Annotated in this window: 54 protein-coding genes and 1 other RNA gene (1 of these 55 cut by a window edge); 31 read left to right on the top strand and 24 right to left on the bottom strand. The window is 72.6% G+C overall.

Going from position 1 to position 54,865, the window contains the following annotated elements; translation table 11 throughout:
* The first annotated feature begins 126 nt into the window (after positions 1 to 126).
* Entirely contained in the window at positions 127 to 804 is a 678-nt protein-coding gene (map, locus tag ACZ63H_RS27710; protein WP_467938704.1) for a type I methionyl aminopeptidase, read from the top strand.
* 58 nt (positions 805 to 862) lie between these two features.
* Here map and ACZ63H_RS27715 read toward each other — a convergent pair whose 3' ends face one another.
* Positions 863 to 1,060 carry a hypothetical protein gene (locus ACZ63H_RS27715; RefSeq protein WP_469869552.1) on the bottom strand — a complete coding sequence of 66 codons (198 nt, stop codon included), beginning with the start codon at positions 1,058 to 1,060 and terminating at the stop codon, positions 863 to 865.
* 113 nt (positions 1,061 to 1,173) lie between these two features.
* The gene (locus tag ACZ63H_RS27720) at positions 1,174 to 1,818 is read right to left on the bottom strand and encodes a PhzF family phenazine biosynthesis protein (protein WP_469869554.1); all 645 of its coding nucleotides are present in this window, start codon (positions 1,816 to 1,818) and stop codon (positions 1,174 to 1,176) included.
* Positions 1,819 to 2,043: 225 nt separating this feature from the next.
* Between ACZ63H_RS27720 and efeO the strand changes: the two genes are divergently transcribed.
* The 4 genes from efeO to ACZ63H_RS27740 are packed head-to-tail and all read left to right on the top strand — an operon-like array spanning position 2,044 to position 6,276.
* The gene (efeO, locus tag ACZ63H_RS27725) at positions 2,044 to 3,180 is read left to right on the top strand and encodes an iron uptake system protein EfeO (protein WP_469869556.1); all 1,137 of its coding nucleotides are present in this window, start codon (positions 2,044 to 2,046) and stop codon (positions 3,178 to 3,180) included.
* A 17-nt stretch (positions 3,181 to 3,197) separates the two neighbouring features.
* A complete protein-coding gene (gene efeB / locus ACZ63H_RS27730; RefSeq protein ID WP_469869558.1) occupies positions 3,198 to 4,448 on the top strand; it encodes an iron uptake transporter deferrochelatase/peroxidase subunit in 1,251 nt (416 codons plus the stop codon).
* Positions 4,449 to 4,451: 3 nt separating this feature from the next.
* A complete protein-coding gene (gene efeU, locus ACZ63H_RS27735; RefSeq protein ID WP_469869560.1) occupies positions 4,452 to 5,324 on the top strand; it encodes an iron uptake transporter permease EfeU in 873 nt (290 codons plus the stop codon).
* Positions 5,284 to 6,276 (top strand): SCO2278 family lipoprotein, encoded by a 993-nt coding sequence (locus tag ACZ63H_RS27740; protein WP_469869562.1) that lies wholly within the window; start codon positions 5,284 to 5,286, stop codon positions 6,274 to 6,276. The genes efeU and ACZ63H_RS27740 overlap by 41 nt, the downstream gene beginning before the upstream one ends.
* Positions 6,277 to 6,318: 42 nt before the next feature.
* Here ACZ63H_RS27740 and ACZ63H_RS27745 read toward each other — a convergent pair whose 3' ends face one another.
* The 5 genes from ACZ63H_RS27745 to ACZ63H_RS27765 all read right to left on the bottom strand — a co-directional run bounded on the left by ACZ63H_RS27745 (position 6,319) and on the right by ACZ63H_RS27765 (position 11,309).
* A complete protein-coding gene (locus tag ACZ63H_RS27745) occupies positions 6,319 to 7,056 on the bottom strand; it encodes a bifunctional DNA primase/polymerase (protein ID WP_469869564.1) in 738 nt (245 codons plus the stop codon).
* 115 nt (positions 7,057 to 7,171) lie between these two features.
* On the bottom strand, positions 7,172 to 7,786 hold the full coding sequence (locus tag ACZ63H_RS27750) for a TetR/AcrR family transcriptional regulator (protein WP_469869566.1): 615 nt from the start codon (positions 7,784 to 7,786) through the stop codon (positions 7,172 to 7,174).
* A gap of 30 nt (positions 7,787 to 7,816) precedes the next feature.
* Complete coding sequence (locus ACZ63H_RS27755) at positions 7,817 to 8,794, bottom strand: small ribosomal subunit Rsm22 family protein (protein WP_469869568.1); 978 nt, start codon at positions 8,792 to 8,794, stop codon at positions 7,817 to 7,819.
* Between the two features lie 86 nt (positions 8,795 to 8,880).
* Positions 8,881 to 10,062 carry a serine hydrolase domain-containing protein gene (locus ACZ63H_RS27760; RefSeq protein WP_469869570.1) on the bottom strand — a complete coding sequence of 394 codons (1,182 nt, stop codon included), beginning with the start codon at positions 10,060 to 10,062 and terminating at the stop codon, positions 8,881 to 8,883.
* Positions 10,002 to 11,309: a multidrug effflux MFS transporter gene (locus ACZ63H_RS27765; protein ID WP_469869679.1), complete on the bottom strand. Its 1,308-nt coding sequence runs from the start codon at positions 11,307 to 11,309 to the stop codon at positions 10,002 to 10,004. Before ACZ63H_RS27765 ends, ACZ63H_RS27760 begins: the two co-directional genes overlap by 61 nt.
* 135 nt (positions 11,310 to 11,444) lie before the next feature.
* Between ACZ63H_RS27765 and ACZ63H_RS27770 the strand changes: the two genes are divergently transcribed.
* Positions 11,445 to 12,455, top strand: coding sequence for a Gfo/Idh/MocA family protein (locus tag ACZ63H_RS27770; protein WP_469869572.1), 1,011 nt, complete (start codon positions 11,445 to 11,447; stop codon positions 12,453 to 12,455).
* A gap of 75 nt (positions 12,456 to 12,530) precedes the next feature.
* A complete protein-coding gene (locus ACZ63H_RS27775) occupies positions 12,531 to 13,289 on the top strand; it encodes an SDR family oxidoreductase (protein ID WP_469869574.1) in 759 nt (252 codons plus the stop codon).
* A 299-nt stretch (positions 13,290 to 13,588) separates the two neighbouring features.
* On the opposite strand, the gene ACZ63H_RS27780 is transcribed toward ACZ63H_RS27775, so the two are convergent.
* Positions 13,589 to 14,797 (bottom strand): D-alanyl-D-alanine carboxypeptidase family protein, encoded by a 1,209-nt coding sequence (locus tag ACZ63H_RS27780; protein WP_469869576.1) that lies wholly within the window; start codon positions 14,795 to 14,797, stop codon positions 13,589 to 13,591.
* Between the two features lie 97 nt (positions 14,798 to 14,894).
* A complete protein-coding gene (locus ACZ63H_RS27785; RefSeq protein WP_469869578.1) occupies positions 14,895 to 15,221 on the bottom strand; it encodes a nuclear transport factor 2 family protein in 327 nt (108 codons plus the stop codon).
* Positions 15,222 to 15,380: 159 nt separating this feature from the next.
* Between ACZ63H_RS27785 and ACZ63H_RS27790 the strand changes: the two genes are divergently transcribed.
* Positions 15,381 to 15,926, top strand: a complete 546-nt coding sequence (locus tag ACZ63H_RS27790; protein WP_469869580.1) for a DoxX family protein — start codon at positions 15,381 to 15,383, stop codon at positions 15,924 to 15,926.
* Between the two features lie 42 nt (positions 15,927 to 15,968).
* Here ACZ63H_RS27790 and ACZ63H_RS27795 read toward each other — a convergent pair whose 3' ends face one another.
* Genes ACZ63H_RS27795 through ACZ63H_RS27805 form a run of 3 tightly spaced genes read right to left on the bottom strand, consistent with a single transcriptional unit; the run spans position 15,969 to position 20,095 of the window.
* On the bottom strand, positions 15,969 to 16,637 hold the full coding sequence (locus ACZ63H_RS27795; protein ID WP_469869582.1) for a response regulator: 669 nt from the start codon (positions 16,635 to 16,637) through the stop codon (positions 15,969 to 15,971).
* On the bottom strand, positions 16,634 to 17,839 hold the full coding sequence (locus ACZ63H_RS27800) for a sensor histidine kinase (RefSeq protein WP_469869584.1): 1,206 nt from the start codon (positions 17,837 to 17,839) through the stop codon (positions 16,634 to 16,636). The genes ACZ63H_RS27795 and ACZ63H_RS27800 overlap by 4 nt, the downstream gene beginning before the upstream one ends.
* Positions 17,840 to 17,890: 51 nt before the next feature.
* Entirely contained in the window at positions 17,891 to 20,095 is a 2,205-nt protein-coding gene (locus ACZ63H_RS27805) for an MMPL family transporter (protein ID WP_469869586.1), read from the bottom strand.
* 625 nt (positions 20,096 to 20,720) lie between these two features.
* Between ACZ63H_RS27805 and ACZ63H_RS27810 the strand changes: the two genes are divergently transcribed.
* The 11 genes from ACZ63H_RS27810 (at position 20,721) to ACZ63H_RS27860 (ending at position 33,543) form a co-directional block, all read left to right on the top strand.
* On the top strand, positions 20,721 to 21,974 hold the full coding sequence (locus ACZ63H_RS27810; protein WP_469869588.1) for a condensation domain-containing protein: 1,254 nt from the start codon (positions 20,721 to 20,723) through the stop codon (positions 21,972 to 21,974).
* Between the two features lie 79 nt (positions 21,975 to 22,053).
* The gene (locus ACZ63H_RS27815) at positions 22,054 to 24,516 is read left to right on the top strand and encodes an ATP-grasp domain-containing protein (RefSeq protein ID WP_469869590.1); all 2,463 of its coding nucleotides are present in this window, start codon (positions 22,054 to 22,056) and stop codon (positions 24,514 to 24,516) included.
* Positions 24,513 to 25,805 carry an MFS transporter gene (locus ACZ63H_RS27820; RefSeq protein WP_469869592.1) on the top strand — a complete coding sequence of 431 codons (1,293 nt, stop codon included), beginning with the start codon at positions 24,513 to 24,515 and terminating at the stop codon, positions 25,803 to 25,805. The genes ACZ63H_RS27815 and ACZ63H_RS27820 overlap by 4 nt, the downstream gene beginning before the upstream one ends.
* Before the next feature lie 38 nt (positions 25,806 to 25,843).
* Positions 25,844 to 26,185 carry a hypothetical protein gene (locus ACZ63H_RS27825; RefSeq protein WP_469869593.1) on the top strand — a complete coding sequence of 114 codons (342 nt, stop codon included), beginning with the start codon at positions 25,844 to 25,846 and terminating at the stop codon, positions 26,183 to 26,185.
* A gap of 30 nt (positions 26,186 to 26,215) precedes the next feature.
* On the top strand, positions 26,216 to 26,914 hold the full coding sequence (locus ACZ63H_RS27830; RefSeq protein ID WP_469869595.1) for an SDR family NAD(P)-dependent oxidoreductase: 699 nt from the start codon (positions 26,216 to 26,218) through the stop codon (positions 26,912 to 26,914).
* Entirely contained in the window at positions 26,914 to 28,275 is a 1,362-nt protein-coding gene (locus tag ACZ63H_RS27835; protein ID WP_469869597.1) for an ANL family adenylate-forming protein, read from the top strand. Before ACZ63H_RS27830 ends, ACZ63H_RS27835 begins: the two co-directional genes overlap by 1 nt.
* On the top strand, positions 28,272 to 28,907 hold the full coding sequence (locus ACZ63H_RS27840) for an LbetaH domain-containing protein (RefSeq protein ID WP_469869599.1): 636 nt from the start codon (positions 28,272 to 28,274) through the stop codon (positions 28,905 to 28,907). The genes ACZ63H_RS27835 and ACZ63H_RS27840 overlap by 4 nt, the downstream gene beginning before the upstream one ends.
* Positions 28,908 to 28,979: 72 nt before the next feature.
* Positions 28,980 to 30,695 carry a chloramphenicol-biosynthetic FADH2-dependent halogenase CmlS gene (gene cmlS / locus ACZ63H_RS27845; protein ID WP_469869601.1) on the top strand — a complete coding sequence of 572 codons (1,716 nt, stop codon included), beginning with the start codon at positions 28,980 to 28,982 and terminating at the stop codon, positions 30,693 to 30,695.
* Positions 30,696 to 30,697: 2 nt separating this feature from the next.
* Positions 30,698 to 31,246, top strand: a complete 549-nt coding sequence (locus ACZ63H_RS27850; RefSeq protein ID WP_469869603.1) for an RBBP9/YdeN family alpha/beta hydrolase — start codon at positions 30,698 to 30,700, stop codon at positions 31,244 to 31,246.
* A 129-nt stretch (positions 31,247 to 31,375) separates the two neighbouring features.
* Positions 31,376 to 32,662 (top strand): cation:proton antiporter, encoded by a 1,287-nt coding sequence (locus ACZ63H_RS27855; protein ID WP_469869605.1) that lies wholly within the window; start codon positions 31,376 to 31,378, stop codon positions 32,660 to 32,662.
* Positions 32,659 to 33,543 (top strand): 4'-phosphopantetheinyl transferase family protein, encoded by an 885-nt coding sequence (locus ACZ63H_RS27860; protein WP_469869607.1) that lies wholly within the window; start codon positions 32,659 to 32,661, stop codon positions 33,541 to 33,543. The genes ACZ63H_RS27855 and ACZ63H_RS27860 overlap by 4 nt, the downstream gene beginning before the upstream one ends.
* A 185-nt stretch (positions 33,544 to 33,728) precedes the next feature.
* Here ACZ63H_RS27860 and tgmC read toward each other — a convergent pair whose 3' ends face one another.
* The 3 genes from tgmC to tgmA are packed head-to-tail and all read right to left on the bottom strand — an operon-like array spanning position 33,729 to position 36,081.
* On the bottom strand, positions 33,729 to 34,853 hold the full coding sequence (gene tgmC, locus ACZ63H_RS27865; protein WP_469869609.1) for an ATP-grasp peptide maturase system methyltransferase: 1,125 nt from the start codon (positions 34,851 to 34,853) through the stop codon (positions 33,729 to 33,731).
* Positions 34,850 to 35,815: an ATP-grasp ribosomal peptide maturase gene (gene tgmB, locus ACZ63H_RS27870; RefSeq protein WP_469869611.1), complete on the bottom strand. Its 966-nt coding sequence runs from the start codon at positions 35,813 to 35,815 to the stop codon at positions 34,850 to 34,852. Before tgmB ends, tgmC begins: the two co-directional genes overlap by 4 nt.
* Entirely contained in the window at positions 35,815 to 36,081 is a 267-nt protein-coding gene (gene tgmA, locus ACZ63H_RS27875; protein WP_469869613.1) for a putative ATP-grasp-modified RiPP, read from the bottom strand. The genes tgmB and tgmA overlap by 1 nt, the downstream gene beginning before the upstream one ends.
* A gap of 640 nt (positions 36,082 to 36,721) precedes the next feature.
* Here tgmA and ACZ63H_RS27880 point away from each other — a divergent pair.
* Both ACZ63H_RS27880 and ACZ63H_RS27885 read left to right on the top strand, forming a co-directional pair.
* Entirely contained in the window at positions 36,722 to 37,987 is a 1,266-nt protein-coding gene (locus ACZ63H_RS27880) for an XRE family transcriptional regulator (protein WP_469869615.1), read from the top strand.
* A complete protein-coding gene (locus ACZ63H_RS27885) occupies positions 37,984 to 38,505 on the top strand; it encodes an NUDIX domain-containing protein (RefSeq protein WP_469869617.1) in 522 nt (173 codons plus the stop codon). The genes ACZ63H_RS27880 and ACZ63H_RS27885 overlap by 4 nt, the downstream gene beginning before the upstream one ends.
* A gap of 138 nt (positions 38,506 to 38,643) precedes the next feature.
* Here ACZ63H_RS27885 and rnpB read toward each other — a convergent pair.
* The 3 genes from rnpB to ACZ63H_RS27900 form a co-directional block, all read right to left on the bottom strand.
* An RNA gene (gene rnpB / locus ACZ63H_RS27890) (RNase P RNA component class A) lies at positions 38,644 to 39,045 on the bottom strand.
* A gap of 55 nt (positions 39,046 to 39,100) precedes the next feature.
* Positions 39,101 to 39,622 (bottom strand): TetR/AcrR family transcriptional regulator, encoded by a 522-nt coding sequence (locus ACZ63H_RS27895; protein ID WP_469869619.1) that lies wholly within the window; start codon positions 39,620 to 39,622, stop codon positions 39,101 to 39,103.
* Entirely contained in the window at positions 39,615 to 40,040 is a 426-nt protein-coding gene (locus ACZ63H_RS27900; RefSeq protein ID WP_469869621.1) for a DUF4260 family protein, read from the bottom strand. The genes ACZ63H_RS27895 and ACZ63H_RS27900 overlap by 8 nt, the downstream gene beginning before the upstream one ends.
* Positions 40,041 to 40,102: 62 nt before the next feature.
* Between ACZ63H_RS27900 and ACZ63H_RS27905 the strand changes: the two genes are divergently transcribed.
* From ACZ63H_RS27905 to ACZ63H_RS27915, 3 genes are all read left to right on the top strand, one after another.
* On the top strand, positions 40,103 to 40,387 hold the full coding sequence (locus ACZ63H_RS27905) for a hypothetical protein (protein WP_469869623.1): 285 nt from the start codon (positions 40,103 to 40,105) through the stop codon (positions 40,385 to 40,387).
* Positions 40,388 to 40,397: 10 nt separating this feature from the next.
* Positions 40,398 to 41,180, top strand: coding sequence for a peroxide stress protein YaaA (yaaA, locus tag ACZ63H_RS27910; protein WP_469869625.1), 783 nt, complete (start codon positions 40,398 to 40,400; stop codon positions 41,178 to 41,180).
* A 63-nt stretch (positions 41,181 to 41,243) separates the two neighbouring features.
* Complete coding sequence (locus tag ACZ63H_RS27915; RefSeq protein WP_469869627.1) at positions 41,244 to 41,906, top strand: bifunctional 4-hydroxy-2-oxoglutarate aldolase/2-dehydro-3-deoxy-phosphogluconate aldolase; 663 nt, start codon at positions 41,244 to 41,246, stop codon at positions 41,904 to 41,906.
* Here the strand turns inward: ACZ63H_RS27915 and ACZ63H_RS27920 are convergent.
* The 3 genes from ACZ63H_RS27920 to ACZ63H_RS27930 are packed head-to-tail and all read right to left on the bottom strand — an operon-like array spanning position 41,878 to position 44,692.
* Positions 41,878 to 43,074: a bifunctional RNase H/acid phosphatase gene (locus tag ACZ63H_RS27920; RefSeq protein ID WP_469869629.1), complete on the bottom strand. Its 1,197-nt coding sequence runs from the start codon at positions 43,072 to 43,074 to the stop codon at positions 41,878 to 41,880. The genes ACZ63H_RS27915 and ACZ63H_RS27920 overlap by 29 nt on opposite strands.
* A gap of 20 nt (positions 43,075 to 43,094) precedes the next feature.
* Complete coding sequence (locus ACZ63H_RS27925; protein ID WP_469869681.1) at positions 43,095 to 43,838, bottom strand: zinc ribbon domain-containing protein; 744 nt, start codon at positions 43,836 to 43,838, stop codon at positions 43,095 to 43,097.
* A 17-nt stretch (positions 43,839 to 43,855) separates the two neighbouring features.
* Positions 43,856 to 44,692, bottom strand: a complete 837-nt coding sequence (locus tag ACZ63H_RS27930; protein ID WP_469869631.1) for a Nif3-like dinuclear metal center hexameric protein — start codon at positions 44,690 to 44,692, stop codon at positions 43,856 to 43,858.
* 187 nt (positions 44,693 to 44,879) lie between these two features.
* Here ACZ63H_RS27930 and ACZ63H_RS27935 point away from each other — a divergent pair, with 187 nt between their 5' ends.
* Together ACZ63H_RS27935 and ACZ63H_RS27940 are read left to right on the top strand one after the other, a co-directional pair.
* Positions 44,880 to 46,295: a hypothetical protein gene (locus tag ACZ63H_RS27935; protein ID WP_469869633.1), complete on the top strand. Its 1,416-nt coding sequence runs from the start codon at positions 44,880 to 44,882 to the stop codon at positions 46,293 to 46,295.
* A 96-nt stretch (positions 46,296 to 46,391) separates the two neighbouring features.
* On the top strand, positions 46,392 to 46,550 hold the full coding sequence (locus tag ACZ63H_RS27940; protein ID WP_469869635.1) for a hypothetical protein: 159 nt from the start codon (positions 46,392 to 46,394) through the stop codon (positions 46,548 to 46,550).
* Positions 46,551 to 46,619: 69 nt separating this feature from the next.
* Here ACZ63H_RS27940 and ACZ63H_RS27945 read toward each other — a convergent pair whose 3' ends face one another.
* A complete protein-coding gene (locus ACZ63H_RS27945) occupies positions 46,620 to 47,477 on the bottom strand; it encodes a MaoC/PaaZ C-terminal domain-containing protein (RefSeq protein WP_469869637.1) in 858 nt (285 codons plus the stop codon).
* Positions 47,478 to 47,826: 349 nt separating this feature from the next.
* Here ACZ63H_RS27945 and ACZ63H_RS27950 point away from each other — a divergent pair, with 349 nt between their 5' ends.
* Positions 47,827 to 49,272 (top strand): sensor histidine kinase, encoded by a 1,446-nt coding sequence (locus ACZ63H_RS27950; RefSeq protein ID WP_469869638.1) that lies wholly within the window; start codon positions 47,827 to 47,829, stop codon positions 49,270 to 49,272.
* Positions 49,273 to 49,320: 48 nt separating this feature from the next.
* Positions 49,321 to 49,962 carry a response regulator gene (locus tag ACZ63H_RS27955; protein WP_469869639.1) on the top strand — a complete coding sequence of 214 codons (642 nt, stop codon included), beginning with the start codon at positions 49,321 to 49,323 and terminating at the stop codon, positions 49,960 to 49,962.
* A gap of 35 nt (positions 49,963 to 49,997) precedes the next feature.
* On the opposite strand, the gene ACZ63H_RS27960 is transcribed toward ACZ63H_RS27955, so the two are convergent.
* Both ACZ63H_RS27960 and ACZ63H_RS27965 read right to left on the bottom strand, forming a co-directional pair.
* Positions 49,998 to 50,753, bottom strand: coding sequence for a gp17 family tail completion protein (locus tag ACZ63H_RS27960; RefSeq protein ID WP_469869640.1), 756 nt, complete (start codon positions 50,751 to 50,753; stop codon positions 49,998 to 50,000).
* 26 nt (positions 50,754 to 50,779) lie between these two features.
* On the bottom strand, positions 50,780 to 51,319 hold the full coding sequence (locus tag ACZ63H_RS27965; protein ID WP_469869641.1) for a SigE family RNA polymerase sigma factor: 540 nt from the start codon (positions 51,317 to 51,319) through the stop codon (positions 50,780 to 50,782).
* A gap of 322 nt (positions 51,320 to 51,641) precedes the next feature.
* Between ACZ63H_RS27965 and ACZ63H_RS27970 the strand changes: the two genes are divergently transcribed.
* The 3 genes from ACZ63H_RS27970 to ACZ63H_RS27980 form a co-directional block, all read left to right on the top strand.
* Entirely contained in the window at positions 51,642 to 53,387 is a 1,746-nt protein-coding gene (locus ACZ63H_RS27970) for an MFS transporter (RefSeq protein ID WP_469869643.1), read from the top strand.
* A 241-nt stretch (positions 53,388 to 53,628) separates the two neighbouring features.
* Entirely contained in the window at positions 53,629 to 54,282 is a 654-nt protein-coding gene (locus ACZ63H_RS27975) for a class I SAM-dependent methyltransferase (RefSeq protein ID WP_469869645.1), read from the top strand.
* Between the two features lie 22 nt (positions 54,283 to 54,304).
* On the top strand, positions 54,305 to 54,865 hold the 5' portion of the coding sequence (locus ACZ63H_RS27980) for an N-acetylmuramoyl-L-alanine amidase (RefSeq protein WP_469869647.1). It continues 375 nt past the right edge of the window; the window shows 561 of its 936 coding nt (coding positions 1-561); the start codon lies at positions 54,305 to 54,307; the stop codon falls past the right edge of the window.

Genomic DNA, 54,865 nt, shown 5'->3' on the forward strand with positions numbered 1-54,865 from the left:
CCCCGAAACCCCCTCCCCCCCCGATGCTGTCGAAAACCCCCCCCTGCCCCCCCCCCCTGCCCCGCGGCCCCCCCCCCCACCCCGCGGGCGCCGCCCCCCCCCCCCCCCCCCCCCCCCGCGCGGGCGATGGAGGAGGCCGCGAAGATCATCGCGCCGGGGGTGACCACGGACCGGCTCGACAAGGTCGCCCACGAGTACATGTGCGACCACGGGGCCTACCCGTCCACGCTCGGCTACCGCGGCTTCCCGAAGTCGCTGTGCACGTCCGTCAACGAGGTCATCTGCCACGGCATCCCCGACTCGACGGTCCTCAGGGACGGCGACATCGTCAACCTGGACGTGACCGCGTACATCGGCGGGGTGCACGGCGACAACAACGCCACCTATCTCGTCGGCGACGTGGACGAGGAGTCCCGGCTGCTGGTGGAGCGCACCCGGGAGGCGCTCAACCGGGCGATCAAGGCGGTGCGGCCGGGCCGGCAGATCAACGTCATCGGCCGGGTCATCGAGTCGTACGCCAAGCGCTTCGGCTACGGCGTCGTACGGGACTTCACCGGGCACGGCATCAGCACGTCGTTCCACTCGGGGCTGATCATCCCGCACTACGACAGCCCGCACGCGACGACGGTGATGCAGCCGGGGATGACGTTCACGATCGAGCCGATGCTGACGCTGGGCACGCACGAGTACGACATGTGGGACGACGGCTGGACGGTCGTCACGAAGGACCGCAGGCGCACCGCCCAGTTCGAGCACACCCTCGTGGTCACCGACACCGGCGCCGACATCCTGACCCTCCCCTGACGGGCCCGGAACCGGCCGGGTCCCCCTCGCCCGGTGCGGCGGGGGGACCCCGGACGGGTCAGCGCAGGTAGTCGCTGCAGTGGGAGCCGGACCAGGTGATGCGGTTCTCCAGCGAGGTCAGCGTGCCCGAGTACGGGCTGCAGACGGCCTCGTCGTCGTCCTGGACCGCGTGGGTGCCGGCGGCTGCCGTCGACGCGCCGGCGCCGGCCAGGGCGACGGCGAGAACGGTCGCGGCCAGGGCGGATCTGATGCGCATGGTGCTCCTCTCGGGAGGCGGAGTGGTCAGGCCAGAGGTCCCCGCTCCCCCTCGCGCGCACACGCGGTTCCACCCGGACGGCGCGCGGCCCGTCACCCGGACGCCCGCGGGCGTCAGCGCTCCAGCCGGACCCGGCCGCCGACCTCGGTCCAGCCGTGCGGCTGGGGCGCGGTCAGGATCTGCGAGCCCCGGCCCTGGGTGATGTTCAGCGCCCGGCCCAGCCGCTCGGTGAGCAGCAGGGCCGCCGCGCCGGTGGCCTCGTCCTCGTCGATGCCGTCGTCCCGGCCGGGGAAGCCGCGGGCGCGGATCCGGCCGGCCGCCTCGTCCTCCCAGGCCCAGGCGTAGATCCACTCCCCCTTCGGCGGTACGGGAAGCGCGTCCACCTCGGCGGCGCTCGCGCAGCGGCGCAGGGTGCGCGGCGGCGCCCACTCGGCGCGCGCCTCGATCCAGCTGAACTCGCCGTCCTGCCGGGCCCCGACGACCCCGGCGGGCGTGACGAGTTCCGGCACGTCGAGCAGCCAGGCGGTGCCCACGCAGGGGTGCCCGGCGAACGGCAGGCGCAGGGTGGGCGTGTAGATGTCGATGACGCCGCGCTCGGGGTCGTCCACGAACACGGTCTCGCTGAAGCCGAGCTTGCCGGCCAGGGCCTGCCGGTCGTCCCGCCCGGGCAGCACCGAGCCGTCGCGCACGACACCCAGTTCGTTGCCGTATCCGCCGTCCGGGCCGCAGAAGACGCGGAGTACGTCGTAGTCGCTCACCCCGGCATTCAAGCACCACGGGGCCGCCCGGGTCGGGCACCGGGCGTTTTGACCATTCCTTTGCCCGGTCGTGATGTCGGCTTTGAGGCATCGCAATCAAGCCGTGTCCGCGCGCCGCCCGTGCGCCCTCCGTGAGAGGTGAATCACCGACCGCACGGGGACGGGCGTGGTAAGCCTCGGGTAAGTTAGGGCAGCCTCACCTACGAGATTGCGCTTGGAGCCTGCATGCGAGCCGTCCGACCGACCGTCATCGCCGCCGCGACCGTGGCCGCTCTGACCGCCCTTTCGGCCTGCACCTCGAAGAGCGACGCCAAGGACGGTGACGCCGTCCGGGTCACCGCGGCCGACTCCACGTGCGACACGTCCAGCAAGTCCGTGCCGGCCGGCCAGGTCACCCTGAAGATCGAGAACAAGGGCTCCCGGGCGACCGAGGTCGAGATCCTCTTCCCGGACGACCGGATCGTCTCCGAGAAGGAGAACATCGGGCCGGGCACCAAGTACACGCTCACCGCCGAGGTGAAGGCCGGTTCCTACGAGATCGCCTGCCGGCCCGGCATGAAGGGCCGCGGCGTCCGGCAGAAGCTGACCGTGACCGGCGCGGGCTCCGCCGCCAAGCGCGACCCGAGGCTGGACACCGCCGTCGCGCAGTACCGCATGTACGCGCAGGACCAGGCCGACCAGACGCTGCCGAAGGCCGAGGCGTTCGCGAAGGCGGTCAAGGACGGCGACCTGGAGGCGGCGAAGAAGGCGTACGGCCTCTCCCGTCTCGGCTGGGAGCGCACCGAGCCGGTCGCCGAGTCCTTCGGCGACATCGACCCGAAGGTGGACGTCCGCGAGGACGGCCTGGAGACCGGGCAGGAGTGGACCGGCTGGCACCGGCTGGAGAAGGCCCTCTGGCACGACAAGAAGATCGGCGCCGAGGAGAAGGCCCTCGCCGACCGGCTGATCACGGACCTCGAGGACTGGCAGAAGCGCGTCGGCAAGGCCGAGATCACCCCGACCTCCATGGCCAACGGCGCCAAGGAGCTGCTGGACGAGGTCGCCACCGGCAAGGTCACCGGCGAGGAGGACCGCTACGCCCACACCGACCTCGTCGACTTCAAGGGCAACGTCGAGGGCGCGCAGAAGGCCTACGAGCTGCTGAGGCCGGTCGCCGCGAAGAACGACCCGGCGCTGGCGAAGGAGCTGGACAAGCAGTTCGCCGCGCTGGACGCGCTGCTGGACAAGTACCGCTCGGACAAGACGTCGTACGACTTCGTCTCCTACGACAAGGTCGGCAAGGACCAGCGCAAGGAGCTGTCGGACGCGGTGAACGCGCTCGCCGAGCCGCTGTCCAAGCTCGCCGCCGCGGTCGTGAAGTGAGCCGGGGGGAAAGGGCGATGACCGAGACCCAGGGGAGCACTCCGTCGCGCCGGGCGCTGATCGGCTGGGGCGGTGCCGGGCTCGCGCTCGGGGCCGCCGCGGCCGGCGGGGCCGTGGCGATGGCCCGGGCGGGCGACGACATGGACCCGGTGGCCGACGGGTCGGGCGGCGCGGTGGAGTTCCACGGCGCCCACCAGGCCGGCATCGCCACCCCGGTGCAGGACCGGCTGCACTTCGCCGCGTTCGACGTGAAGACCGACGACCGCGAGGCGTTCGTCCAGCTGCTCAAGGACTGGACGGCGGCGGCCCGCCGGATGACCGCGGGCGAGCCGGTCGGCGACGGCGCCTACGGCGGACTCGCCGAGGCCCCGCCGGACGACACCGGCGAGGCGCTCGGGCTCAAGCCGTCCCGGCTGACGCTGACCATCGGGTTCGGACCGTCGCTGTTCGACAAGTTCGGCCTGAAGGACGAGCGGCCCGCGGCCCTGGTCGACCTGCCCAGGTTCCCCGGTGACAACCTGGAGCGCTCCCGCACCGGCGGCGACCTGTGCGTCCAGGCGTGCGCCGACGACCCGCAGGTCGCCGTGCACGCCATCCGCAACCTCGCCCGCATCGGCTTCGGCAAGGTGGCCGTGCGCTGGTCCCAGCTCGGCTTCGGCAAGACCTCCTCCACCACCCCGGGCGCGATGACCCCGCGCAACCTCTTCGGCTTCAAGGACGGCACCCGCAACATCGCGGGCACCGAGACCGGCCGGCTGGAGCAGCACGTCTGGGTGGGCGACGGCGACGGACCGCGGTGGATGACCGGGGGGTCGTACCTGGTCGCCCGGCGGATCCGGATGAACATCGAGACCTGGGACCGCACCTCGCTCCAGGAGCAGGAGGACGTCTTCGGCCGGGACAAGCGCGAGGGCGCCCCGGTCGGCAAGGCCAAGGAGCACGACGAGCCGTTCCTGAAGGCGATGAAGCCGGACGCGCACGTCCGGCTCGCGCACCCGGACTCCAACGGCGGGATCACCATCCTGCGCCGGGGCTACTCCTTCACCGACGGCACCGACGGCCTCGGCCGGCTCGACGCGGGCCTGTTCTTCCTCGCCTACCAGCGGGACGTGCGCAAGGGCTTCATCCCGCTCCAGCGCAAGCTGTCGGCGCACGACGCGCTCAACGAGTACATCCAGCACGTGGGTTCGGCGGTCTTCGCGATCCCGCCCGGCGTCCGGGACTCCGGCGACTGGTGGGGCCGGACGCTGTTCTCGAAGGAGGCGTGACCCGTGTTCTCCAACTACCTGATCGGCCTGCGCGAGGGACTGGAGGCGTCGCTCGTCGTCTGCATCCTGATCGCCTACCTGGTCAAGACCGGCCGCCGGGACGCCGTCAAGCCGATCTGGGCCGGCATCGGCGTCGCCATCGCCATCGCCATGGGCTTCGGCTGCGCGCTGGAGTTCGGCTCGCAGGAGCTGACCTTCCAGGCCCAGGAGGCGCTCGGCGGCTCCCTGTCCATCGTCGCCGTGGGCCTGGTGACCTGGATGGTGTTCTGGATGCGGCGCACCGCCCGCAACCTCAGGTCGGAGCTGCACGGCAAGCTGGACGCGGCCCTCAAGCTCGGCACCGGCGCCCTGGTAGCCACCGCGTTCCTGGCCGTGGGCCGGGAGGGCCTGGAGACCGCGCTCTTCGTGTGGGCGTCGGTGCACGCGGCCTCCGACGGCACCCCGCGCCCGCTGGTCGGCGTCGCCCTGGGCCTCGCCACGGCGGTGCTGCTGGGCTGGCTGTTCTACCGGGGCGCGCTGAAGATCAACCTGGCGAAGTTCTTCACCTGGACCGGCGGCATGCTGGTCGTGGTCGCGGCGGGCGTGCTGGCGTACGGCTTCCACGACCTCCAGGAGGCCGACTGGGTGCCGGGCCTGAACGACCTGGCGTTCGACATCAGCGGCGCCATCCCGCCGGACAGCTGGTACGGCACGCTGCTGAAGGGCGTGTTCAACTTCCAGCCGGATCCGACGGTCGTCCAGGTCACGGTGTGGGCGCTGTATCTGGTCCCGGTGCTCGCGCTGTTCCTCTCCCCGGTAGGGTTCGCCTCCGGGAAGGGGAAGGTGAAGGAGCCCGATGACCAGGGAACGCAGCCGTCGGCGGCTTCGCAGGCGTGACCGCAACGCACTCATAGCGGCGGCACTGACCGCTTTGTCGCTGACGGCGAGCGGATGCGTGGTGGTGCACGGGGAGCGCGAGGTGCTGCCCGCCGCCACCCGCGCCGAGGCGGCCAGGGCGGTCACCGCGTTCACGGACGCGTACAACAAGGCCGACAAGACCTACGACGGCTCCGCGGACGCCCCCTACATCACCGGCGCCCCCGCCGACATCGACTCCGCCCGGCTGAAGGCCGGGCGCGTCAACAGCCCCTCGGGAAACCCGGCCCACACCCCGCTGACCCTGACGGACGTCAAGGTCACGATCCCCGAGAAGGCCGGCTGGCCCCGCTGGTTCGTCGCCGACGCCCGGGGCAACAAGGGCGGCGACGCCCGCTGGCTGCTGGTGTTCACCCGCGACGGCCTCGACGAGCGGTGGCAGGTCGCCTATCTGACCCTCGTGGCGCCCGGGGACCTGCCGGAGTTCGAGAAGGACGAGGACGGCTGGGCCGAGACCGTGCCCGCCGGCACCACGGGACTGGCCGTCCGCCCCGACGCGTTGAGCAGGACGTACGCGGCCTATCTGAAGAACGGCGGGAAGACCTTCGCGGACGGCCGCTACACCAGCGCACTGCGCGCCGAGCGCAGGAAAGAGGCCGAGAAGCCCGGTCTGGTCCGGCAGTTCATCGACGAGCCCCTCACCCACGGCGCCTACGCGCCGCTCGCGCTGCGCACCGCGGACGGCGGGGCGCTGGTGTTCTTCACCACGCACCACTACGAGAAGCGGACCGCCGCCGCCGGCGCCACCGTGCCGGTGCCCAACAAGGACGTGCAGGCCCTGATCAAGGGCGAGGTGAAGCAGTCCCTGACGATGGAGTCCCTCGCCAACGAGGTCGTGCTCGACCCGGCCGGCGACGGCCCGGTGCGGATGCTGGGGCGGGTGCAGGGACTGACGTCCGCGCAGGGCGGCTGAGCCCCGGCGGGCCGGCCGGGAGCGTCGGGCCGAGGACGCCGGTCAGTGGCGCAGGGGCCAGGCCGCGCCCGGGTGGTCGGCCTCGGCGCCGTGCCGGGCGCAGGCGTCGGTGAGCACCTCCAGGAGGGTCAGCGGGTCGGGCAGCGCGTGCTCCGGGCCGCGCACCCAGCGCACCCGCTGGCCGTCGTCCCCGGGCAGCCGGGCGGGCGGTACGAGGACGTAGGAGCCCCGGCAGTGCCAGCGCAGGCCCGGATGCTCGTCCATCGTCTCGGGGTGGCAGTCCAGCTCGCAGGGCCACCACTCGTCCTCGTCCTCCGGGGTGCCCCGGGTGAGGGTGAAGAACAGCATGCGGCCGTCGTCGCTCTCGGCGACCGGGCCGACGTCGATCCCGGCGCCGAGCAGCCGCTCCAGGGCCTCCCGGCCGGCCTCCAGGGGCACGTCCAGCACGTCGTGCACCATGCCGGTGGCGGTGATGAAGTTGGCCTGCGGCTGGTGCCGGGCCCAGCGCTCGATCTGGGTGCGGTCGGTGGTGGACTGCGTCTGCCAGGCGAACGACACCGGGTGCCGGGCCGGGGTCGGGCAGCCGACGCGGTCGCAGGAGCAGCGGTAGCCGGGCGCGGGATGCGCGGCCGGGGCGAGCGGCAGCCCCGCGCCGGCGGCGGCGAGCAGCAGGGCCTCGCGGCCGCCGTCGTCGGCGGCGCCCTCCTTCGGGCGGCGTCCGCGCAGCCACTGGGAGAGTTTGCCCTGCCGGCCGGGCCGGCCGCCGAACGTCCCGCTCATCTATCCCCTCGCCTCGCTGGTGTAGCGGACAGCATGCCTCATCGTCCCATCTTCGCGTGCTCCGGGGGTCGGCGTGGGCGGGAAGCCGGCACTCACCGGTACGGGGGGCGGGCCGTCAACGCGGTGCGAGGCCGTACAGCGCGTAGTCGACCAGGGTGTCCGTGTAGTCGTAGGTGATCGGGCCGGTGTGCTGGAGCCAGCGCTGGGCGAGCGGCGAGACGAACAGTTCCAGGGCGATGCGGGGATCGACGTCGGGCCGTACGTGGCCGGTGTCCTGGGCGGAGCGCAGCCGGGCGACGTACAGCTGGAGCTGGGGTTCGAGGAGCCTCGCGACGAAGACGCGGCCGAGCTGTTCGTTGACGACGCCCTCCGCGGTCAGCGCCCGGGCCGGCGCGTCGAAGCGGGGGTCGAGCAGCTCGTCCACCGTGGCCCGCAGCACCGCCTTGAGGTCGGCGGCCAGGTCGCCGGTGTCCGGCAGGGCGGCCGTCTCGTGCCCGGCCGCGCGGGCGGTCTGCTCGGCGAGGTCCAGGAAGGCCTCCAGCAGGACGTCCGCCTTGGCGGACCACCAGCGGTAGATGGTCTGCTTGCCGACCCCGGCGCGGGCGGCGATGCCCTCCACGGTGGTCTTCGGATAGCCGACCTCCGCGACCAGGGAGAGGGCGGCGGCGTAGATCGCCCGGCGGGACTTCTCGCTGCGGCGGGTGGCGTCGGGGGCGGGCTTGCTGACCATGCACCGAAAGTAACAAGCCGGGGCGGCGGGCTACGACGCGGAGTCGTGCGGCGGCCAGGCGTCGCCCCAGTCGGCGTCCCGGGCGGCCCGGTACAGGTCGCCGTGGCGCTTGGTGACGGTGCTGCGGCGCAGTCGTTCGTCGGCCTCGCACAGGTCGAGCAGCACCTGGCCCTTGCGGATCTGCGGGCGCCGGACCACCCGGGCGGGGGCCGGTTCGGCGGGCAGCCGGGTGGCGGCGACGTAGGAGAACTTCTCGTCCTCGTACGCCAGCGAGCCGCCCTTGACCTGGCGGTGCAGGGAGGAGCGGCCGACCCGGGCGGAGAAGTGGCACCAGTCGGTGCCGGGCACGATGGGGCAGGCGGCGCTGTGCGGGCAGGGCGCGGCGATCCGGAAGCCGGCCCCGATCAGCCGGTCGCGGGCCTCGATGACGCGGTCGTAGCCGGCCGGGGTGCCGGCCTCGACGATCACGACGGTCCGCGCGGCGCGGGCGGCGGCGTCGACGAGGGCCGCGCGGTCGGGGCCGGCGAGTTCGTTGAGGACGTACGACACCGTGACCAGGTCGGTGTCGTCCAGGGTGAGGCCGGCGCCGATCCGGGCGCGCTGCCAGCGGACGTCCCGCAGGGCCGGGTGGGCGGCGGCGAGCCGGCGGCCGAGGGCAAGGGCGGGTTCGGCCCAGTCCAGCACGGTGACGTCGCGCGCGCCGGGCCAGGTGGTCTGCACGGCCCAGGTGGCGGCGCCGGTGCCGCCGCCGACGTCGGTGTGGCCGGCGGGGGTCCAGCCGGGGACGGCGCCGGCGAGGGCGGCGAGCGCGGAGCGGACCGCCTCGAAGGTGGCGGGCATGCGGTAGGCGGCGTACGCGGCGACGTCGGCGCGGTCGCGCAGGATCGGCGCGTGGGTGGGGGTGTCGCCGCGGTAGCTGGCGATCAGGCGGTCGACGGCGGCGGCCACCTCCTTGGGGGGCAGGCCGTCCAGCAGGTCGGCCAGGGCCGTGCGGAGGGGGTCGTTCACCCCCCGATTCTATGGCGCCCGGCCCCCTCGTCCGCCGCCCGCCCACCCGTCCGGTCCCGCCGGCCGCGGGCGCCGCCCCGGCCGGGTCAGACGACCGCCCTCGCCAGTCTCGTCGCCAGCCGGGCCCGCGGGGCGCTGTCCGGCGGTCGGCGGCGCGGGTGGACCGTGTTGGCCAGGAGGATCAGGAAGGTGTCGGTGGCCGGGTCGAGGACCAGGGACGTGCCGGTGAAGCCGGTGTGGCCCGCCGCGCCGCGCCCCGCCAGTTCGCCCATGAACCACGGCTGGTCCAGCACGAAGCCCAGGCCGGGCGGGGTGAACAGCAGCTCCACGTAGTCGGGGCCGAGGATGCGCGCGGGGCCGTAGGAGCCGCCGGCGAGCAGGGCGCGGCAGAAGACGGCCAGGTCGGGCGCGGTGGAGAACAGTCCCGCGTGTCCGGCGATCCCGCCGAGCGCCCAGGCGTTCTCGTCGTGGACCACGCCCCGCAGCATCCCCCGCTCGGCCTTGGCCCACGGCCGCCGCTGGTCCTCGGTGGCCGCCGCGCCGGGGCAGGGCCCGAAGCCGGTGGCGGTCATGCCGAGCGGCCGGGTGATGCCGTCCCGCACCAGGACGTCCAGGGTGCGGCCGGTGACCCGCTCCAGGACCGCCTGGAGCAGCAGCATGTTCAGGTCCGAGTACCGGTAGGTGCCCGGCCGGCCCGTCGGCGCCTCGGCGCGCAGCAGGTCCAGCCGGGTCGCGTCGTCCGGGCAGTCGTACAGCGGCAGTTCCGGGCGCAGCCCGGAGGTGTGGGTGAGCAGTTGCCGCACCGTGACGCCGTGCTCGGCGGCGGCGTGGAAGTCGGGCAGGTGGTCGCCGACGCGGGCGTCGATGCCGAGGGTGCCGCGCTCGATCTGCTGCACGGCGGCCACCGACGTGAACAGCTTGGTGAGGGAGGCCAGGTCGAAGCGCGTGTCGAGGGTGGCCGGGACCCGGGCGGGGGGCGGCAGTTCCACGCCGGTGCCGGTCGCGGGGTCGTGGCCGGCGTAGCGGACCGCCCAGCCGGCGGCCTCGGCCACGGCGATCACGGGCCCGCGGCCGGCCAGCACGACGGCACCGGCGGCCCAGGGGCGCTCACCGGTGGTGAGGGCGTGCGCGTCGGCCACCAGGTGCCCGAGCCCGACGGGGTCGAGCCCGGCGCGTTCCGGGGTGCCGGCGCGCAGTCTCGGTGCGCTCAGCTCGCGTCTCCCTCCGCGTGCGCACGGGCGGTCTCCCGTGCCGTCCAGGGACGGCACATTCCCATGAAGCAGGCCGCCGCGACCAGTGCCCCGGCCAGCTGGACCACGGCCATGGGCACGGCGGTGTGCTCCCCGGCGACGCCGACGAGCGGGGAGGCCACCGCGCCGACGAGGAAGGAGGAAGTGCCGAGCAGCGCGGAGGCGGACCCGGCGGCGTGCCGGACGCGCAGCAGGGCGAGGGACTGGGCGTTGGGCAGGGTGATGCCCATGGCGGACATCAGGACGAACAGGGCGGCGGCGACGGGGACGAGCCCGGTGTCGCCGAGGACGCCGGTGGCCATCAGCAGCAGGGCGGTCGCGGCGAGCACGATCACCGTCAGGCCGGCCGCGAACACCTTTTCCAGGCCGACCCGGCCGACCAGCAGCTTGCCGTTGACCTGCCCGGCGATCACCAGGCCGACGGAGTTCAGGCCGAACAGCAGGCTGAAGGTCTGCGGGGAGGCGCCGTAGATCTCCTGGATGACGAAGGGGGAGGCCGCTATGTAGGCGAACAGCGCGGCGAAGGCGAAGCCGCCGGCGAGCATGTAGCCGGTGAAGGGCAGGTCGGCGAGGAGGGAGCGCATGGCGCCGAGGGCCTCGCCGGTGCCGCCGCGGTGCCGCTCGGCGGGAGGCAGGGTCTCCGGCAGCCGCAGCCAGACCAGCGCGGTGAGCAGCGCGCCGATCACCGTGAGCACCACGAACACGCCCCGCCAGTCCGTCACCCGCAGGATCTGCCCGCCGACGAGCGGCGCCACGATGGGCGCGGCCCCGGAGATCAGCATCAGGGTGGAGAAGAAGCGGGCCATGGCCACACCGTCGTACAGGTCGCGCACGACGGCCCGGGCGATGACCACCCCGGCCGCGCCGGCCAGGCCCTGCGCCAGGCGGAACGCGATCAGCGTCTCGACGGTGGGCGCGAGGGCGCACAGGGCGGTGGCGGCCAGGTAGACGACGAGTCCGGTGAGCAGCGGTCGGCGGCGGCCCCAGCGGTCGCTGAGCGGGCCGACGATCAGCTGGCCCAGCGCGAGTCCGGCCATGCAGGCGGTCAGGGTGAGCTGGACGGTGACGGCGGGGGCGTCCAGGGAGCGGGTGACCTCCGGCAGCGAGGGCAGGTACATGTCCATCGCGAGCGGGGTGGTCGCGGTGAGGGCGCCGAGCAGGAGGGTGACGAGGGGGCCGGTGCGGCCCGGGGCGCCGGCCGGCGGGGGCGGGGCGGGAGACGGGTGGTCCTGTTCCGGCTTCGGTGTCGCCGCGTGCTCCGGCATCTGCCCCTCCCTGTCCGTGCCCTGGGTCCTGCCCTCGCCGTCGGTGCCGGACATCGGTGTCAGCGGCCCGACCGGCACCTATGCTCTCAGCTCGTACTGACTGCCGAGGCACACACGAGCGAGGGCGGGGCGGCGATGGCGGAGCAGAGCGTGCGGTGGGGGATCCTGGCGACCGGTGGGATCGCGGCGGCGTTCGCGGCGGATCTGGTCGATCTCCCGGACGCGGAGATCGTGGCGGTGGCCTCGCGCCGGCGGGAGTCGGCCGAGGCGTTCGCCGAGCGGTTCGGGGCCGGGCGGGCGTACGGCGACTGGGAGTCGCTGGCCGCCGACGAGGACGTGGACGTCGTGTACGTCGCCACCCCGCACTCGGCGCACCGGGCGGCGGCCGGGCTGTGCCTGGCGGCGGGCCGGAACGTGCTGTGCGAGAAGCCGTTCACGCTGAACCTGCGCGAGGCGGAGGAGCTGGTCGCGCTGGCCCGGGAGCACGGCCGCTTCCTGATGGAGGCGATGTGGATGTACTGCAATCCGCTCGTCCGGCGGCTGAGGGAGCTGGTGGCGGACGGGGCGATCGGCGAGGTGCGCACCGTGCAGGCGGACTTCGGGATCGCCGGGCCGTTCCCCGCCGCGCACCGGCTGCGGGACCCGGCGCTGGGCGGCGGGGCGCTGCTGGACCTGGGGGTGTACCCGGTGTCGTTCGCGCAGTTGCTGCTGGGCGAGCCGGACTCGATCGCCGCGAGCGCGGTGCTCTCGCCCGAGGGCGTCGACCTCCAGACGGGGGCCCTGCTGTCCTGGGACAGCGGCGCGCTGGCCGCGCTGCACTGCTCGATCACCGGCGGTACGGCGAACACCGCGTCGGTCACCGGCACGCGCGGGCGGATCGACGTGCCGTCCGGGTTCTTCCACCCGGAGCGGTTCGTGCTGCACCGGGAGGGCCGGGACCCGGAGGAGTTCGCCGCCGACCCCGCCGACGGGCCGCGCACCAGCATGCGGCACGAGGCGCTGGAGGTCATGCGGGCGCTGCGGGCGGGCGAGAAGGAGTCGCCGTTGGTGCCGCTGGAGGGGACGCTCGCGGTGATGCGCACGATGGACGCGGTGCGCGAGCGGGTGGGGGTGCGCTATCCCGGGGACGCGGGTGCCCGGCCGTAGGCCCTCCGGCGACCGTTAACCGTATGGCGGACATCGGATTCCGCATGACGGACTTCCCGCCTACGCTGCGGAGTCATGACTGACAGGAACTCGAAGATCGCGGTGGTGACCGGGGCCGGCTCCGGCATCGGGCGGGCCGTCGCCGTGGAACTGCTGGGCGCCGGCTGGTCGGTGGCGCTGGCCGGCCGGCGCGCCGGGCCGCTGACGGAGACGGCGGCGCTGGCGCCCGGGGCGGCCTCGCTCGCCGTGCCCGCCGACGTGTCCCGGCCCGCGGACGTGGACGCGCTGTTCACGGCGGTCGTGGAGCGGTTCGGCCGGGTGGACCTGCTGTTCAACAACGCGGGCACCTTCGGGCCGGGCGGGGTCCCGGTCGAGGAACTGCCGTACGACGCCTGGCGGCACGTGGTGGACACCAACCTCAACGGGGCGTTCCTGTGCGCGCAGGCGGCCTACCGGCGGATGAAGGAGCAGGATCCGCAGGGCGGCCGGATCATCAACAACGGTTCCGTCTCGGCGCACACGCCCCGCCCGCACTCGGTCGCCTACACCGCGACCAAGCACGCGCTGACCGGCCTGACCAAGTCGCTGTCCCTGGACGGGCGGCCGTACCGGATCGCGGTCGGCCAGATCGACATCGGCAACGCGGCGACCGACATGACGGCGCGGATGCGGACGGGTGCACTCCAGGCAAACGGGGAGGTCGCCCCGGAACCGGTGATGGACGTGGCCGATGTGGCGCGCACGGTACGGCACATGGCCGAGCTGCCACTGGAGGCGAACGTGCAGTTCGCGACGGTGCTGGCGACGGCGATGCCCTACGTCGGGCGAGGTTGAGCCGGATCCGGGCGCACCGGCGGGCGGAACGTGAACGTCCGGACTATTGCCGCACGTTGCTGAGGTGTGCTCAACTTTTCTCCACCGGAACTTCACACTTGAAATGTGAAGGTTCCGCGAGCCACTCCGAGGGGGAGACGGCGGCCGTTCCACCGGGCCGGAGCAGGGGGGACACACCTCGCACCACCGCGAGGCCGGTCCGACCGGGGGAACGGCCGCCGCATGCGTACGCGCACGCGCGGCCGGGCGCGACGGCACGGCGCCGGCACGCGCCCGCTCGCCCGGACGTCGGCAGCCGGCTACGGCCGCCCGGTCGCGTCCCTCCGCACCGGCTCCGTCCCCTCGCCGCCACCCCCGGCCGCCGCCGTTCGTGCCCGGCGGCGGCGCAGGGCCCAGGCACCCGCTCCCAGCAGGGCGAGCGCCCCGGCACCGGCCGCCACGGCGGGGCCGGCCGCGGTGCCGCCGCCGGTCGTCGCGCCGGGGGCGCCGGCCGCCGCGCGGACCGCCTTCCGCACGGGCACCGGGTCCGCGCTCGCCCCGCCCTCGCTGAGCGGGGCGACCAGCCTGCCGACCGGCCGGGCCGAACGGCCGTGGGTGAAGCCCCAGTCGAGCAGCGCGGCGGTCTCCTCGTACACGGCGTTGCCGCCGGCCTCGGGGTGCATCACGGTCACCAGCAGGGTGCGCCCGCCCCGGGTGGCCGCGCCGGTGAAGGTGTTGCCGGCATGGCTGGTGTAGCCGTTCTTGACACCGATCAGCCCGTCGTATGTCTTCAGACCCCATGCGCCGGTCAGCAGGCGGTCGGTGTTCTGGATCTGGAACGTCTTCTTGCCGCCCGCCGGGAAGTCGGCCGTGCGCGTGCCGCAGTAGGCCCGGAAGTCGGCGTCCCGCAGCCCGTGGCGGGCGAAGAGCGTGAGGTCGTACGCCGAGGAGAGCTGGCCCTTGTGGTCGAAGCCGTCGGGGCTGACCACCCGGGTGTCCAGGGCCTGGAGGTCGTCGGCCCTGGCCTGCATCTCGGCGACGGTCCTGGCGAGGCCGCCGTTCATGTGGGACAGCACGTGCACGGCGTCGTTGCCGGAGCGCAGGAACACGCCCTGCCACAACTGCTCGACGGTGTAGGTGATGCCGGGCTTGATGCCGACGAGGCTGGAGCCCGCCGGGACGTCGGCGAGGTCGGCGTCGGTGACCTCGTACCGCCGGGCGCGGTCGAACTTCCCCAGCACGGTGTCCGCGAACAGCATCTTCAGCGTGGACGCGGGCGCGAGCCGCCGGTGGGCGTCGAACGAGGCGAGTACCTCCCCGCTCGCGCAGTCGGCGACCAGCCAGGCGCGGGCGGTGAGTTTCCCGGGCGGTCCCGAGGCGCCGCGCACCTGGACGCCGGGCCGGGCCAGACGTTCGCCCCCGATGGCGGTGGCCGTGCTCGCGGCGGCGTCGGTGGCCGTGGACAGGGACAGGGCGGCGGCCGTCAGCCCGAGGACGGCACGCCGGCTGAGCCGGGAACATTCACGCACCCGGGGACGGTACACCGCACCGGCCGGGCGCACCGCGACCGGAGGGCGGCACGGCTCGGATCACGCCGGGGAGGGGAGTCCGCGCGAGCCGCCCCGCTCACGCCTGCCCGGTCTCGAACCGCGAGATGCGTCCGTCGTCCGCCACCGTGAAGCTCCACCTGGTGCGCATCTCGCCCCACGTGTCGTTGTGGTAGCGGGCGAGCAGGGTACGGCCGCCGTTCGACTCGTTGTCCACGTTCAGGTGCCCGCGGGAGGAGAAGATCTCCCGGTCGATCCAGTCGGCGAGGTCCCGGTCGGCGCCGTCGTCGGACATGGTCGCGCCGGGCGCCAGCAGGGCGAGGAAGCCCTCGCGGTCGTGCGCGTTGACGGCGTGGACGAAGGCCCGGACGGCCGGGTCGCTGAGCTTCGCTGGCTGGATCGTCATGGCGTCAGGTTCACACCGCCGCACCCGGCCCGCCACCCGAACGGCAGCCACGGGGAGCCGGGCGGGGCGGCGGGTGCGAGGGTGGGGTCACGGGGCCCGTCAGCGGGCACCACGGGGAACCACGGGGGAAGTCCGTCCGCCTGTCTGCTGGGAGTCACCGTGACCTGTTACGACCGACGTGATCTGGGCCTGCTGCTGCTCAGGCTGGGCACCGGCGGGATGCTGGCGGCGCACGGCGCGCAGAAGCTGTTCGGCTGGTTCGGCGGACACGGCCTGGAGGGCACCGGCCAGTTCATGGAGTCCATCGGCTACGTGCCCGGCAAGCCGAGCGCGATGGCGGCGGGCCTGGCGGAGACCGGCGGCGGCACCCTGCTCGCGCTGGGCCTCGCGACCCCGGCGGCGGGAGCCGCGGCGGCCGGCGGGATGGCGGGCGCGGCGGCGGTGCACGTGCCCAACGGCTTCTTCGCCCAGGAGGGCGGCTACGAACACGCGGCCCTCCTCGGCCTGGTCGCGGCCGGCCTCGCCGTCGCCGGCCCCGGCCGCCTCTCCCTCGACCACGCCCTCGGGCACGTCCTCGACCGGGGCTGGATGGTCCCGGCCGCCCTCGGCGCGACGGCGGCGGTGACGGCCGCGGTGGTCGGGGCGCGCGCCCGCCGGCTGCGGCGCACGGCGGAGGGCGAGCAGGAGACGCTGTTCGAGGAGTGAGCGACCGGGGCGGGCCGTCGCGGGCACGCGCCCCCGCCCCCGTCACCCCGCCAGCAGGCCCTGTTCGAGGGCGACGACGACCGCCCGGGTGCGGTCGCCGACGTCGAGTTTGGCGAAGATCCGCAGCAGGTGTGTCTTCACCGTGGCCTCGCCGATGACCAGGCGGCGGCCGATCTCGGCGTTGGACAGGCCGTCGGCGACGGCGCGCAGCACGTCGCGTTCGCGGGGGGTGAGGGCGACGGGTTCGGGGCGGCGCATGCGGGCCACGAGGCGTTCGGCGACCTTGGGCGCGAGGACCGTCTCGCCGCGTGCCGCCGAGCGGATGGCGTCGGCGAGTTGCCGGCGGGTGGTGTCCTTGAGCAGGTAGCCGACGGCGCCGGCCTCCACGGCCCGTTCGATCTCGGCGTCCGTGTCGTACGTGGTCAGGATCAGCACCCGGGCCGGCACCGGCAGGGCGACGATCTCGGTGGTGGCGGCGACTCCGTCGAGCACCGGCATGCGCAGGTCGAGGAGGGCCACGTCGGGGGCGAGCCGCCGGACCAGGTCGACGCCCTCGCGGCCGTCGCCCGCCTCGCCGACGATCTCGATGGTGGGCTCGCCCGCCAGCAGGGCCACGACCCCGGCGCGCATCACGGTGTGGTCGTCGACCACGACTACACGGATCCGGTCGCCGGCGGAGCCGGTGTCGCTGTCGCTGTCGCTGTCGGTCATCCGGTTCCTCCGGGGTCGGCGGGAGGGGGCGTGGGCAGGGCGGCGAGGACGCGGGTGCCGTCCCCGGGGGAGCTGGTGACGGTGAGTTCGCCGTCGAGTTCGGCGAGGCGCCGGCGCATGCCGTCGAGGCCGAAGCCGCGGGACTCGGCGACGACGAAGCCCTTGCCGTCGTCGGTGATCTCCAGTTCGACGCCGCCGGGGACCTCGCCGAGGACGACGCCGACGGTGGAGGCGCCGGAGTGCTTCCGCACGTTGGCGAGGGACTCCTGGGTACAGCGCAGCAGGGCGACGCGGGTGCGCTGGTCCAGGTCGATGTCGGGCAGTTCGGCGGTGACGGTGAGGCCGGTGTCCTGCACGAAGCGGTCCAGGGTGCGGCGCAGGGTGGTGGCGACCGAGCCCGGTGCCACGCCGCTCGCCGGGACGGAGCCGACGAGCACCCGGGCCTCGGTGAGGTTCTCGCGCGCGGTCTGCTCGATGGAGGCGAGCTGGTGTGCGCTGCGTTCGGGGTCGGCGGGGAGGGCGGCGCGGGCGGCTTCGGCGAGTACGACGATGGAGGCGAAGCCCTGGGCGAGCGTGTCGTGGATCTCCCGGGCCATCCGCTCGCGTTCCTCGGCGGCGCCCTGCCGCTGGTGGGCGAGGGCCAGTTCCTCCTGGGTGAGGGCGAGTTCGGCGGTGAGCCGCTCCTGCCGCTCGTTGCTCTGGCCGACGAACCGGTGGAGCCACAGGCCGAGGCCGCAACCGGCGGCGCAGGCGACGAGGGTGGCCACCGTGTTGCCGGTGAGGAAGGACGGGCTCCAGCCCTGGCCGAGGGTGCCGCCGAACACGGTGAGCGCGGCGGCGGCGGCGCTGGAGACCACCGCGTCACGGGCGGTGCGGGTGTACAGCCAGAACTGCGGCAGGGACACGGCGTAGAGGGCGGCCCCGCCGTCGAGGAGGTAGGCGCTGCCGCCCAGGACGAGGGCGAGGACGCCGAGGTAGGCGCGGCGGTCCGGGAGCCGGCCGCGCGGCCGGAAGAGGGCGGTGGTGTGGCACACCGCGACCAGGGCGAGCAGGCCGAACATCGCGTACTGCCGGGCCGGCGACCGGTCGAGGACGCCGCCGGCCGTCGGCAGCAGGCCGAACAGGATCCAGCCCGCCAGGTTCCACAGGCGGACCCGGTCCGGGGTGAGCGGGTCGCTCGGCTGCTGCTGCCAGGGGGCCACGCTGACTCACCTCATCCGTAAGGGCGTTCGGAATCCTATCGGCGGTGGCGGTCAGCTCACCGGCTCCAGCGGACGGGGGACGGGCCCGGCGGTGGCGCGGGCGCGGCGCACCCCCCGCGAGGGCCACCAGTTGGCCTCGCCGAGCAGGAGCATCAGGGACGGCAGGACCAGCATGCGGATGACGAAGGCGTCCAGGAGGACGGCGACGGCGAGACTGAACCCGATCTGCTTCATCTCGATCAGGTGCAGGGCGGCGAAGCTGGCGAAGACGGTGACCATGACGGCGGCGGCGCTGGTGACCACGCCGGCCGAGCCGCCGATGCCCTCGATGACGGCCCTGCGGGTGGGGACCCCGCGCAGGGCGGCCTCCCGGATGCGGCTGATCACGAAGACCTGGTAGTCCATGGACAGGCCGAACAGGATCACGAAGAGGAACAGCGGGACGCGCGAGCCGATCGATCCGGTGGAGGTGAAGTCGACCAGGCCCTCGGCCCAGGTGTGCTGGAAGACCAGGACCAGGACGCCGAGCGAGGCACCGGCGGACAGCAGGTTGAGGACGACGCCGACCAGCCCGAGGACGACGGAGCGGAACGCCCATACGGTCATGGCGAAGGTGACCAGGAGGAGGGCCGCGATGATGAGCGGCAGCTTCTGTTCCTGGTGGGCCGGGTAGTCGGCGTAGCGGGCGACGTCGCCGGTCACGGCGGTCTCGGCGCCGGCGACCCTGCCGACGGTCTCCGGGACGCCGCGTTCGCGGATGTCCCTGAGCGAGGACTGCGCCTGGTCCGTGCCGACGTAGTGCGGGACCTGGAGCTGGAGCATGCTGATCCGCCGGTCGGGCGAGGTGGTCAGGGTGGACGTGCCGCTCAGGCGCGGGTCGTCCGCGACGTCGGCGGCGAGTGCGCGGAGGGCCGCGGTGACCTCGGCGGAGCGGGCGGCGTCGGCGCGGACGACGACCTGGTGCATGGACTTCAGCTCGGGGAAGGCCGCGTTGAGCCGGTCGTAGACCTGCATGGCGGCGATGGAACGGGAGTGCGTCTCGCGGCCCATGTCGGTGAGTTTCAGGCCGAGGACCGGGGCGGCCAGGGCGAGCAGCCCGAGGACCGTGACCAGCAGGGTGGCGGCGGGCCGCTTGGCGACGGGCCGCAGCACGGCGGCGGTGAGCCGCCCGGGCCCGGCCCCGCGGGTCTTCGGCTTCCTCGGCGCGAGCCCGCGCGCGGCCCGGCGCTCGGCGCGGCGCTCGGCGCGCATGCCCAGCTTGGCGAGCAGCGCGGGCAGGACCGTCAGGGAGCTGACGACGGCGACGAGGGTGACGACGATGGCGCCGGTGGCGATGGAGGAGAAGATGACGTCGTCGGCGAGGTAGAGGGTGGCGCTGGAGACGGCGACGGCGAGCCCGGAGAGGACGACGGCGCGGCCCGAGGTGGCGGCGGCGATCTCGACGACGGCCCGGGGGCTCAGCCGGCCCCCGGCACGGGCCCGCTCCTCCCGCTCCCGCTTGAGGTAGAAGAGGGTGTAGTCGACGCCGACGGCGAGGCCGATCAGCAGGATGACGTTGGTGCCGACGCCCGCGTCGGGGAAGACGTGCGAGGCCGCCATCGACAGTCCCACGGCCGCCACGATCGAGGACAGGGCGAGCAGCAGCGGTACGAGGGCCATGGCGACGGAGCTGAAGACCAGCAGCAGGGTGACGAGGGTGACGGGCAGGGCGATGACCTCGGTGCGCGAGAGGTCCTCGCCGCGCAGCTTCTCGACGCCCTTGCTGATGGAGGGGGATCCGGTCTCCTCGACGCGCAGCCCCGGATGGGCCTTCCGCACGGCGGCGGTCTGCGCGAGCAGCGGCCCGACGTGCTTCTTTCCCTCCAGTTCGGGACCGTTGAGGGTGACCGTGACCCGTACGGCGGTGTGCCGCGCGTCGTGCACGGGTCCGGCGACGGAGCGCACCTCGGGGAGCCTCCGCATCCGGGCGGTGAGGTCGGCGGCGGCCGCGTCGGCGGCACGGCCGTCGAGTCGTCCGCCGCCGGGCCCGGCGGTGATCAGGACGTGCTCGACGGGCCGCTGCTGGAGCCCGCCCTCGGCGGCGATCGCCTCGCCGCGTCCGGCCTCGCCGATCCGGAAGTCCTCGGAGGTGGCCGCGTCGGTGCCGACGCAGACGCCGATGCCGAGGCAGAGAACGACGAACACCAGCCAGCCGGCGATGCCCCGCCAGGGGTGAGCGGCACTCCAGCCGGCCATGCGCACAGGAAGATTCCTCATGCCGCTCATGCTCCGCGCGGCACCCGCCCCGCCGACAGCGGCGACCGGTGGAACCCGGGGTCCACCGGGTGGTGGACCCCGGGGCGGGCCGGGCCCGTCCCGGCGGCTTTGTACCGCTCTTTACCCTCGGCACCCTTGCTTTTCCACTCGCACCCACCGCTTTTAGTAGGGAGGACGGACGGGGGTCATCACCCACGACTCCATCCCGCCCTAAATTGATTCAGAATCGGACATTGGTAACCGTCCGGCGCGAACAAGGCGGAATAACAGCGTCCCCTCGCGCCAGCCAGGCGGTTGTCTCGGAAAGTGGGCACCTCTTGACCGTCCATCACCAGTACATCTAAGTTCTGGGCGACGCCAACGGCATTAGCAATTTTGGCTCGATTTGACGCCACCAAGCCACGCAATGAGGCTGGCATTGGGGCGGCTTCCGGCGTCTTCCAGCCCTTGATCAGGATCCATCAGCGTCCCGGTCAACGGCGATCGCATGTCGACGCCGACTCTGCGGATATAGCTTCTTCAATTTATCGATGCCTTGAGTCTGGGCGTGCTCTGACGCACGCCCACGTGCCGACGCCGCCACTTCGGATCTCGGGTATCTGTTCGGATCTTGAGGTCGCACGTCATGCAACAGCCCATACTCAACCGGGGCCCCGTCACGTTCGGACAGCTTTCCCTGTGGCGGTCCATTCAGAACATCCCGTCCGTCGCCTGCAACCTCCCCCAGGTCTGGGCCCTGCCCTCCGGGACGACCAGGGAGTCGGTCGAGCAGGCGCTGGAGGCCCTCGAAGAGCGTCACGCGTCCTTGCGGACCCGGTTCGAGGACACCGGGCAGGGTCTGACCCAGGTCGTCTGGGCAGCCGCACCGGCCGGCCTCGATGTGACGGAGGGGGAAGCCGCCGCGGTCGCCGACGAGTTGGCGGCCATCCCGTTCGATCTGGCCGCGGACCGCCCCTGGAGGGCGCGCGTCGTCACCACGCGGGGGGCCGTGTCCGCGCTGGTGATCTGCTTCCACCACATCGCCGTCGACGCCTGGGCCATCAACCAGCTGTCCGAGGAGTTCACGGCCCTCCTGGCCGGACGGCCGCTTCCCGCCCCGGCACCCAACTGCCTGGACCTCGCGGCAGACCAGTGGTCCGACGCCCGGCAGGGACGGAGGCGGTCCGCCCGCAGGCACTGGGAGCAGATCCTGCGGTCGGCGCCACCGATGGCACGCGATGGGGCACCCGAGGCGGTGACCAGCCGCTGGGCCCGGCTCGGTTCGGCCGCGGGCGCCCGGGCGGCGCAGCGGATCGCGGACCGGCTCACGGTCTCGGCCCCCTCCGTGCTCATCGCCGCCTTCTGCGCGTCGGTGGCACGACGGACGGGTGAGGACCGGGTCCTCGTCGCCGTCTACACCAACAACCGCAGCGACCCCCGCTGGGAGTCGCTGGTCGCCGCGCAGAACCAGATCGTCCCCCTGCTGGTGACCGTCGATCCGGCGGAGGAGTTCGACGCCTTCGTCACCAAGGTCCACTGGGAACTCGTCCGCTCCTACAAACACGGTGCGTACAACGTGGACGACATACTCGAAGTGGGCCGTGAGAACGGCTACTCCGGCACTGTCAACGGTGCGTTCGAGGGGTCGGTCAGCGGATTCTTCCGCTATTTCTTCAACTACCTCGGCGAATACCAGGCGGGGCAGAGCACACCCCCACGAGAGATGGAGACGGGCACCGGCGGCCGGAACATCGGAGCCCCGTTGTACCTCCAGGTCCAGGACGGAGACGTGCTCACCTGCACCTTGCGCGAGAACTCGTCCGCGACAGGGTTCGACACGGTCACAGGGATGCTCCACACCTTCGAGGACGTCCTCGTGACGGCCGGCGCATTGCGCTGAACGACAACTCCCCCTGTCGACCTTCCCCTCCGGGCCGCCCGACGGCTCGCCCCGCAGCTCTGTTCCCCAGGGAGGGAAAGTGCCAGACCACCTCGTCGTCCTCCACCGCTGGACCGATGAATACGCGGACTACGGCTCCTACGTCGACCACCGTGTCCACCGGGTCACGTACGTCGCCACGCCACGCTCCGTCGGCTCGCTGCCCGAAGGGGCCGCGGCGGTGAGGACCGTGAGCAGCACCGAGGACGGCAAGCAGGTCCGAGCAGCCGTACGCTCCCTGATCGAGGAGTTCGGGCACCCGAGCCGCATCGTCGCCCTGCACGAGGTCGACCTGGACATGGCCGCCGAACTCCGCGAGGAGCTGGGCGTTCCCGGCGAGCAGCTGAAGGCCCTGGCCCCGTTCCGGGACAAACTCGCCATGGCCCGGAAGCTGGAAGCGGCCGGTGTCCCCGTCCCGGCCACGGAGCCGGCACCGGACCACGCGGCACTCCGGGAGTTCGGCGCGGCGCACGGCTGGCCGATCCTGGTCAAGCCGGTGCGCGGCACCGCCAGTGCCGACGTCGCCCGCCTGGATTCGGCGGACGATGTCGCCGGGTACACCTTCCCCTCCGACGAGGCGATGCTGGTCCAGCCCTACCTCCCCCACGACATCGTGCACGTCGACGGCGTCGCGACCGCGGACGGCCTGGGAGCCTGGCGGGCCTCGCGCTACCTCAACACCTGTCTCGCCTTCACCGAGGGATCGTCGCTGGGCTCCGTCGAGCTGGACGACTCCCGGCTCCTGTCCGCCATCGGGGCGTTCACCGAGCGGGTCGCGCGCGCGATGTCGGCGGAACCCTGGGTGTTCCACCTCGAACTGTTCCTCTCCGGGCCGCCTCAGGCGCCGGAACTTCGAGTGCTCGAGGTCGCGGCTCGCCCCGGCGGGGCGGAGATCCCCTTCCTGTGGCGGGAGGTCCACGGAATCGACCTCATGCACGTCGCCTTCGCCCTCCAGACCGGCGCGCCCGTGCCCGCGTTCGCCGCACGCGACGCGGACGACCGTCCGCGCGAGTGCGCCGGTTGGCTCCTGGTGCCCACGCCGGCCCCGCGGCCGTGCCGGGTGACGGCGGCCGGGACGCGGCCGGGCGAGGAGCCGGGGCCGTACGCGGAACGCGTCCCCTCGGTCGGCCAGACGCTCCACGCCGTACCCGGATACGAACACTCCGGCGCCCGTTTCCGCTTCAGGGGCGCCGACTCCGCGCAGGTGCGGCGGGCCGTGGAGCGCACCGCCCTCGAATTCGACTTCCGGTGTGCCCCCCTCGACGAAGCCGCCCCCGATCTGGTGGCCCTCATCGGCAGCGGCGGCCACGCCTATCGCGAATACGCCTTCGCCGCCGCGTCCGCGAAGACCGACCTCGCTCTCGTCACGCCCACGGCACCCGGCTGGCAAGAGCCCTACGTCACCGCTCACCGGCACGTCACCGACACCGCTCCCGGCACCCTGTCGCAGGCCGTCTGCGACATCGCCCTCGCCTCCCGCGGGCGGGTCGGCATCCTCACCTGGGACGAGGCACTCCTGGAGGCGACCGCGGAAGCGGCCCACCGCCTGGGGCTGCCCCACATGTCACCCGCGGCAGTGCGCAACTGCCGCGACAAACTCGCCACCCGGCGACTGCTGCGCGCCGGCGGACTGCCCGCCGTCAGGTTCGCCCACGTCCACGGACTGGACGAGGCCCTGCGGGCGGCGGACTCGATCGGCTATCCCGTGGTGGTCAAACCACGCTCTCTGGCCGGCAGTGTCGGTGTGGTCATCGCACACGACGCCGAGGAACTGCGGGCCCGGTTCCGGGTGTCCGCCGAGGCGAGCTTCCCCGGCATCGACCCACTCGACGGCCTGGTCCTCGAAGAGTTCCTGGACGGCCCGGAGATCAGTGTCGACTCGGTCGTCCGGGACGGGCACGTCCAGGTGCTCAACGTGGCGCACAAGCGCCTCGGCTTCGCGCCGTACTTCGAGGAAGTGGGCCACTTGGTCGCGCCGTGGCGGCACGAGCCCTGGGCGGACGCTCTGACGCGGCTCGTCCACGAGGCCCACCGACTGCTCGGTGTCGGCACCGGTGTCACGCACGCCGAGGTACGGCTGACCGCCGCGGGGCCCCGCCTGGTGGAACTCAACGGTCGCCTCGGTGGTGACTTCATCCCCCATCTCGGCCGGCTGGCCACCGGAATCGACCTCACGGCCGCGGCAGTGGCCGTCGCCCTCGGCGACGAGCCCGACGTCTCGCAGCGGCGTGACCTGTGTGCCGAGGTCCGGTTCGTCTATCCGCCGCGGGACGCCGTGGTCCGCTCGCTCGACGTCAGTGCCGCGGCGGCCGTGCCCGGCGTCGCCGAAGTGGTGCGCCTGGCCGAACCGGGAACGGAGCTGCGTCTTCCCCCGCGCGGGGTCGTCCCTCGCCTGGCCGCCGTCCTGGCCACGGGTGAGACCCCGCAGGAGTGCCGGAGCGTGCTGGACCGTTCGGCACCGCTCGTCAAGGCGGACATCGACCCGATCGGGAGCGCTTCGTGATCGCCGCGGCGCTGCGGCGCCTGATCGGCCATTACGCCCTGCCCAACCGAAGTGCCCGCATCATCGCCACCGGTGTCGTGGTGTACGCGACCAGCAGCGGCCTCTACCTGGCCGGCAGCACCGTCTACTTCGTCAAGGGCGTGGGACTGAGCACGGCCCAGATCGGCACCGGGCTCACGATCGCGGGCTTGGTCGGATTCCTGACCACGGTGCCGGTCGGCATGCTGGCCAACCGCTGGGGCCCCCTGAAGCTGCTCCGCCTCCTGCAGACCTGGCGGGCCGTGTGGTTCGGCGCTCTGGCCTTCGCGCACGACACCGTGACCTTCACGCTGTTCGCGTCGCTCTTCATGATCTCGCAGGGCCCGGTCTTCCCGATGGTCCAGATCCTGATCAACGCCGCCGCGGGGGAAGCCGACCGCACGCGCACCCTCGGGGTCATCAGCTCCGTCATCAACGTGGGCATGTCGCTGGGGACGCTGGCCGCGGCTCCCTTCCTCTCCCTGGGAGGAACACAGGCGCTGCGGGCGGTCCTGCTCACGGGCGCGGCGTGCTGCCTGCTCGCGGCCGGCCTGTTCGGCTTCCTCAAGGTCGACGTGCCGGAAGCCGAGCACAAGCCGGCCCGCTGGTACGGCGGCATCGCGGCGGTGGCCCGCGACCGCCGCTACCTGGGGCTGACCGTCACCAACGGCGTGCTGTTCCTGCACACCGTCCTGCTGGGCATCGGCCTGCCCCTGTGGATCGTCCAGTCGACGGACGCGCCGGCGGGCCTGCTGAGCGCCCTGTTCACCGTGAACACGGTGCTGGCGATCGCCTTCCAGGTGCACTTCGCGAAGAACGTGAAGAGTTCCCGCGACGGCACGCGTGCGCTGCGCCGGGCCGGGCTCGCCCTCGCGGCGTTCAACCTGCTGCTCATCGTGACCCTGCGATCCACGGGCTGGGTGACCATCGCCGTGCTCCTGGCCGCCACGGCCGTGCTCACCTGCGGCGAACTGCTGCAGGGGGCCGGCGGCTGGGAACTGTCCTACCGGCACGCCTCGGAGACCCAACGCGCGGAGTACCTCTCCGTGTTCAGTCTGGGGACCGCCACCGCGAACATCGTGGGCCCCGCTCTCCTCGCCCTGCTGCTCAGCCGGGAGACCACGGGGCTGGTCGCCCTCGCCGCGCTCTTCACCGGAGCGGCCGTGGCGGTGACCGCGATCGGTGCCCGGCTGGCCCGGACCGAACCCGCGCCGCGCACGACGCCGAACGACGCCGGCCCCGGCCAGGCGGTCGCCGCCGACTCCCACTGAACCCGCACCCCTACCGGCTCTCACAGAGAGGTACCGCCATGCAGGACCAACTGCTCACCGTGCTCGCGAACGTCATCGAGGAGCTGAACGAACGACGGGACGAGAAGATCCCGACGGACAACCTGCTCGATGTCAGCTTCTACGGTGACGCGGCCGTGTTCGACTCCATGCACCTCGTGAACTTCCTCGTCCTCGTCGAAGAGGGCCTGGAGGACGAGTTCGACGTCGAGATCTCGCTGACGTCCGAGAAGGCGGTCTCGCGCCGCGTGAGCCCGTTCAGCAGCGGCCGCAGGCTGATCGCGTTCATCGAGGAGGAGATCGCGCTCGCGCGGGGCGAGGCACGGGATGCCGACGGCGCGCTCGTGGGACAAGATGCCTGAGCACGGCACGGCTACCGCTGCGCGGTCCTCATGAACATTCTGATCACAGGCACCCGTACCGGCATCGGCAAGGCGCTGGCGCAGCATTTCCTCGCACGCGGCCACTCGGTGGTGGGCTGCAGCAGGAGGTCCGCCACCATCGACCATCCTCGGTACGCACACCACGAGGCGGATCTCACCGACGCCAAGTCGATCAAGTCCATGTGCCGCGCGATCCGCGCGACCCACGGAAGCCTGGACGCGGTGATCAACAACGCCGGCACAGCCACCATGAACCACTTCATGATGACACCGGACGACACCGCACGCCGCATCTTCGACATCAACTTCTTCGCCGTCCTCAACTGCTGCCGGGAAACGGTGAAGCTGCTGCAGAAGAGCGCGTCACCCGCGCCGGCGATCCTGAACGTCTCGACGATCGCCGTGCCGTGGGCACTGGAAGGGCAACTGGTCTACTCCGCGAGCAAGGCGGCCGTCGAGCAGCTCACACGGGTGATGAGCAAGGAGCTGGCGGATTTCGACATCCGGGTCAACGGGATCGGCCTGCCCCCGGTCAGCACCGTTCTCACCCGGACGGTGCCCACAGAGAAGATCGACGCACTGCTGCAGCGGCAGACACTCACGCGCATGTGCACAGTCGACGACATCGTCGGACCCGCGGAGTTCCTGGTCTCCCAGGAATCCGGGTTCGTCACCGGAGAGACCCTTTTCCTGGGTGGAGTCCACTGATGAGAAACGAACTGCTCGAACGATTCGACGAACTCGGCGACAGAACGGCCGTGATCCACGGCGGGACCGCCTACAGCTACTCGGACCTCGCCGACCGGGTCAGGCGGCTGAGCGCGCAACTGGCGGAGCACCAGGTGCGGCCGCACGACGCCGTGGTCCTCAACGGTGACTTCTCCCTCACTTCCATAGCCGCCCTCTTCGCCCTCTACCTGAACCGCAACGTCCTCATTCCCGTCGTCTCCCTGACGGAGGCCACGCTCGCCACGGTCAGCGCCTCCTGCGCGCCCCGGCACGTGCTCAGGACCGGCGGCGAAGTGACCATCGAGAAGCTGGACGGGCCGGCCGGGGCATCGGACGCCTACGCGGGTCTCGTGCGCGAAGGGGCGTCCGGTCTGGTCCTGCTCAGCAGCGGCAGCACCGGGGCGCCGAAGGCGATCCTGCACAACTTCGATTCCCTGATCGAGGAGAAGCTGGGCAAGAAGGCGCGCGTCGGGGGCAAGCCCTCGAAGGTCCTGATGTTCCTGCTCTTCGATCACATCGGCGGCATCAACTCCCTGCTCGGCGTCCTCCGCCTGGGCGGCACCGCGATCGTGCCCCGCCGCCGTACCCCGGACGAGATCTGCGCCCTGATCGAGGAGCACCGCATCCGGCTGCTGCCCACCAGCCCGACCTTCCTCAACCTCATCCTGATAGCCGGCTTCCACGAGCAGCACGACCTCTCCTGCCTCCGCCTGATCACGTACGGCACGGAGCCCATGCCGGAGGAGCTGCTCAAGAGGGTGAACGCGGCGTTCCCCCGGGCCCGGCTCCTGCAGACCTTCGGCACGAGCGAGACCGGCATCTCGACGACGACCAGCGAGTCGTCGAAGAGCACCTTCTTCAAGATCGAGGACGGGAACGTCCAGTACCGGGTCGTCGACGGGGAACTCCACCTGAAGAGCACGACCCAGTTCCTCGGGTACATGAACTATCCGAGCGACTCCCTCACCGAGGACGGGTGGTTCCGCACCGGAGACCTGGTGGAGGAGAACGCCGACGGCTACTTGAGGATCAAGGGGCGCGCCAAGGAGGTCATCAACGTCGGCGGAGAGAAGGTCCTTCCGCTGGAGCTGGAATCCCTGCTCATGGGGAGCCCGCTGATCGCCGACTGCACCGTCTACGGCAAGCCCAACGCCATCACGGGACAGTCGGTCTGCGCGGACATCATCCCCGTCGGGGAGATGAACCGCGCCCAGCTCCGCAAGCATGTGACGGAGTTCCTCGCCGACAAGGTCGACGCCTTCAAGATCCCGACGAAGATCAACCTGGTGGACGCCGCCAACGTGTCGGAGCGGTTCAAGAAGAAGCGGATCGCGACATGACTGCCCTCACGGTGATCGGGGCCGGGAAGTTCGCCGCCGAGATCTCCCGGTACGTCGAAGACGCCGCCGCGGGCGGGGTCGGCTTCCGGATCGAGCGGTACCTGCGAGTCGCGGACGAGCCCGTACACGTTCCCGCCGGACAGTGGTCCCCGCTGGAGGACTCCGTGCCGGCCGCCGGCACGCGGGTGGTCCTGGCGGTGCCGGACGTGGGGCGGCGGCGCGAGGTCATCGACGGTTACATCGAAAAGCATGACCTTGTCGCCGAGAACATCATCCACCCGGATTCCAGGGTGGACCCGGCGCAGCTCACCGGGCCGGGGAACGTCATCGGTCCTCATTGCTACATAGGCGTCAACGCGACCCTGGGCGCCTTCAACGTGCTCAATTACCACTGCACCGTGGGGAACCACTCACGTATCGGGTCGAACAACTTCATCGCTCCGAACTTCCACTGCGGCAACAGTGTCACGGCAGGAGACGACAACTTTTTCGGCCTGTCGTGCACGGTCGCGCCAGACATCACGATCGGCAGCTCCAGCAAGTTCCAGGCAGGACTGACCCTGTTCGAGGACGCCGCCAGCCGGAAAAGCCACTTCGCTCCTCCCCGTCTGAAGATCCTCGGTGCGGACTGAGCCGTCGCGTCCATTCCCGCCGTCTACTGCCAGGGCGTCGAAATGCCCGGCACCAAGGAACAGGAAGAAAGAATGAAGAAGGCAAAGGTCTCCATCATCGGCGCCGGCCCCGGGGGGTGCGTCGCGGCGCTGACGCTGCAGAAGCTGGGCCACGAGGTGGAGGTGTTCGAGAAGGGCCGGTTCCCCCGGTACCGAGTGGGCGAGTCCTTCCTGCCGGGCACGCTGTCCATCCTCAACCGCCTCGGGCTGCAGGACAGGATCGACGCGCAGAACTACGTGAAGAAGCCGTCGGCGACCTTCCTCTGGGGGCAGGACCAGGCCCCGTGGACCTTCTCGTTCGCCACGGCGAAGACGGCACCCTGGGTGTTCGGGCACTCCATCCAGGTCAAGCGGGAGGAGTTCGACCAGCTCCTCCTGGACGAGGTCAGGGAGCGGGGTGTCACCGTCCACGAGAACACTCCCGTGACCAACGTCGACATCTCCTCCGACAAGACGGTCACCCTGACCGTCCGGGACGGCGAGACGACCCGCACGGTCGGCAGTGACTTCGTGATCGACGCCGGCGGGTCCGGCAGCCCGCTGGCCCGGCAGCTCAAGGTCCGCCGCTACGACGAGTTCTACAAGAACTTCGCCGTCTGGTCGTACTTCAACTTCGAGGACCCCTTCAAGGGCGACCTCCACGGAACGACGTACTCGATCACCTTCGAGGACGGCTGGGTGTGGATGATCCCGGTGAAGGAGGGCCTCTACAGTGTCGGCCTCGTGGTCGACCGGTCGAAGGCCGCGGAGGTCAAGGAACTCGGCCCGGAGCGCTTCTACGAGCAGACGCTGGCCAAGGCCAAGCGCGTCACCGACCTCCTCGGTGACGCCGAGAGGGCCGACGAGGTCCGCATCGTCCACGACTGGTCGTACGAATCCGATCACTTCTCGGACGGTCGCTACTTCCTCGTCGGCGACGCCGCCTGCTTCACCGACCCGCTCTTCTCCCAGGGCGTCCACCTCGCCACCCAGTCCGCGGTATCGGCGGCCTCCGCCATCGACCGGATCGCGCAGGACGAGACGGAACTCGCCGCCGTCCACGCGTGGTACAACCGCAGCTACCGCGAGACCTACGAGCAGTACCACGAGTTCCTCGCGTCCTTCTACACGTTCGCCTCGTTCACCGAGCCCGACTCCGAGTTCTGGCGCAAGCGGCGGATCGTCGAGTCCGACGACGCCCGCCTCAGCCGCAAGAAGTGGTTCGACCGGCTGGTCCAGGACGACGCGAAGAACCCCACCGCGTCGGTCGCGGACTTCCGTGACCGCGCCTCCACCATGATCGCCATCGGCCGGCACCAGCGGCAGGAGCTGAGCGACGACTTCTCCGAGGAGGAGCTGAACGCGGCTCGCGTGCGCTGGATCGGCGGCCTGACCAAGCAGCTCAACCGCATCACGCGCCTGGCCTGGACCGGTGACGAGGTGCTGCTCAAGCCCTACTACAAGGTCGAGCCCCTCTCCTTCCGCCTCGAACGGAAGCAGGTGCTGGCCAACGAGAGCGGACGCGACATGGTCAAGTTCCCGCTCGAGGACGAACACCGCGAGATCTTCCAGAGGCTCGTCAAGGAAGAAGTCAGTTACAAGGAGGTCATCAAGCAGCTCAACAGCGCCGGGAAGCAGGAGGTGAGCTCGCAGATCGTCATCCGCCTGATGGAGGCGGGCCTGCTGACGGGGTACGACAAGCACGGCGAGCGCGTCGTGGTCCAGGACCGTCTGCGGTTCGACGGTGTCGGAGTCGAGTACGAGGTGTGACCATGGATTCCCTCACGTATGTCTTCCTCGCCGGCATCGACAACTCCGGCCCCACGCACTGGCAGTCGCAGTGGGCGACGCGGCTGTCCCCCTCGGTCTGGGTCGAACACGCCTCGTGGGACCGGCCCGTGCGCGACACCTGGGTCGCGGAGCTCGACTCCAGCCTGCGGTCGGTCCGGGGGCCCAAGCTCGTCATCGCGCACAGCCTCGGCTGCACGCTGCTCGCCGAGTGGGCGGCGGAGCACCGGGACCCGGACGTCGTCGGCGCCTTCCTGGTCGCGTTTCCCGACGTCGACGGCGCGAACTTCCCCGCGCTGGCGACGGGATTCGACTCCGCCCGGCACCGGCGACTGCCGTTCCCCTCGGTCGTGGTGGCCAGTGAGACGGACCCGTACGCGTCCTTGCACAGTGCGACGGCCAACGCCGAACTGCTGAACTCCTCGTTGATCAACGTCGGCGACAAGGGCCACATCAACGCGGATTCGAACCTCGGCGACTGGGCGGAGGGCTGGGCGCACCTGCACTCCCACTTCTCCCCGACCGCGCGCTGACCGCGCCCCTCATGCCGCGGGGTACTCCGCGACCGCTTCGCGGAGTACCCCGCGGCAGGCGTCATCCAGCACTCCCACTCGCCAGGCGGGTGCACCATCACGACTCCACACTCACGACTTGGAGAACGAGTGTCCGGCGCTGAATCGATAGCCGTCACGGCCATGGGCGGCATAGCCCTCACCTTCGCCGCGGGGACGCTCTTCACCCTGCTCGCTCGTCGCATCGGTCAGCCCGCGGTCGTCGGCGAGATCGCGGCCGGCATCTTCCTGGGGCCGAGTGTGCTCGGCCTGGTCCCCGGTGACCTGCCGAACCTGTTCTTCCCCGCCGAGGTGCGCACCTCCCTGGGTGTCGTGTCCCAGGTGGGCGTGCTCCTGTTCATGTTCATGATCGGCTGGGAGTTCGACCAGCGGGCGGTCAGGGGACACCTTCGCCTGGCCGGGACGGTCGGGCTCAGCTCGTCGCTCGTCCCCCTGCTCCTCGGGGGCGCGCTCGCGTGGGCGATCTACGGCTCGAACAGCACGGTCGCGGGCCGCACCGTTCCCTTCGCCGAGTTCGCGCTGTTCCTCGGTGTCGCCATGTCCATCACCGCCTTCCCCGTGCTGGCACGCATAGTGGCCGAGCGCGGACTCCAGGGAACACGGATCGGGACCCTGTCCCTCGGACTCGCCGCGATGGACGACCTGCTCGCCTGGTGCATGCTCGCCGTCGTCGTCGCCATGTCCGGCACGGCCGGCGCGGCCGGCTTCCTCGGCGTCATCGGATGGGCCCTGCTGTACGTCGTCGTGATGCTGCGGCTCGTCCGTCCCCTCCTCGCCGCGCTGCACACCCGGATGCGGCCCCGGCACCTCCCCTACGCCGCGCCGATGCTCGCGGCCGGAGCGTTCGTCTCCGCCGTCGTCACGTCGCACATCGGCATCCACGCCATATTCGGGGCGTTCATGTTCGGTCTGGTGGTGCCCCGTCCCGCGGCCGGCAGCCTGCTGCACCAAGCGGCCCACGTGCCGCTGGAGAACGTGAGCAGGATGCTCCTGCCGATCTTCTTCGTCACGACCGGCCTCTCCGTGGACCTCACGTCGCTCACCGGCGAGGGGCTGTTGCAGGCCGCGGCCATCACCGCCGTGGCCTGCCTCGGCAAGCTGGGAAGCGTCGCCGGCGCCGCCCGGCTCTCCGGCATGGGCTGGAGGGACGCCGCCGCGCTCGGCGCGCTCATGAACACGCGCGGCCTGACCGAACTGGTGCTGCTGAACGTCGGGATGGGCATGGGGCTGCTGTCCGTCCGGCTCTTCTCCTCGATGGTCCTGATGGCCCTCATCACGACGGCACTCGCGGCGCCCCTGCTCAACGCGCTCTCGCGCGGGGACGAGGACAGGACTCCCGCGGCGCCCACCCCCGTGTCCGAGCCGCAGGCCGCGTGAGGACCCCCTCGCTGCTGGAAGGGACGCTCGACGGGGTCACCGTCGTGGAGACCTTCGGCGACCGTGCCGTGCGGCTCTTCCCGGAGGAGGCGGCCCGGATGGCCGGAGCGCCGGACGCACGCCGCCGTGAATACGCCACCGTGCGGTGGTGCGCCCGCACCGCGCTTCGCCGGCTGGGCGGTCCCGAAGTCCCGCTCGTCGCGGCGTACGGCGGGGCCCCGGTCTGGCCACGCGGCTTCGTCGGCAGCATGACGCACTGCGACGGTTACCGGGCGGCAGCGGTGGCGGCGGCTGACACGCTCGCGAGCCTCGGCATCGATGCCGAGCCGCACGGCCCCTTGCCGCCACGGGTCCTCGCACGGATATGCGGTGCCCCGGAACGCCACGCCCTCGACCGGCTGGCCGCGACACACCCCGGCACCGCCTGGGACCGGCTGCTGTTCAGCGCCAAGGAGAGCGTCCACAAGGCGTGGTTCCCGCTGACCGGTCAATGGCTCGACTTCCTCGACTGCGTGATCGACTTCGAGCCCCGGACCCGGACCCTGACCGCGGCCCTCTCACCGGAGGGCCGAGAGCCCCCGAGTCCCCGCGCACCGCGGCTCCTCCATGGCCGCTGGCAGCGCACGGAGGATCATCTGGCGACCGCGGTACTGATACCCCCGCTTCCGCCGCCTCCCCTGCCCCAAGGAAAGAGGACAGCCGTGTCCGACCTTCAGAGTTCCCCCGAACCCCTCCGAGAGACGGTTCCCGACCGGGACCCCGCCGCGTACTCGGCCGAGTTCCTCAGGGAGTTGCACGTGGGTCCGGGAATGCTCGATCCCGGCTCCGGGCCGGTCCCCGGAGCCACCGGAACACCCCTCACCACGGCGTGCGTCCAGTAGCACCAGGCCCCGCACCACACCCCGGCCGGCCCCCCGCCGACCGACGCCTTCACCGGCGTGCCCGCACCGGCGAGCAACCCCGGGTGCTTTGGTGACTACCTTGTTGCTGCGCGACGGGTGGCCCCCCGGACCTGCCCGGGCGGCACCCGCCCCGGCTTGGTGACGGACGCTCTCGTTATCGGTAGTCAGACCGGCAGGTTCCAGGAAGGGCCGTCGGGTGTTCCGAGCCACACGCGCTGGGTGCCGTCCGAGGCCACGGTCAGGCCGAGTTCGGTGTGCGGGGGCGAGCCCGCGTCCTGCCAGACAGCGAGAGCGTCTTCCACCTGGTCCCAGAGGCTGAGAAGGCCGTGCTGGTGCACGGTCCAGCCGCCCTCAGCCGGTTCGGTCCACGCCTGTGACCCGGTGGCAACGTCCACGAGGATCACGCCCGTGCCCGTAGTCATGAGTTCCGCGGACGGTGCGGCGAGCTGAGCGAGGAACTGCCCGGTCCAGTCTTCCAGGAGTGCGGGATTCACGCGGGTGGCGCGGGTGTGGCCGGCATGCTGCTGGAAGATGGGCCGGGGTGGCCGTTCGTGGGGGCGGGCGAGCATGTAGCCGATCTGGTCGGGCTCGAAGCGGCCGGTGGCGGTGCCGTCGTCCTGGACGGTGAGGCGGACGAGTCCGGAGGCGAGCATCCATCCGCTGATGGTGGTGGTGATGGTTCCACCGGCGCGTACTTGGTACAGCCAGGCCGGGGGGATGTGGCGGACGGCGCAGGTGGCCACGATGTGGTCGTAATCGGCGTCGTCCTTGTGCCCGGCGAGGCCGTCGCCGGTGATCAGGGTGGGGTGATACCCGGCGGCGTGGATGTGGTCCGCCGCCGCGGCGGCCAGACCCGGGTCGTACTCGATGGAGTACACGTTGTTGTCGCCGAGGCGGCTGCACAGGATGGCGGTGGAATAGCCGGTGCCGGTGCCGATCTCCAGCACCTTGTGACCCTCGTTGATCCCGGCGACGTCGAGCATGCGCACGACCAGGGAGGGCAGCGTGCTGGACGAGGTGGGGCGGCCGGTGACGGGTCCCGTGGCATCGACGGCGGTGGTGCCTTCAACCTGGGTGACCCAGGTGGTGTCCTGGTAGACGAGCCCCAGCCACTCTCCGGGATCGATCCGGTCGCGGTGTACGGGGGTCCACTGGCGGCCGTCGAACCGGAACAGACCGTTGCCCAGGAAGAGTTCGCGGGGCACCGTTTCGAGTGCCGTACGCCATGCCTGGTCGTCCACGGGGACGGCGGCGGCGAGTTGGCGGCGCAGGTCGGCGGGGTCGGTCATGCGGGTGCTCCATGCTGTAGGCGGTCGGCGATGGCGTGCTTGATGGGAGCAGTGATGTGGTCGGGGAACCAGGCCCATTGACCGTTGGGGTTGCACTCATACCAGTGCCAGACGCCATCACGGTCCAAGCCGAAATCGAAGGCGCCGAAGGTGAGTCCGAAAGCATCGAGGTAGGCGCGTACGCCTTTGACGATGGCCGGGGGAACGGGCACGGGGGTATAGGCGAGCCGGTCGTAGTGGCGACGCCAGTCCACGCCAGGTGAACCGTCGATACGGACGGCGGCGAGGTAGTCGCCGACGGCGGTGAGGCGGATGTCGGCGGACTTGCCGACGCGCTGCTGAAACAGGTGTGCGGTGTGCCGTAGTCGGCTGTCGATCTGGCATGGGGTGACATCCTCGATCCACACGGTCAGCGCGCGGCCGGTGTCGTCGGTGTACCCGGTTCCCCTGAGTGGCTTGTAGACGACCGGCCCATGTTCGGCGAGGAAGGTGCGGGCCCGGTCGGGGTCGTTGGTGATGAGTGTGGGTGGCACGATGAAGCCGCAGGCGGCAGCCGTGGCCAGTTGCGCCGGCTTGTACTCGGCGTCCCGGTTGCGCCAGGGGTGGTTCAGGTAGTGCGCACCGGGGAGAGCGGCGAGAATGCCGCCGAGCCCGTAGCGGGCTTCCTCGACGGCCCATCGGCCGGTCTGCTCATCCATGGCGAGGTCGGCGGTGTAGGGGGAGGGCCGCCGCCAGTACACCGAGCGGACGTTCCCCAGGTCGACGCTCCGGGACACGGTGGCGAGAGTGCCGCCGGTCCCGATGCTGTCGAAGGTGCCGGACAGGGTCACCTCGCGGGGGAAGTCGCCGGGGTCCAGGCGGACCACTGGCACGCGTCGATGGTTCAGTTCGGTGATCACTTCATCCGCAGTCGCGTCGTCCAGGCGTGTGACGACGAGGACGGGCGGCCCACCCGCAGCCATCAGTCAGAGTCCCCGTTCTGGTCGCTGCCCTGGTCCGGGGTGCCGTCCAGGCTGGTCTTCGTGCTCGTCTCCTGCGACGTCTCCGACCGCTTGTGCTTGGCCTCCGCCGTCAGCGGAGCGCCGTCGGGGCCGACCCACACGGGGATCTGCGTGTGCGGGTCGAGGACGGGCCGGGCGGCAGGAAGGACGGCCGCAGTCGGGTAGGGCCGCATGCGACCGAGTCCCCAGGGCGTGACCTGATCCAGTGACGTCAAAGGCTGTTGCATGAGTTTCCTCGTCTCTCAGGTGATCCGACAGTGGCAGCCACCGCCCGGGACTTCCGGACGGCGAGAGGGGCTCAGCCGGGGCAGTTGGTGTGAACGAGCGTTGTGCCCCGGCCGGGGTAGTCGGGCCATCCGCCCCAGGGGGTGGGGCGGGCGGCCGTTGCGGTCTCCCCCGCGTTTGAGTGACCGTCCCGCGCGCTGCCGACAGCCGACGGACGGATGCCGCGGGGGGGCGTCTCGGTAACTTCGTCGCAGGCCATGGACACCACCAGCCCGAGCCCAACGGCAACGGCCGCCGATGGTGTCCGGTCCGACGATGAAGGGCTCGGGCACACGGCGGCCTCGCTCAAGAGGGTGACGCTGTGGCGCGGGTATTGCCCTGGAATCACACGTTCGTCGGTCATGGTCATCGTCACGCCTTGGTCCGAGCGGCTGGAGTATGCCCCGCCCGAGCGCCTCGGGAGAGAAGTCTGCGGGCAGGGCGGCGCCGAGGTGCGTTCACGGGTGCGCTGCCCGGCGGCTGACAACCAGTCAACGCGCGGAGGAGGAGATGAGGAGACTCCAGGAGGTGACTCCAACGCGGAGTCGGGTCGGCGGTGTTGGCTTTAGCATCGGTTTCATTCGCTACCCGGGGGAGTTGCAGATGGACCGTCTGTCACCGGACCCGCGTGAGGTCGTCGCCGGTCTGCTCGGGGATGAACGTCTGCTCCATGCGTGCGCCGAGCGGGACATGGGGGCGGTGTTCCGGATGCTCAATGCGCGCGGTGTCAGTACGCGGCGCATCGCTGCCGCCGTCGACATCACGCAGGGGCGGCTGTACGACTACATGAACGGCAAGAGCCGGGTGGAGAAGCTGACCCTGTTCGAGCAGATCTCCGACGCCTTCCACGTCCCCGGCCATCTGCTGGGGCTGGCTCGACGCTCGTGGGAGCCCGCGCCGGCGACCGCCGAGCACGAGCGGACGGACCGGCCGCCGCCGGACGGTGACGACCTGGTGGCAATGGATCATTTCCGCAGCGCTGACCGGCAGACCGGCGGCGGCAGGCTGTACGGGGCTGTCGTCCGGCACCTGTCGGACCGGGTGGCGCCCCGGCTGGTCGACATCGGCAGCGGTCCGCAGGTGTTCGCCGCCGCAGCCGCGCTGACCGAGATGGCGGGCTGGATGGCTCACGACTCCGGTCATGACGACCGCGCGGCCCAGCACTTCACCCGCGCTCTCCCCCTGGCACGCACCTCTGGTGACCTCCCGTTGGCCGCCCACGTCGCTGCGAGCAGCAGCCACCTCGCCCTTGAGACCGGGGATGCGGCCGGGGCCGTCGGTTGGGCGCGGATCGGGCTCCAATTGGTCGCGCAGGGGCCTCGGATTCCCGCGCTGACGGCGCGGCTGCACACCATGCAGGCGCGTGCGCTGGCGGTCGCGTCTCAGCGCACCCCGGCCGCCCACGCGCTGGAGGCCGCGCACCGCGACCTGGAGGCTTCGCCCGCTGCTGATCACCCGTGGCTGAGCCCGTTCGACGCCGCCGCGCTGGCCAGCGAGTCAGCTCTGATCCTGCGTGACCTGGAGCAGTACGACGAGGCACTGTCGCACGCCGAACAAGCTGTTGCGCTGCGTGAGGCGGGGCGGGCGCGGTCCCTGGCTCTGAGCCGGATCATCCTGGTGAGCATCCATGTGCGCCTGGGTGACCTGGACGCCGCGGTGAGCGTCGGCCACGACCTGCTTGGTACGAGCCCGACCCTCGGCTCGGTTCGGGTCGTGCAGCAGCTTGACGGGTTACGACGCCTGCTGGAGACGCACCAGGGGTACCAGCCGGTCCGGGAGTACCTGGCGCGGTTCGATGATGCACGCCGCGCCAGAATGCTCCTGCTGGCCGATCTGATCCCGCCGTCCCCGGGAGGCACCACCGCATGAGGCCCACAGCACCCGATCCCGCCGACACCGACGCGTGGAACGCGTACCTCGCGGAGGGCAACGCCAAGCAGGCCCGCAAGCGCGTGGCGGCCGATGTGCTGCTGCGGGACCCGTCCGGCCGTGTGCTCCTGGTGAACCCCACCTACAAACCGGGATGGGACCTGCCCGGCGGGATGGCGGAGGCCAACGAGCCACCGGAGGACACGGCACGCCGTGAACTGATGGAGGAACTCGGCATACGCCTCACGCTGCTCGGGCTGCTGGTGGTGGACTGGGTGGCCCCGCACGGCCCCTGGGATGATCAGCTCGCGTTCGTCTTCGACGGCGGCACCCTGGACGAGGACCAGGCCGACCGGCTGCGGCCACGAGACGACGAACTGTCCGAAGCGGCCTTCGTCACGGCCGCCGAAGCCACCGGTCGCCTCCGGGACCGCACCCGGCGCCGGTTCGAGCAAGCCCTGAAGGCCCTGGACACGGGACGGCCGCTGTACCTCCGCGACGGCGTGCCCGTCATTTGATCAGCAGTGCCCCACGCGTCGGCGTGGTCCCTCCAACCGGCTATGTGCGGCACGGTACGTGTCGCACATCTTCACCTTCGGAGGCAACTACGCCAGGGCCCCTGATCTGTGATTTCGCAGGTGAGTAGCACTGAGCGGCAGACGAGTCGGGCTGTACGCCGGGTTCTGTTCCCCGGTTGCCTCGCGGCGGCCGGGGCGACGGCCATCCATCTAGGGCCGGCGTTGCCGCCGGCCTCGTGCGGTCTACCCGCGGACTCGGGCGGGCAGCCCTCGATCGTCCGCGCAGGGACACCGGGGTGTCCCCTCTTGACCTTGCTCCGGGTGGGGTTTACCTAGCTGCCCAGGTCACCCTGGGCACTGGTGGTCTCTTACACCACCGTTTCACCCTTACCGAGGACGCTGGGTCCCCGGCGGTCTGCTTTCTGTGGCACTGTCCCGCGGGTCACCCCGGGTGGCCGTTAGCCACCACCCTGCCCTGTGGAGCCCGGACGTTCCTCGGGAAGCCCTTGAAGGACTCCACGCGGCCGTCCGCCCGGCTCGTCTGCCGTGAGGACAATGGTACCGGGCGGCCGCCCCCGCGCGGACCGGCGGCCCCCTACGCCCCCAGCGCCCCGAGCCCCCGCCTCCACGCCGCCCCCAGGTCGGCGCCGGGCGGGAAGCGGCCGTGGATCTCCAGGACGACCATGCCGTGGGCGAAGGCCCAGAAGGCGCGGGCCAGGTCCACGTCGCCGGCGCAGGCGCGCAGCAGGGGCCCGGCGGCGCGGTCCTCCAGGCCGGGGGGCAGCGCGGCGCGCGGCAGGGGCCGTTCGGTGGCCAGGCAGTACAGGTGGGGGTGGGCGAGGGCGTGGCTCCGGTAGGCCCCGGCGAGCGCGTCCAGCGAGCCGGGGGCACGGGCCTCGGCGGCCTCCAGGGTGTCGGCGGTCTCGGCCAGCAGCTGGGCCACCAGCTCGGCCTCTACGGCGTGTTTGTCGGGGAAGTGCTTGTAGAGGGAGGGCGCCTTGATGCCGAGGCGGTCGGCGAGGGTGCGCATGGTCAGGTGCGCGGGTCCGGACTCCTCCAGGAGGTCCCGGGCCGCCGTGACGATCTCCCGTGCCCGGGGGGTGAGCCGGTCAGCCACGCTGGAAGCCCTCCTTGGTGCGCAGTCCGTAGCCGAAGACGCGATCGCACGAGATGTGGGCGAGCCAGCCGCACAGGGCCGCGAAGGCGGGCGGCCAGTGCAGCGGGAGCGTGGCGTAGCCGGCGGCGAGCGCGAGCGGGACCAGGGCGCGGTGCATGGCGTTGTAGTACGGCACCGCGCGGGGCGGCAGCTGCCCCTTGGCCATGCGGGGCGCCTCGTCGAGCGCCACCAGGAAGGTCAGGTCCGGCAGCACGAGGAAGGCCAGGGCGAGCACGACGGCCGGCCAGCCGTGGTGCACGCCCTGCATCACCGCGAGGACCGACCAGGACAGGGCGGACACCAGCCAGACTCCGCGTCGCAGGACGACCGGGTGCGGCAGGCGCCGCGTCACGGTGGTCGTGGCGGTTGACACGGTCATGGCTGCCTCCGGGGCGTGAACGCGGCGCATCAGGGTGAGCTAACGCTGTTAGCCACGACCGTATGGCTAACGGCGTTAGCCGTCAAGCCGTCGAACCGGTCGGCGTGTCCTTCACACCGGAGCCGGACGCCCCCGGCCTGATCGTCGGTCCGCAGGCCACGGTGGCGCCGGAACCGGCCGAGCCCGGCGCGCACACGGCCGTACCGGGCCGGCGCGGGCCGGTCAGCGTGGTCCGGCTGTGCGCCGACGACCCGGGCGCCCCGGCCCAGGCCCCCGCGGGCGACCGGACCCCGGCGGTTCGAGGCCGCCCGCGGGGCCGCCGTACCCTGGCGCGGAGGTCTACGTGAGGAGTACGTGTTGCTGGTCCTGCTGCCGCCCTCGGAAGGCAAGGCGAACGCGGGTGAGGGCGCCCCGCTGGAGCTGGGCTCGCTGTCCCTGCCGGGGCTGACCGCCGCCCGGGAGGCCGTGCTCGGCGAACTGGTCGAGCTGTGCTCGGGCGACCCGGACAAGGCCCGCGAGGTGCTCGGGCTGAGCGAGGGGCTGCGCGGCGAGGTCGCGAAGAACGCCGGGCTGCGCACGGCCGGCGCCCGCCCCGCCGGGGAGATCTACACGGGCGTCCTCTACGACGCCCTCGGCCTGGCCACGCTGGACGCGGACGCCCGGCGGCGCGCGGCGGACTCGCTGCTGGTGTTCTCCGGGCTGTGGGGCGCGGTGCGGGTGACGGACCGGATCCCCTCCTACCGCTGCTCGATGGGCGTGAGGCTGCCGGGCCTGGGCGCGCTGGCCGGGCACTGGCGGGCACCCATGGCCGAGGTGCTGCCGTCGGCGGCCGGCGAGGGGCTGGTGCTGGACCTGCGTTCCTCGGCCTACGCGACCGCCTGGAAGCCGAAGGGCGAGGTGGCCGGGCGTACGGCGACGGTGCGGGTGCTGCACGCGCCCACCCGGAAGGTCGTCAGCCACTTCAACAAGGCGACGAAGGGCCGGATCGTCCGCGCCCTGCTGACGTCCGGGGCCGCGCCGGACGGCCCCGCCGAGCTGGTGGAGACGCTGCGGGAGCTGGGTTACACCGTGGAGGCCGAGGCCCCCGGGAAGGCGGGCAGGGCGTGGGCGCTGGACGTGCTGGTGGACGAGATCCACTGAGCGTTCATTGCAGCATACGCAACGCTCATTGCGGGTGATGCAGCCGCTGGGCACGATGAGGGCATGACCTCGCCGCTGCCCTCCGCCGCCGACCCCTCCGTCCTGGACCTCGCGCCCGTCCTGCCCGTGGTGGTGCTCGCCGACGCCGCCGACGCCGTGCCGCTGGCGCGGGCGCTGGTGGCCGGCGGGCTGCCCGCGATCGAGGTGACCCTGAGGACCCCGGCGGCGCTGGAGGCGATCCGCGCCATCGCCGGCGAGGTGCCGGACGCGGTGGTCGGCGCGGGCACGGTGGTCACCCCGGAGCAGGTGGACGCGGTCACCGCGGCGGGAGCGCGGTTCCTGGTCAGCCCCGGCTGGACGGAGGCGCTGCTGACGGCGATGCGCGCGTCCGGGCTGCCGTTCCTGCCCGGGGTGTCGACCGCCTCGGAGGTGGTCGCGCTGCTGGAGCGCGGGGTGCGGGAGATGAAGTTCTTCCCGGCGCAGGCGGCGGGCGGCACGGCGTACCTGCGCTCGCTGGCCGGGCCGTTGCCGCAGGCCCGGTTCTGCCCGACCGGCGGCATCGGGCCGGCGACCGCGCCGGAGTACCTGTCCCTGCCCAACGTCGGCTGTGTGGGCGGCAGCTGGATGGTGCCGGCGGAGGCGGTGGCCGCCCGCGACTGGGCCCGGATCGAGGAGCTGGCGCGGGCCGCGGCCGGGCTCAGGGACGCAGGTGGGACGTGTCGTTGAACAGCCGTACGCTCGCGTTGCCGTCCGCGTAGTACGCCACCGCCGACAGGGAAGCCGCCGACAGCTCCATCCGGAACAGCGACTCGGGCGGGGCGCCGAGGGCGAGGCGGACCAGGGTCTTGATCGGGGTGACGTGGGTGACCAGCAGGACCGTGCGGCCCGGGTACGCGGCGACCAGCTTGTCCCGGGTGGCGGCCAGCCGGACGGCCGTCTCGGCGAAGCTCTCGCCCCCGCCGGTGGGGTGCGCGTCCGGGTCGGCGAGCCAGGCGTTCAGGTCGTCCGGGTAGCGCTCGCGGACCTCGCCGAAGGTCAGGCCCTCCCAGGCGCCGAAGTCCGTCTCGCGCAGACCGTCCTCGATCGTGACGTCCAGGTTCAGCCGGGCGGCGACGATGGCGGCGGTCTCACGGGTGCGGGCGAGGGGGGAGGCCACCACGTCCTGGACGGTGCCGCGCCTGGCCAGGGCCTCGGCGACGCGGTGCGCCTGGTCCCGGCCGGCGGCGGAGAGGGAGGGGTCGGTGCCGCCGCTGCCGGAGAAGCGTTTCTGGGGCGTGAGCGGGGTCTCGCCGTGGCGCAGCAGCACGAGGGTGGCGGGCGCGCCGAGGTCGGGCGCCGAACTCCAGCCGGGGGCGGAGGAGTGCGCCTGACCGGAGGCCGGGCGGTCCTCCCCGCCGGGGAGTGCGGCCGTCCCGTCGGCCGCCGGTGCCGCCTCCGCCGTCGCCGCCAGGTCGGCGCGGGAGCGCGACGGCGACCACTGTTCGCCCTTCGCCCCCGCGTCCATCGCCTCGTTGGCCAGGCGGTCCGCCTGCTTGTTCCGGTCGCGCGGGATCCACTCGTAGGTGACCTGCTCCGGCGGGAGGACGGAGCGTGCCTGGGCCGCCAGCGGCTTCATGTCGGGGTGCTTGATCTTCCAGCGGCCCGACATCTGCTCGACGACGAGCTTGGAGTCCATGCGGACGTGCACCCTCGCGGTGGGGTCGAGGGCGTGCGCGGCGCGCAGGCCGGCCAGGAGGCCGCGGTACTCGGCGACGTTGTTCGTGACGACGCCGAGGAACTCCGCCGCCTCCGCCAGCGTCTCCCCCGTCGCCGCGTCGCGCACCACGGCCCCGTAGCCCGCGGGCCCCGGGTTGCCCCGCGACCCGCCGTCGGCCTCGACGATGAACTCCCGCACGCCGCCTCCCCCAGAGGTTCTCAGATACCCGACTCCGCCGTGCGCACCAGGATGCGCCGGCAGTTCTCGCAGCGGACCACGGTGTCCGGCGCGGCCGAGCGGATCTCGTTCAGCTCGGTGATGGCCAGCTCCTGCCGGCAGCCCTGGCAGGTGCGGGCGTACAGCTTGGCCGCGCCGATGCCGCCCTGCTGCGTGCGCAGCTTGTCGTACAGCTTCAGCAGGTCCGCCGGGACGGAGGCGGCGACGACCTCGCGCTCCTTCGTCACCGAGGCGGCCTCGCCGTCGATCTCCCCGAAGGCGGCGTTCCGGCGCCCGGTGGCGTCGTCGATCTTCGCCTGCACCGAGGCGACCCGCTCGGTCAGCTCGGACACCCGCTCCTGGGCGGCCTCACGGCGCTCCATGACCTCCAGGACCACGTCCTCCAGGTCGCCCTGCCGCTTGGCGAGGGAGGCGATCTCGTGCTGGAGGTTGGACAGGTCCTTGGGCGAGGTGACCGCCCCGGAGTCCAGGCGCTGCTGGTCGCGGGCGGCGCGCTGGCGCACCTGGTCGACGTCCTGCTCGGCCTTGGTCTGCTCGCGGGCGCAGTCGCTCTCCTCGGTCTGCGCGGCCACGAGCAGGTCGCGCAGCTGCGTGAGGTCCTTCGTCAGCGAATCGATCTCGGCGTGCTCGGGCAGCGACTTCCGCTTGTGCGCGAGCTGCTGGAGACGGACGTCGAGGGCCTGGACGTCGAGGAGTCGGATCTGGTCGGCGGGCGCGGCGTTCAGTTGGGGGCTCCCGTGGGCTAGAGGGTGTTGATGGACGCCGCGTGGGCGGTCCAGGGGTCGGTGACCGTCTTGGAGACGTGGACCCGCAGGTCCCAGCCGTTGCGGTCGGAGATCTCGTCGAGCTGGCTCGCGGCCAGCTCGCACCAGGGCCACTCGGTGGCCCAGTGCGCCGCGTCGAGCAGCGCGAGGGGGCTGTGGGCCACCGCCTCGGAGGCGGGGTGGTGGCGCAGGTCGGCGGTCAGGAAGGCGTCGACGCCGGCCGCGCGGACCTGGTCGAAGAGGCTGTCGCCGGAGCCGCCGCTGACGGCGACCGTGCGGACGACGGCCTCGGGGTCGCCGGCCACCCGGATGCCCTGCGCGGTGGCGGGCAGCCGCTCGGCGGCGCGGGCGGCCAGTTCGCGGACGGTGAGCGGGTGGTCCAGCTCGCAGACCCGGCCGAGGCCCCGGCGCCCGTGCGGGTCGGTGGGGTCCGGCACGAGGGGCCGTACCACCCTCAGGTCCAGGGCCGCGGCGAGGGCGTCGGAGACACCGGGGTCGGCGGTGTCGGCGTTGGTGTGGGCGACGTGCAGCGCGATGTCGTTCTTGATCAGCGTGTGCACGACCCGGCCCTTGAAGTGCGTGGCCGCGACCGTGGTCGTTCCGCGCAGATAGAGCGGATGGTGGGTGACCAGCAGGTCGGCGCCGAGCCGCACCGCCTCTTCGACGATCTCCCGCACGGGGTCGACGGCGAACAGCACCCGGGTGACCTCCCGGCCGGGGTCGCCCACCACCGTGCCGACCGCGTCCCAGGACTCGGCCCGCTCGGCGGGCCACAGGTTCTCCAGCGCGGCGATGACTTCAGACAGACGGGGCACGGGCCAAGGCTACCTGGCTGTTCGACGGGGGTGTACCGCATGCGTCCGGTCTGGCCCGGCTCAGCACACCCGTCCCGGTTTCCTCGGGTGAATCGCTTCTGCGCCACCCGTATGTGTGAAGCGGGTCCGGCCGCCTCCCCTGCCCGTGCCTGCGAAAACTAGCGTCGTCGCCGGAGGTGACCGAACGATGACGGCCTGTGCTCTCGAACCCCCGTCCACGGCCGGGGCCGACGGCGTGCCGGAGGCGGGATGCGTGATCACGGCGGACGGCGCGTACGCGGCCCGGCTCGCGCCCGCCGGTGACTGCTGGTTCCCGGAGCGGTGGACCCTGGACGGCCCGGAGCCCTACGCGGTGCCGCTGCCCGGCAACCAGCCCGAGGAGCCCGGCACCGGGGTGCAGCCGATGGGGGACGGCCGGGTGCTGATCCACCGGCCGGCGGCCGGGCGGCACATGTTCGCGCTGCTGTACCCGACCGGGCCCGGCACCGGTGAGCTGCCGCTCGGCGCGGTGGAGTGCCCGGAGCCCGGCACCCGGCTGACCCTGCTGCCGCCGGCGCCGGGGGGCGCCCGGGCGTACGCCCTCGCCAGCGGGCCGCGCTCCAGCGTGGTGTGGCGGGTGGCGGGCGGGGCGTCCGGCCCGGAGCGGCTGGCCGAGCTGCCGGGGCGCTGCTCCGGCGGGGTCTGGCTGGACGGCGCCGGGCGGCTGCTGGCGCTGGACCGGGAGCTGGGCGGGCGCACCAAGACGGTCCTGGTGGACCTGGAGCGGGGGGTGGTCTCGCCGCTGCTGCAGATCACGGACGCCAGCGACGACCGGCTGCTGCTCGCCGACCTCGACAGCGGGCTGCTGCTGATCTCCTCCGACGCGCCCTCGCCCGGGCAGGAACGATTGGGCTGGGGCGTGCTGGGCAGCACCCTGCCGGTGCGGTTCCCCCGGTGCCTGCGGCTGCCGGACTGCGTGGTGACGCCGTTCGCGATCCAGCCCGGGCAGGTGCTGATGCCGGAGAACTGCGCGGTGGGCCTGCGCATCGACGGCGCGCGCGGCACCTGGGTGGGCACCTGGCGGCCGGCCGAGCGCCGGTTGCGGCACCTCCCGGCGCCCGAGGGCTGGCTCGCGGGGGCCGGGGTGTGGACGCGGGAGGGGGTGCTGCGCCTGCCGTACGCGACGAGGACGACACCGTGCGGCGTGTCGGACCTGACCGCTCCCCGGGGGGACGCCGGACCGGCGGCACCCGGCCCGGAGAACACCGCACGGCGACCGGCTCCGGACCCTAGGGCACCTGAGGCCCCCGCGACGCCTGCAACGCCGTCGTCCTCGCGTGCCGTCGCACGGCCGGCGCCCGGGACCGCCGTGCCCGCGGAGCGCGGGGCGGCCGTAGCCGCGGGTCCCCGGGCCGTGCCGTCGGCGTCCGGGGACCCCGTCCGGCCGGAGTCCCGCGGCGCCGTACCGCCGGGCGCCGGCGCGTTCGCCCCGGCCGGGGACCGGGGCTCCGTCCCACCGGAAGTCGCCTTTCCCGACGAGGAGTTGCCGCGGGCCGTCGGGCCGGTGATGATGCGGCCCGTGCCCTTGCGGGAGGCCCCTCTGGGCCGTCTTGTAACGAACTAGTGCCGGTCGGCGTGTGCGCCTGGATTCGGCCCGTGGTGCGCCGGTTAAACTCGCCCGGCTGTACCGAAGATCATGTTGACGGGGTGAATACGTCCGATGAGCGACACCAGCACGACCGAGCAGCTGTCTGCCGGCTCTTCCGAGACCGTCGGCCACGGCCGGCACCGGGGCCCGGTCGCGGCCCAGGAGAGGGAGACCGCTCCGCACGGCCGGCACCGCAAGCCGGTCCAGGAAACGGCCGAGGCGGCTGCCTGACGGCAGTGAAGGGAGGGGGCGTCCGACCGGGCGCCCCCTTTTTCTCTGCCCGCCCGGCGTCCCGGGCCCTCAGGTGTGCTCCACGACGGTGTCGGCGAGGACCGGCGCGTCGTCCCGGTCCACGGCGCCGGCCTCCACCCGGATCCGTCCCTCCTCGCGCCACATGCGGATGCGCAGGGTCTCCCCCGGGAACAGGACCCCGGCGAACCGGCTGTCGTACCCGCGTACGCGGGTCACGTCCCCGTCGAGCAGCGTGTCCACGACCGCCTTGAGAGCCATGCCGTAGGTGCACAGCCCGTGCAGGACGGGCCGGTCGAACCCGGCACGCCTGGCGAAGCCGGGATCGGCGTGCAGCGGGTTCCAGTCGCCGCAGAGGCGGTAGAGCAGGGCCTGGTCCTCGCGGACGGGGCGCTCCACGGTCCGGTCCGGGTCGCCGGCGGGCGGACCGAGCCGGCCGGCGGGGCCCCGGTCGCCGCCCCAGCCGCCCTCCCCGCGGACGAAGATCCGGGCGTCACCGGTCCACAACGGGCCGTCGGCGTCGGCGACCTCGGTGCGCATGACCAGGACGGCCGCCGTGCCCTTGTCGTACACCGCGGCGATCCGGCCGGTGGCGGTGGCGGTGCCCCGTACCGGGACCGGGCGGTGGACCTCGATGCCCTGTCCGCCGTGCAGGACGTGTGCCAGGTCGACGTCGATCCCCGGCATGGACAGCCCGCCGATCACTCCGGGCGGGCCGTTGCCCGCGACGGTGGCGAAGCTCGGCAGGACGTGCAGCCGGGACTCCAGGGTGTAGCGCAGCTCGTCGGGGTCGGTGGCGGGACGCCCGGCACCGATGCCGAGGTGGTAGAGCTGTACGTCCTTGTGGTCCCAGGTGATCTCGCCGGTCCGGGGTTCGGCCGCGAGGGCCCGCGCTGCGTCGATGGGCATGGGACTCCTGAAACGGTGACCCCGACGGGGGCGGAGAACAACGGTGGGGGCGGGGAACAACGGTGGCGGAAGACCCCGGTGCGGCCGTCCGCGCCGTCGGCCGCACCGGGTCGCCGCGAGCCGGTCCGGAACGCGTTCCAGTCCGGCGCCCTCTGTATAACCGAGCGCTCCACGGCTGTGAAGGCTCCCGGCGGGGTGTCGGGGAAGGGCGGTGGACCGTGACATTCGTACTGCCCTTCTCCGTACATCCGCATCTGCCCGAGGCGGTGTCCGGTTCCCTACGTTTGCTCCGTACGCTGTGCGTCCTGTCGCCGCACGGCGAGGACCATGTGACCAGGGGGAGACGGAGATGACGGGGTGCTGCGGGCCGTGGGACCGGTGGCGGGCGGAGCGCGAGCGCTTCCGGGCCGCGCGGCGGGCGCCGCGCGATGCCAGGAAGTCCGGCGTCGGCCATCCGGGGCCGCCGCCCACCGGTTTCTCCCTGTTGCCCTGGCTGCTGCTGGGCATGGGGTCCTTCTCCAATGTGATCCAGGGCGACACGCCGAACCCATGGATCGGCGGCCTGGGCCTGCTGGCCTTCAACTCGCTCTACGTCCACGTCACCTTCCGCGCCTTCGACCGGGCCAGGCGGGAGGCGGTGTCCACCCGGGTGGCGCTGGCGCTGCTCGGCCTGGTCACCACGGGGCTCGCCCTCGGCTACGGCGGCAACTGGCTGATGTTCTTCCCGCTGCTGGGCCTGGCCACCGGCGCGATCCTGCGCGGGCCCTGGCTGGGCCGGGCCGGACTGCTGCTCACGCTGTACGCGGGGGCGATCTCGTGGCTGCGGGCCGGCTGGGACGAGGCCACCGGCATCGCCTACGCCACGTTCCTGTCCAGCATGGTGACCGCCGCGATCCTCGGTCTTTCCGAGGCGGTGCGGGAGCTGCGGGCCGCCCGTGAGGAGCTGGCCCGGCGGGCGGTGGAGAAGGAGCGGCTGCGCTTCTCCCGCGATCTGCACGATCTGCTGGGGCACACCCTCTCCGTGGTCGTGGTGAAGTCGGAGGCGGCCCGGCGGCTGGCCACCCGTGATCTGGACGCGGCGCTGGCGCAGATCTCGGACATCGAGTCGGTGGGCCGGCAGGCGCTCACCGAGATCCGGGAGGCGGTGACCGGCTACCGCGAGGGCAGCCTCGCCACCGAGCTGACCCGGGCCCGGTCGGCGCTGTCCGCGGCGAGTGTGCGGCCGGTGGTCCGCCAGTCCGGGACGCCGCTCGACCCGCAGGCCGAGGCGCTGCTCGGCTGGGTGGTCCGCGAGGCGGTCACCAACGTCGTCCGCCACAGCGACGCCACCCGCTGCGAGATCACCGTGGACTCGGCCGCCGAACGAGTACGGCTGACGGTGACGGACAACGGCACGGGCGCCTCCGGCGGGGGAGGCGGGGGGCTCGACTCCGGGGACGCGGGGTTCACCTCCGCGGGCGTGGGTGCTGCCTCCGGTGCTGGAGGTGGCGGGCCCGCCTCCGGGGGCCTGGCGTTCACCTCCGCGGGCGTGGACCGTGCCCCCGGTGATGAGGGCGCGGGTGCCCCCGGAAGCAGGGGCGCGGGCGCTTTCGAACGTGAGGTTCCGCGTGCGTCCGGGCATGGCGGCGTGGGTGCCTTTCGACGTGGGGGTGTGGGTGGTACCGGACTGGTGGGGCTGACCGAGCGCCTCGCGGCGGCGGGCGGCTCCCTCACGGCCGGTCCCTCGGCCCGCGGCGGGTTCACGGTCACGGCCGTGCTGCCCGTCGGAGCAGACGAGTTGACGCCCACGGGGTGACGCCGGGGGACCGAGGGCAGGTAGCCCGCGCCCCCGTACCCTGGCCCCATGAGTGAGACCCCCGGCGAGCAGCGGCCCGCCCCCCGTGTCCGGGTGTTGCTCGCCGAGGATCAGGGGATGATGCGCGGCGCGCTCGCCCTGTTGCTCGGGATGGAGGAGGACATCGAGGTCGTGGCCCAGCTGGGCTCGGGGAACGGGATCGTGGACGCCGCGCTCGAGCACCGCGCGGACGTGGCCCTGCTGGACATCGAGTTGCCGGGGATGAGCGGCCTGGACGCGGCGGCCGGGCTGCGGACGCGGGCGCCCGGGTGCCGGGTGCTGATCCTGACCACCTTCGGCCGGCCGGGCTATCTGCGCCGGGCCATGGAGGCCGGTGCGGCCGGTTTCCTCGTCAAGGACGGGCCCGTGGAGGAACTGGCCGCGGCGATCCGGCGGGTGCTCGCCGGGGAGACCGTGGTCGATCCGGCGCTGGCCGCCGCCGCGCTCAGTGCCGGGCCGAGTCCGCTGACCCCGCGGGAGTGCGAGGTGCTGAAGGCGTCGGCGGACGGGGCGACCGTCGCCGACATCGCCGCGCGGCTGGCCCTGTCCGAGTCGACCGTCCGCAACTACCTCTCCGCCACGATCGGCAAGACCGGCACCCGCAACCGGGCCGAAGCGGTGCGCGAGGCCCGGCAGCAGGGATGGCTGTGAGGGCGTGAGCGCGGCCCCCGCCGCACCGGCGTCTCCTACTGGATCACCTCCGCCGTCTTGATGCCCTCCCCCTCCGGGGCCAGGCACAGGAACCACCTGCCCGGAGCCCCGGCGGCCTTCACCGGCAGGTCCACGGTGCTCCCGCCCTCCTTCCATGTGCACTTGACCTGCTGTGCGGTCGCGGCGACCCGGCCCACCGCGAGACGGTCGGGGCCCGTGGCGCCCTGCTTCCCCAGCGGCGCCGCGCCGAACGAGACGTCCCGGCCCGCCATGCGGTCCCACTCCTCGAAGGTGTCGAAGACGAGCACCCTGGGGCGGGGGTCGTCGCCGAGGTACAGGCTCGTGTAGTACGACGTCCGGTTGACGAGGCCGGCGGGTCCGGGAGGCAGCACCGCCCCGGCGAACCCGGACCTCCGCATGGCCTCCAGCTGGCCGGCCGCCTCCGCCCGGTCGCGCGGCGCTCCCCATACGGTCAGCTCCACCCGCCAGTCCCTGCCCCGGTCCGTCCCGCTCCCCAACGGGGTGCGCTGCGGCCGGTACACATGGCGTGCCTCCGGGGTCGCCGGACCGGCGGCCACGGGCGTCCGCCGGTCGCCGCCGGGCAGCCCGGTCAGCGCCAGTGTCGCCCCCGTCGAGCCCACCAGCACCAGGGCGGTGGCCGCCGCCACGGCCCAGCGCCGCGCCGTGCGCCGCCGCCGGCCGGCGCGGATGACCGCCTGGACCGGGGCTATACCGATCTCCACCTCGTCCGCCGCGTCGGCGAGCAGGAGGGCGATGTCCGTCTGCGTCATGTCGTGCTTCTCCCGGTCCCCGCTCATCACTTCCGCTTCCCGTGCGTCACCGTCTCGGCCAGTGCCGGTATGGCGCGGAGCTTGGCGATCCCCTTGGCCGCGTTGCTCTTCACCGTGCCGACGGAGCAGCCCATGGCCTCCGCCGCCTGGGTCTCCGTCAGGTCCTCCCAGTAGCGCAGGACCACCGCCTCCCGCTGGCGCGCGGGGAGTTGGGCGAGCGCCTTGAGCAGGGCGCCGCGGTCGTCGGCCTGGGCGATCCGGTCCCCCGTGTCGGCCACCTCGCGCAGCAGACCGGAGTCGTCCTTCGGCGCCAGGAACTCCCGGAGCCTTCTGCGGTGCTTGCGCGCGTGGGCATTGATCATCACCCGCCGTACATACGCCTCCGGGTCGTCGGCGGCACCGACCCGGCGCCATGCCGTATAGACCTGTTCGAGCGTCGACTGGACCAGGTCCTCGGCGGCGTGCTGCTCCCCCGTGAGGAGAAATGCCGTGCGCATCAACCGCGGCCAGCGGCCGACCATGAAGCTCTGGAACTCCTCGTCCCGAGCCTGCTTCCCGTCCCCCATGGGCACCTCCTAGATGCCTAAAGGAGTCCACGGGCCCTCCGGACCGTTGCCCCGCCCCGCGCATCTCGCGGAATCTCCCCAACCCCGCGGCCCCCTCCCCCCCCAGCCCCGCGACCCTCCTCTCCCTCCCCCGCCCCGACCTGCCTCCGGCGCGCGGACCGGAACGCCTTCCAGCGACAACGACCGCGACGGACCCGGGCGTGACGGCGGATCAGAAACCCATGAAACGGTCAAGATTTCGTTAGAGGCCCGAAGCAACGGAATAGTTGCCTGTGCATACGAGGTTTACCCGGCACTTATGACACGTGGAAGGCCTCACTCCATGACAGACACGACGACCGACCAGCCCACCCGGCAAGCGGGCGGCGCGGTGGTCCCGGTGCTCGCGTTCGCGGGCATCGTCGTCGCGGTGATGCAGACGCTGCTCGTGCCGGTCATCAAGGACCTGCCGCAGCTGCTGGACACCGCCCCCAGCAACGCCACCTGGGTCCTCACCTCCACCCTGCTGTCGGGTGCCGTGGCCACCCCGATCATGGGCCGGCTCGGCGACCTCTACGGCAAGCGCCGCATGCTCGTCCTGAGCCTCGCCGTGATGGTGATCGGCGCCCTGGTCAGCGCGTTCACCAGCGAACTGCTCACCATGATCGTCGGCCGTACCCTCCAGGGCTTCGCCATGGGCGCGATCCCGCTGGGCATCGGCCTGATGCGGGACATGCTGCCGCGTGAGCGGCTCGGCTCGGCGATGGCCCTGATGAGCTCCTCGATCGGCGTCGGCGGCGGCCTCGCGCTGCCCGCCGCGGCCCTGGTCGCCCAGCACACCGACTGGCACGCGCTGTTCTACGGCGCCGCCGGCCTCGGCGTGCTCGCCATCGCCCTCACCCTCCTCGTCGTGCCCGAGTCCCCGATGCGCGCACGGGGCTCCTTCGACCTGGTCGGCGCGCTGGGTCTGTCCACCGGTCTGGTGCTGCTCCTGCTGCCGATCACCAAGGGCAGCGACTGGGGCTGGTCCTCGGGCACGACGCTCGGCCTGTTCGCCGCGGCCGTCGTCGTCCTCGTCGTGTGGGGGCTGTTCGAGCTGCGCGTCCAGGCGCCCCTGGTCGACCTGCGCACCACCGCCCGTCCGGCGGTCCTGTTCACCAACCTCGCGTCGATCATGGTCGGCGTGGCGTTCTACGTCGTCTCGCTCGTCCTGCCCCAGTTGCTCCAGCTGCCCACCGCGACCGGGTACGGCCTCGGCCAGTCGATGGTCGTCGCGGGTCTGTGCGTGGCCCCGCTGGGCCTGACCATGATGTTCACCGCGCCGGTGTACGCGCGGCTGTCCGCGCGCTACGGCCCCAAGGTCACCCTGATCACCGGCCTGCTGATCATCGCGATCGGCTACGGCGGCGGGCTCGGCCTGATGGACGCGGCCTGGCAGACGATCGTCACGTCCGTGATCCTCGGCGCGGGCATCGGCCTCGCCTACTCCTCGCTGCCCGCGCTGATCGTGGGCGCGGTCCCGGCGTCCGAGACCGGTGCGGCGAACGGTCTGAACACGCTGATGCGGTCCATCGGCACGTCGGTGTCCAGCGCCGTCGTCGGGATGGTGCTGGCCAACACCGCGAACGACGTGGGCGGGGTCGCGATCCCGACCATGCACGGTTTCCGGGTGTCCTTCCTGATCGCCACCGCCGCGGTGGCCGTCGGCCTGCTGCTGGCGCTCTTCCTGCCGAAGAGCCCCCGGGCGGCGCAGCGGCACACGCAGCTGCGGGCCAGCAGCGAGGAGGACGCCGCGCTGGAGCGGGCCGAGGAGGTGCTGCGGGGCTTCCGGGGGCGCGTGCTGGGGGCCGACGGTGCTCCGGTGGCCCGGGCGAAGGTCACGCTGATCGACCGGCGGGGGCGGCAGGCGGGGGCCACCGTCTCCGACGAGGAGGGGCGGTATGTGCTGGCCGTGCCGGCGCAGGGGGCGTACGTCCTCGCCGCGAAGGCCTCCGGCCATGGGCCGCTCGCCTCTTCCGCCACGCATTCCGGGGAGGAGCGGGCCGTCTCCCTCGATCTCTCGCTGCCTGGCGAGGCCGTGAGCGCCTAGGCCTCGGGGGCTGCGCGGTTCGGCGGCCGCGGGTTCGCGGTGGCCGGTCCGGTCGCGCGGCTCCCCATGCCCCGCGGGCGCCGGTGGCTGCGCCCGTCTGCGGCCGCCGGCCCGCCGCGGCCCCTCGCGCCGTTCCCCGCGCCCCCTTCGCGGGGCGTCGATCGCACCCCCGGTCACCCCTGTGGCCGGGGGTGCGGCAGCATATGCGGGGTTTGGACAGTCGTACGAGCGAAAGGGCGCCATGTCTGCCCCCACCCCCAAGCCCGAGATCATGGACGCGTTCGAGGCGGCCAAGGGGTTCATGCCCGTGGACGAGGGACTGGCGTTGTACGCGGCCGCGGTGGAGGCGGGGCGGCTCGGGCTGCCGCTGCTGGAGGTCGGGACCTACTGCGGGCGCTCCACGATCCTGCTGGCCGACGCCGCCCGGCAGGCCGGGGTGACCGCCCTGACCGTCGACCACCACCGGGGCAGCGAGGAGCAGCAGCCCGGCTGGGACTACCACGACCCGGAGACGGTCGACCCCGAGATCGGGCTGATGGACACGCTGCCGCTGTTCCGCCGGACCCTGCACCGCGCGGGGCTGGAGGAGCACGTGGTCGCCCTCGTCGGCCGCTCCCCGCGGATCGCGGCGCTCTGGAACTCCCCGCTCGGCTTCGTGTTCGTCGACGGCGGCCATACGGACGAACACGCCGCCGCCGACTACGAGGGCTGGGCCCCGCACGTCGCCGAGGGCGGCCTGCTGGTCATCCACGACGTCTTCCCGCACCCCGAGGACGAGTTCACGGGCCAGGCACCCTACCGGGTGTACCTGCGCGCGCTCGGTTCCGGGGCGTTCACCGAGGTCTCGGCCACCGGCTCGCTGCGCGTGCTGCGGCGCACGGGGGCGGGAATCTGAGGCCCCGGTTAGAGTCGCAGACGTGTCGTACACAGGTCCGGAATTCGATGCCCCCCAGCCCCGCCGGCCCCGGCGCCGCCCGCTGACCGTGGCGCTCGCCGCGCTGGTGCCCGGCGCGCTGCTCGGCTGGGCGGTGTACGAGGCGCTGGGCGACGGGGGTCCGGGCGGCGAGGTCCGTACGGTCCCCTCGTCCGCCCCGCGCGCCTCCGCCCCGGCGGCCTCCCGTGGCGACGACGGCAAGGTGACCGGCTCGCCCGCCGCCCGGCCGGGCGGCTCGGCGGCGCTGCGGGGGAAGGTCGTCGTCATCGACCCGGGGCACAACCCGGGCAACTTCCGGCACACGGCCGAGATCGACCGCCAGGTCGACATCGGCACCAACCTCAAGGAGTGCGACACCACCGGGACGTCCACCGACGCCGGTTACACGGAGGCGCGGTTCACCGAGGACCTGGCGCACCGGCTGCGGACTCTGCTGGAGCGGGAGGGCGTGACGGTGAGGCTGACCCGTGACGGCGACAGCCCGGCCTGGGGGCCGTGCGTGGACGAGCGGGCCCGGATCGGGAACGCCGCGCACGCGGACGCG

Source organism: Streptomyces sp. NPDC104831, from assembly GCF_055583025.1.

What these genes read in the sequence shown, in the direction of transcription:
- map (WP_467938704.1), top strand. Translation starts at nt 127, where the DNA reads ATGGAGGAGGCCGCGAAGATCATCGCGCCGGGGGTGACCACGGACCGG.
- ACZ63H_RS27715 (WP_469869552.1), bottom strand. Translation starts at nt 1,060, where the DNA reads ATGCGCATCAGATCCGCCCTGGCCGCGACCGTTCTCGCCGTCGCCCTG.
- efeO (WP_469869556.1), top strand. Translation starts at nt 2,044, where the DNA reads ATGCGAGCCGTCCGACCGACCGTCATCGCCGCCGCGACCGTGGCCGCT.
- efeB (WP_469869558.1), top strand. Translation starts at nt 3,198, where the DNA reads ATGACCGAGACCCAGGGGAGCACTCCGTCGCGCCGGGCGCTGATCGGC.
- ACZ63H_RS27740 (WP_469869562.1), top strand. Translation starts at nt 5,284, where the DNA reads ATGACCAGGGAACGCAGCCGTCGGCGGCTTCGCAGGCGTGACCGCAAC.
- ACZ63H_RS27745 (WP_469869564.1), bottom strand. Translation starts at nt 7,056, where the DNA reads ATGAGCGGGACGTTCGGCGGCCGGCCCGGCCGGCAGGGCAAACTCTCC.
- ACZ63H_RS27750 (WP_469869566.1), bottom strand. Translation starts at nt 7,786, where the DNA reads ATGGTCAGCAAGCCCGCCCCCGACGCCACCCGCCGCAGCGAGAAGTCC.
- ACZ63H_RS27765 (WP_469869679.1), bottom strand. Translation starts at nt 11,309, where the DNA reads ATGCCGGAGCACGCGGCGACACCGAAGCCGGAACAGGACCACCCGTCT.
- ACZ63H_RS27770 (WP_469869572.1), top strand. Translation starts at nt 11,445, where the DNA reads ATGGCGGAGCAGAGCGTGCGGTGGGGGATCCTGGCGACCGGTGGGATC.
- ACZ63H_RS27775 (WP_469869574.1), top strand. Translation starts at nt 12,531, where the DNA reads ATGACTGACAGGAACTCGAAGATCGCGGTGGTGACCGGGGCCGGCTCC.
- ACZ63H_RS27785 (WP_469869578.1), bottom strand. Translation starts at nt 15,221, where the DNA reads ATGACGATCCAGCCAGCGAAGCTCAGCGACCCGGCCGTCCGGGCCTTC.
- ACZ63H_RS27795 (WP_469869582.1), bottom strand. Translation starts at nt 16,637, where the DNA reads ATGACCGACAGCGACAGCGACAGCGACACCGGCTCCGCCGGCGACCGG.
- ACZ63H_RS27805 (WP_469869586.1), bottom strand. Translation starts at nt 20,095, where the DNA reads ATGAGGAATCTTCCTGTGCGCATGGCCGGCTGGAGTGCCGCTCACCCC.
- ACZ63H_RS27810 (WP_469869588.1), top strand. Translation starts at nt 20,721, where the DNA reads ATGCAACAGCCCATACTCAACCGGGGCCCCGTCACGTTCGGACAGCTT.
- ACZ63H_RS27825 (WP_469869593.1), top strand. Translation starts at nt 25,844, where the DNA reads ATGCAGGACCAACTGCTCACCGTGCTCGCGAACGTCATCGAGGAGCTG.
- ACZ63H_RS27830 (WP_469869595.1), top strand. Translation starts at nt 26,216, where the DNA reads ATGAACATTCTGATCACAGGCACCCGTACCGGCATCGGCAAGGCGCTG.
- ACZ63H_RS27835 (WP_469869597.1), top strand. Translation starts at nt 26,914, where the DNA reads ATGAGAAACGAACTGCTCGAACGATTCGACGAACTCGGCGACAGAACG.
- ACZ63H_RS27840 (WP_469869599.1), top strand. Translation starts at nt 28,272, where the DNA reads ATGACTGCCCTCACGGTGATCGGGGCCGGGAAGTTCGCCGCCGAGATC.
- cmlS (WP_469869601.1), top strand. Translation starts at nt 28,980, where the DNA reads ATGAAGAAGGCAAAGGTCTCCATCATCGGCGCCGGCCCCGGGGGGTGC.
- ACZ63H_RS27850 (WP_469869603.1), top strand. Translation starts at nt 30,698, where the DNA reads ATGGATTCCCTCACGTATGTCTTCCTCGCCGGCATCGACAACTCCGGC.
- tgmC (WP_469869609.1), bottom strand. Translation starts at nt 34,853, where the DNA reads ATGACCGACCCCGCCGACCTGCGCCGCCAACTCGCCGCCGCCGTCCCC.
- tgmB (WP_469869611.1), bottom strand. Translation starts at nt 35,815, where the DNA reads ATGGCTGCGGGTGGGCCGCCCGTCCTCGTCGTCACACGCCTGGACGAC.
- tgmA (WP_469869613.1), bottom strand. Translation starts at nt 36,081, where the DNA reads ATGCAACAGCCTTTGACGTCACTGGATCAGGTCACGCCCTGGGGACTC.
- ACZ63H_RS27880 (WP_469869615.1), top strand. Translation starts at nt 36,722, where the DNA reads ATGGACCGTCTGTCACCGGACCCGCGTGAGGTCGTCGCCGGTCTGCTC.
- ACZ63H_RS27885 (WP_469869617.1), top strand. Translation starts at nt 37,984, where the DNA reads ATGAGGCCCACAGCACCCGATCCCGCCGACACCGACGCGTGGAACGCG.
- ACZ63H_RS27900 (WP_469869621.1), bottom strand. Translation starts at nt 40,040, where the DNA reads ATGACCGTGTCAACCGCCACGACCACCGTGACGCGGCGCCTGCCGCAC.
- ACZ63H_RS27905 (WP_469869623.1), top strand. Translation starts at nt 40,103, where the DNA reads ATGGCTAACGGCGTTAGCCGTCAAGCCGTCGAACCGGTCGGCGTGTCC.
- ACZ63H_RS27915 (WP_469869627.1), top strand. Translation starts at nt 41,244, where the DNA reads ATGACCTCGCCGCTGCCCTCCGCCGCCGACCCCTCCGTCCTGGACCTC.
- ACZ63H_RS27935 (WP_469869633.1), top strand. Translation starts at nt 44,880, where the DNA reads ATGACGGCCTGTGCTCTCGAACCCCCGTCCACGGCCGGGGCCGACGGC.
- ACZ63H_RS27940 (WP_469869635.1), top strand. Translation starts at nt 46,392, where the DNA reads ATGAGCGACACCAGCACGACCGAGCAGCTGTCTGCCGGCTCTTCCGAG.
- ACZ63H_RS27945 (WP_469869637.1), bottom strand. Translation starts at nt 47,477, where the DNA reads ATGCCCATCGACGCAGCGCGGGCCCTCGCGGCCGAACCCCGGACCGGC.
- ACZ63H_RS27950 (WP_469869638.1), top strand. Translation starts at nt 47,827, where the DNA reads ATGACGGGGTGCTGCGGGCCGTGGGACCGGTGGCGGGCGGAGCGCGAG.
- ACZ63H_RS27955 (WP_469869639.1), top strand. Translation starts at nt 49,321, where the DNA reads ATGAGTGAGACCCCCGGCGAGCAGCGGCCCGCCCCCCGTGTCCGGGTG.
- ACZ63H_RS27960 (WP_469869640.1), bottom strand. Translation starts at nt 50,753, where the DNA reads ATGACGCAGACGGACATCGCCCTCCTGCTCGCCGACGCGGCGGACGAG.
- ACZ63H_RS27965 (WP_469869641.1), bottom strand. Translation starts at nt 51,319, where the DNA reads ATGGGGGACGGGAAGCAGGCTCGGGACGAGGAGTTCCAGAGCTTCATG.
- ACZ63H_RS27970 (WP_469869643.1), top strand. Translation starts at nt 51,642, where the DNA reads ATGACAGACACGACGACCGACCAGCCCACCCGGCAAGCGGGCGGCGCG.
- ACZ63H_RS27975 (WP_469869645.1), top strand. Translation starts at nt 53,629, where the DNA reads ATGTCTGCCCCCACCCCCAAGCCCGAGATCATGGACGCGTTCGAGGCG.